The 57,671-nt window shown below is 44.6% G+C and carries 60 protein-coding genes (2 of these 60 cut by a window edge); 57 read left to right on the top strand and 3 right to left on the bottom strand.

What is annotated here, in order from left to right:
- The 9 genes from ACHAL6_RS03955 to ACHAL6_RS03915 all read left to right on the top strand — a co-directional run.
- Positions 1-3,710, top strand: the 3' portion of a protein-coding gene (locus ACHAL6_RS03955) for a Cna B-type domain-containing protein (protein ID WP_395268934.1). Its footprint begins 1,342 nt before the window's first position; only the last 3,710 of its 5,052 coding nucleotides appear in the window; the start codon falls outside the window, past its left edge; its stop codon occupies positions 3,708-3,710.
- 232 nt (positions 3,711-3,942) lie between these two features.
- Positions 3,943-4,218, top strand: coding sequence for a hypothetical protein (locus tag ACHAL6_RS03950; protein ID WP_395268933.1), 276 nt, complete (start codon positions 3,943-3,945; stop codon positions 4,216-4,218).
- A gap of 9 nt (positions 4,219-4,227) precedes the next feature.
- Positions 4,228-5,376 carry a dGTP triphosphohydrolase gene (dgt, locus tag ACHAL6_RS03945; protein WP_395268932.1) on the top strand — a complete coding sequence of 383 codons (1,149 nt, stop codon included), beginning with the start codon at positions 4,228-4,230 and terminating at the stop codon, positions 5,374-5,376.
- Between the two features lie 17 nt (positions 5,377-5,393).
- Positions 5,394-6,080 carry a hypothetical protein gene (locus ACHAL6_RS03940; RefSeq protein ID WP_395268931.1) on the top strand — a complete coding sequence of 229 codons (687 nt, stop codon included), beginning with the start codon at positions 5,394-5,396 and terminating at the stop codon, positions 6,078-6,080.
- A gap of 346 nt (positions 6,081-6,426) precedes the next feature.
- Complete coding sequence (locus ACHAL6_RS03935) at positions 6,427-7,011, top strand: DUF5317 family protein (protein WP_395268930.1); 585 nt, start codon at positions 6,427-6,429, stop codon at positions 7,009-7,011.
- Positions 6,983-7,480 carry a hypothetical protein gene (locus tag ACHAL6_RS03930; protein WP_395268929.1) on the top strand — a complete coding sequence of 166 codons (498 nt, stop codon included), beginning with the start codon at positions 6,983-6,985 and terminating at the stop codon, positions 7,478-7,480. The genes ACHAL6_RS03935 and ACHAL6_RS03930 overlap by 29 nt, the downstream gene beginning before the upstream one ends.
- Entirely contained in the window at positions 7,440-8,087 is a 648-nt protein-coding gene (locus ACHAL6_RS03925) for an accessory gene regulator ArgB-like protein (protein ID WP_395268928.1), read from the top strand. Before ACHAL6_RS03930 ends, ACHAL6_RS03925 begins: the two co-directional genes overlap by 41 nt.
- Before the next feature lie 72 nt (positions 8,088-8,159).
- Positions 8,160-8,291 carry a cyclic lactone autoinducer peptide gene (locus ACHAL6_RS03920; protein ID WP_395268927.1) on the top strand — a complete coding sequence of 44 codons (132 nt, stop codon included), beginning with the start codon at positions 8,160-8,162 and terminating at the stop codon, positions 8,289-8,291.
- Positions 8,292-8,726: 435 nt separating this feature from the next.
- Positions 8,727-10,022 (top strand): diguanylate cyclase, encoded by a 1,296-nt coding sequence (locus tag ACHAL6_RS03915; protein WP_395268926.1) that lies wholly within the window; start codon positions 8,727-8,729, stop codon positions 10,020-10,022.
- Between the two features lie 113 nt (positions 10,023-10,135).
- On the opposite strand, the gene ACHAL6_RS03910 is transcribed toward ACHAL6_RS03915, so the two are convergent.
- Entirely contained in the window at positions 10,136-11,425 is a 1,290-nt protein-coding gene (locus ACHAL6_RS03910) for an FRG domain-containing protein (RefSeq protein ID WP_395268977.1), read from the bottom strand.
- Between the two features lie 354 nt (positions 11,426-11,779).
- On the opposite strand from ACHAL6_RS03910, the gene ACHAL6_RS03905 reads away from it, so the two are divergent.
- The 40 genes from ACHAL6_RS03905 to eutJ all read left to right on the top strand — a co-directional run bounded on the left by ACHAL6_RS03905 (position 11,780) and on the right by eutJ (position 48,624).
- Entirely contained in the window at positions 11,780-12,466 is a 687-nt protein-coding gene (locus ACHAL6_RS03905) for a DUF969 domain-containing protein (RefSeq protein ID WP_395268925.1), read from the top strand.
- A 3-nt stretch (positions 12,467-12,469) separates the two neighbouring features.
- A complete protein-coding gene (locus ACHAL6_RS03900) occupies positions 12,470-13,399 on the top strand; it encodes a DUF979 domain-containing protein (RefSeq protein ID WP_395268924.1) in 930 nt (309 codons plus the stop codon).
- A gap of 42 nt (positions 13,400-13,441) precedes the next feature.
- On the top strand, positions 13,442-14,086 hold the full coding sequence (gene pcp, locus ACHAL6_RS03895) for a pyroglutamyl-peptidase I (protein WP_395268923.1): 645 nt from the start codon (positions 13,442-13,444) through the stop codon (positions 14,084-14,086).
- Between the two features lie 285 nt (positions 14,087-14,371).
- On the top strand, positions 14,372-15,388 hold the full coding sequence (locus tag ACHAL6_RS03890; RefSeq protein WP_395268922.1) for an NAD-dependent epimerase/dehydratase family protein: 1,017 nt from the start codon (positions 14,372-14,374) through the stop codon (positions 15,386-15,388).
- 228 nt (positions 15,389-15,616) lie between these two features.
- Positions 15,617-17,305, top strand: a complete 1,689-nt coding sequence (locus ACHAL6_RS03885; protein ID WP_395268921.1) for an ABC transporter substrate-binding protein — start codon at positions 15,617-15,619, stop codon at positions 17,303-17,305.
- A gap of 70 nt (positions 17,306-17,375) precedes the next feature.
- Positions 17,376-18,329 carry an ABC transporter permease gene (locus ACHAL6_RS03880; protein WP_395268920.1) on the top strand — a complete coding sequence of 318 codons (954 nt, stop codon included), beginning with the start codon at positions 17,376-17,378 and terminating at the stop codon, positions 18,327-18,329.
- Positions 18,330-18,337: 8 nt separating this feature from the next.
- A complete protein-coding gene (locus ACHAL6_RS03875; protein WP_395268919.1) occupies positions 18,338-19,252 on the top strand; it encodes an ABC transporter permease in 915 nt (304 codons plus the stop codon).
- A gap of 13 nt (positions 19,253-19,265) precedes the next feature.
- Positions 19,266-20,279: an ABC transporter ATP-binding protein gene (locus tag ACHAL6_RS03870; protein WP_395268918.1), complete on the top strand. Its 1,014-nt coding sequence runs from the start codon at positions 19,266-19,268 to the stop codon at positions 20,277-20,279.
- On the top strand, positions 20,276-21,310 hold the full coding sequence (locus ACHAL6_RS03865) for an ABC transporter ATP-binding protein (RefSeq protein WP_395268917.1): 1,035 nt from the start codon (positions 20,276-20,278) through the stop codon (positions 21,308-21,310). Before ACHAL6_RS03870 ends, ACHAL6_RS03865 begins: the two co-directional genes overlap by 4 nt.
- On the top strand, positions 21,297-22,235 hold the full coding sequence (locus ACHAL6_RS03860) for a dihydrodipicolinate synthase family protein (RefSeq protein ID WP_395268916.1): 939 nt from the start codon (positions 21,297-21,299) through the stop codon (positions 22,233-22,235). The genes ACHAL6_RS03865 and ACHAL6_RS03860 overlap by 14 nt, the downstream gene beginning before the upstream one ends.
- Complete coding sequence (locus ACHAL6_RS03855; protein ID WP_395268915.1) at positions 22,232-23,962, top strand: FAD-dependent oxidoreductase; 1,731 nt, start codon at positions 22,232-22,234, stop codon at positions 23,960-23,962. The genes ACHAL6_RS03860 and ACHAL6_RS03855 overlap by 4 nt, the downstream gene beginning before the upstream one ends.
- Positions 23,956-25,068, top strand: a complete 1,113-nt coding sequence (locus ACHAL6_RS03850) for a Gfo/Idh/MocA family protein (RefSeq protein ID WP_395268914.1) — start codon at positions 23,956-23,958, stop codon at positions 25,066-25,068. Before ACHAL6_RS03855 ends, ACHAL6_RS03850 begins: the two co-directional genes overlap by 7 nt.
- Before the next feature lie 169 nt (positions 25,069-25,237).
- Positions 25,238-25,927 (top strand): N-acetylmannosamine-6-phosphate 2-epimerase, encoded by a 690-nt coding sequence (locus tag ACHAL6_RS03845; protein WP_395268913.1) that lies wholly within the window; start codon positions 25,238-25,240, stop codon positions 25,925-25,927.
- Between the two features lie 40 nt (positions 25,928-25,967).
- Complete coding sequence (locus tag ACHAL6_RS03840; protein WP_395268912.1) at positions 25,968-26,852, top strand: ROK family protein; 885 nt, start codon at positions 25,968-25,970, stop codon at positions 26,850-26,852.
- Positions 26,853-26,864: 12 nt separating this feature from the next.
- Positions 26,865-27,725: a MurR/RpiR family transcriptional regulator gene (locus ACHAL6_RS03835; protein WP_395268911.1), complete on the top strand. Its 861-nt coding sequence runs from the start codon at positions 26,865-26,867 to the stop codon at positions 27,723-27,725.
- 78 nt (positions 27,726-27,803) lie between these two features.
- Positions 27,804-28,265: a YhcH/YjgK/YiaL family protein gene (locus ACHAL6_RS03830; RefSeq protein ID WP_395268910.1), complete on the top strand. Its 462-nt coding sequence runs from the start codon at positions 27,804-27,806 to the stop codon at positions 28,263-28,265.
- Positions 28,266-28,533: 268 nt separating this feature from the next.
- Entirely contained in the window at positions 28,534-29,301 is a 768-nt protein-coding gene (locus ACHAL6_RS03825) for a type IV toxin-antitoxin system AbiEi family antitoxin (RefSeq protein WP_395268909.1), read from the top strand.
- On the top strand, positions 29,285-30,244 hold the full coding sequence (locus ACHAL6_RS03820) for a nucleotidyl transferase AbiEii/AbiGii toxin family protein (protein ID WP_395268976.1): 960 nt from the start codon (positions 29,285-29,287) through the stop codon (positions 30,242-30,244). The genes ACHAL6_RS03825 and ACHAL6_RS03820 overlap by 17 nt, the downstream gene beginning before the upstream one ends.
- Positions 30,245-30,332: 88 nt before the next feature.
- Positions 30,333-30,854, top strand: a complete 522-nt coding sequence (locus ACHAL6_RS03815) for a class II fructose-bisphosphate aldolase (RefSeq protein WP_395268975.1) — start codon at positions 30,333-30,335, stop codon at positions 30,852-30,854.
- 395 nt (positions 30,855-31,249) lie between these two features.
- Positions 31,250-31,594 carry a BMC domain-containing protein gene (locus ACHAL6_RS03810; protein WP_395268908.1) on the top strand — a complete coding sequence of 115 codons (345 nt, stop codon included), beginning with the start codon at positions 31,250-31,252 and terminating at the stop codon, positions 31,592-31,594.
- Between the two features lie 20 nt (positions 31,595-31,614).
- Positions 31,615-32,043: a EutP/PduV family microcompartment system protein gene (locus ACHAL6_RS03805; RefSeq protein WP_395268974.1), complete on the top strand. Its 429-nt coding sequence runs from the start codon at positions 31,615-31,617 to the stop codon at positions 32,041-32,043.
- Positions 32,040-32,612 (top strand): ANTAR domain-containing response regulator, encoded by a 573-nt coding sequence (locus ACHAL6_RS03800; protein WP_395268907.1) that lies wholly within the window; start codon positions 32,040-32,042, stop codon positions 32,610-32,612. The genes ACHAL6_RS03805 and ACHAL6_RS03800 overlap by 4 nt, the downstream gene beginning before the upstream one ends.
- Positions 32,613-32,623: 11 nt before the next feature.
- Positions 32,624-34,030, top strand: a complete 1,407-nt coding sequence (locus tag ACHAL6_RS03795) for a sensor histidine kinase (RefSeq protein ID WP_395268906.1) — start codon at positions 32,624-32,626, stop codon at positions 34,028-34,030.
- A 149-nt stretch (positions 34,031-34,179) separates the two neighbouring features.
- Positions 34,180-35,610 (top strand): ethanolamine ammonia-lyase reactivating factor EutA, encoded by a 1,431-nt coding sequence (gene eutA / locus ACHAL6_RS03790; protein WP_395268905.1) that lies wholly within the window; start codon positions 34,180-34,182, stop codon positions 35,608-35,610.
- Positions 35,611-35,627: 17 nt separating this feature from the next.
- Positions 35,628-36,992: an ethanolamine ammonia-lyase subunit EutB gene (locus ACHAL6_RS03785; protein ID WP_395268904.1), complete on the top strand. Its 1,365-nt coding sequence runs from the start codon at positions 35,628-35,630 to the stop codon at positions 36,990-36,992.
- Between the two features lie 18 nt (positions 36,993-37,010).
- Entirely contained in the window at positions 37,011-37,868 is an 858-nt protein-coding gene (eutC, locus tag ACHAL6_RS03780) for an ethanolamine ammonia-lyase subunit EutC (protein ID WP_395268973.1), read from the top strand.
- Between the two features lie 22 nt (positions 37,869-37,890).
- Positions 37,891-38,544, top strand: coding sequence for an ethanolamine utilization microcompartment protein EutL (eutL, locus tag ACHAL6_RS03775; RefSeq protein ID WP_395268903.1), 654 nt, complete (start codon positions 37,891-37,893; stop codon positions 38,542-38,544).
- A 21-nt stretch (positions 38,545-38,565) separates the two neighbouring features.
- The gene (locus tag ACHAL6_RS03770) at positions 38,566-39,183 is read left to right on the top strand and encodes a BMC domain-containing protein (protein WP_395268902.1); all 618 of its coding nucleotides are present in this window, start codon (positions 38,566-38,568) and stop codon (positions 39,181-39,183) included.
- The gene (locus tag ACHAL6_RS03765) at positions 39,180-40,655 is read left to right on the top strand and encodes an acetaldehyde dehydrogenase (acetylating) (protein WP_395268901.1); all 1,476 of its coding nucleotides are present in this window, start codon (positions 39,180-39,182) and stop codon (positions 40,653-40,655) included. Before ACHAL6_RS03770 ends, ACHAL6_RS03765 begins: the two co-directional genes overlap by 4 nt.
- Positions 40,656-40,706: 51 nt before the next feature.
- The gene (locus tag ACHAL6_RS03760; RefSeq protein WP_207599689.1) at positions 40,707-40,994 is read left to right on the top strand and encodes a BMC domain-containing protein; all 288 of its coding nucleotides are present in this window, start codon (positions 40,707-40,709) and stop codon (positions 40,992-40,994) included.
- A gap of 63 nt (positions 40,995-41,057) precedes the next feature.
- Positions 41,058-41,843, top strand: coding sequence for a hypothetical protein (locus tag ACHAL6_RS03755; protein ID WP_395268900.1), 786 nt, complete (start codon positions 41,058-41,060; stop codon positions 41,841-41,843).
- Between the two features lie 30 nt (positions 41,844-41,873).
- The gene (locus ACHAL6_RS03750; RefSeq protein WP_395268899.1) at positions 41,874-42,494 is read left to right on the top strand and encodes a hypothetical protein; all 621 of its coding nucleotides are present in this window, start codon (positions 41,874-41,876) and stop codon (positions 42,492-42,494) included.
- 2 nt (positions 42,495-42,496) lie between these two features.
- Entirely contained in the window at positions 42,497-42,778 is a 282-nt protein-coding gene (locus tag ACHAL6_RS03745; RefSeq protein WP_395268898.1) for a EutN/CcmL family microcompartment protein, read from the top strand.
- Entirely contained in the window at positions 42,775-44,112 is a 1,338-nt protein-coding gene (locus ACHAL6_RS03740; protein ID WP_395268897.1) for a 4Fe-4S dicluster domain-containing protein, read from the top strand. The genes ACHAL6_RS03745 and ACHAL6_RS03740 overlap by 4 nt, the downstream gene beginning before the upstream one ends.
- Complete coding sequence (locus ACHAL6_RS03735) at positions 44,109-44,654, top strand: BMC domain-containing protein (protein ID WP_395268896.1); 546 nt, start codon at positions 44,109-44,111, stop codon at positions 44,652-44,654. The genes ACHAL6_RS03740 and ACHAL6_RS03735 overlap by 4 nt, the downstream gene beginning before the upstream one ends.
- Before the next feature lie 20 nt (positions 44,655-44,674).
- The gene (locus ACHAL6_RS03730; protein ID WP_395268895.1) at positions 44,675-44,971 is read left to right on the top strand and encodes a hypothetical protein; all 297 of its coding nucleotides are present in this window, start codon (positions 44,675-44,677) and stop codon (positions 44,969-44,971) included.
- A 12-nt stretch (positions 44,972-44,983) separates the two neighbouring features.
- Positions 44,984-46,102 carry an ethanolamine utilization protein EutH gene (eutH, locus tag ACHAL6_RS03725; protein ID WP_395268894.1) on the top strand — a complete coding sequence of 373 codons (1,119 nt, stop codon included), beginning with the start codon at positions 44,984-44,986 and terminating at the stop codon, positions 46,100-46,102.
- 14 nt (positions 46,103-46,116) lie between these two features.
- On the top strand, positions 46,117-46,569 hold the full coding sequence (locus ACHAL6_RS03720) for a cupin domain-containing protein (protein WP_395268893.1): 453 nt from the start codon (positions 46,117-46,119) through the stop codon (positions 46,567-46,569).
- A gap of 4 nt (positions 46,570-46,573) precedes the next feature.
- The gene (locus tag ACHAL6_RS03715; protein WP_395268892.1) at positions 46,574-47,749 is read left to right on the top strand and encodes a 1-propanol dehydrogenase PduQ; all 1,176 of its coding nucleotides are present in this window, start codon (positions 46,574-46,576) and stop codon (positions 47,747-47,749) included.
- Positions 47,750-47,793: 44 nt separating this feature from the next.
- A complete protein-coding gene (gene eutJ / locus ACHAL6_RS03710; protein WP_395268891.1) occupies positions 47,794-48,624 on the top strand; it encodes an ethanolamine utilization protein EutJ in 831 nt (276 codons plus the stop codon).
- 182 nt (positions 48,625-48,806) lie between these two features.
- Here the strand turns inward: eutJ and ACHAL6_RS03705 are convergent, their stop codons facing one another.
- A complete protein-coding gene (locus ACHAL6_RS03705) occupies positions 48,807-49,319 on the bottom strand; it encodes an SOUL family heme-binding protein (RefSeq protein ID WP_395268890.1) in 513 nt (170 codons plus the stop codon).
- Positions 49,320-49,552: 233 nt separating this feature from the next.
- On the opposite strand from ACHAL6_RS03705, the gene ACHAL6_RS03700 reads away from it, so the two are divergent.
- The 7 genes from ACHAL6_RS03700 to ACHAL6_RS03670 all read left to right on the top strand — a co-directional run bounded on the left by ACHAL6_RS03700 (position 49,553) and on the right by ACHAL6_RS03670 (position 56,101).
- Positions 49,553-50,419, top strand: a complete 867-nt coding sequence (locus ACHAL6_RS03700) for a SatD family protein (protein WP_395268889.1) — start codon at positions 49,553-49,555, stop codon at positions 50,417-50,419.
- Positions 50,419-51,228 (top strand): DUF3307 domain-containing protein, encoded by an 810-nt coding sequence (locus ACHAL6_RS03695; protein WP_395268888.1) that lies wholly within the window; start codon positions 50,419-50,421, stop codon positions 51,226-51,228. The genes ACHAL6_RS03700 and ACHAL6_RS03695 overlap by 1 nt, the downstream gene beginning before the upstream one ends.
- A gap of 219 nt (positions 51,229-51,447) precedes the next feature.
- A complete protein-coding gene (gene manA, locus ACHAL6_RS03690; RefSeq protein WP_395268887.1) occupies positions 51,448-52,392 on the top strand; it encodes a mannose-6-phosphate isomerase, class I in 945 nt (314 codons plus the stop codon).
- 259 nt (positions 52,393-52,651) lie between these two features.
- Positions 52,652-53,977 carry an ATP/GTP-binding protein gene (locus ACHAL6_RS03685; RefSeq protein WP_395268886.1) on the top strand — a complete coding sequence of 442 codons (1,326 nt, stop codon included), beginning with the start codon at positions 52,652-52,654 and terminating at the stop codon, positions 53,975-53,977.
- Between the two features lie 8 nt (positions 53,978-53,985).
- The gene (locus tag ACHAL6_RS03680; RefSeq protein ID WP_395268885.1) at positions 53,986-54,588 is read left to right on the top strand and encodes a hypothetical protein; all 603 of its coding nucleotides are present in this window, start codon (positions 53,986-53,988) and stop codon (positions 54,586-54,588) included.
- 239 nt (positions 54,589-54,827) lie between these two features.
- A complete protein-coding gene (locus tag ACHAL6_RS03675) occupies positions 54,828-55,448 on the top strand; it encodes an HAD family hydrolase (protein ID WP_395268884.1) in 621 nt (206 codons plus the stop codon).
- Between the two features lie 206 nt (positions 55,449-55,654).
- Positions 55,655-56,101 carry an Hsp20/alpha crystallin family protein gene (locus ACHAL6_RS03670; protein ID WP_395268883.1) on the top strand — a complete coding sequence of 149 codons (447 nt, stop codon included), beginning with the start codon at positions 55,655-55,657 and terminating at the stop codon, positions 56,099-56,101.
- Positions 56,102-56,206: 105 nt separating this feature from the next.
- Here the strand turns inward: ACHAL6_RS03670 and ACHAL6_RS03665 are convergent, their stop codons facing one another.
- Positions 56,207-57,157: a sugar-binding transcriptional regulator gene (locus tag ACHAL6_RS03665; protein ID WP_395268882.1), complete on the bottom strand. Its 951-nt coding sequence runs from the start codon at positions 57,155-57,157 to the stop codon at positions 56,207-56,209.
- 327 nt (positions 57,158-57,484) lie between these two features.
- Between ACHAL6_RS03665 and ACHAL6_RS03660 the strand changes: the two genes are divergently transcribed.
- Positions 57,485-57,671, top strand: partial view of a glycerol-3-phosphate dehydrogenase gene (locus ACHAL6_RS03660; protein WP_395268881.1) — the 5' portion only. 851 nt of this gene lie beyond the right edge of the window; only the first 187 of its 1,038 coding nucleotides appear in the window; its start codon is at positions 57,485-57,487; its stop codon lies beyond the right edge, outside the window.

Below are 57,671 nucleotides of genomic sequence, written 5' to 3'. Positions count from 1 at the left end.
ACATAACAGGAACCAAGACCTGGATCGACGAACCCGAAACCGAAGCAAGACCAGATTCCATCACTGTAGTGCTTCTTCAGAACGAAGAAGAATACAAGACGCTGGAAGTTGCGCCAGATATGGAAGGAAACTGGACCTATACCTTCAGTGACCTGCCAAAGTTCGATGAGAACGGTGCTTCCTATGCATACACCATCGATGAAGCTGATGTGGAAGGTTATGTCAGTACTGCAGACGGTTATGACCTGGTGAACACCAGAACCGGAACAGTAAGCGTATCCGGAACCAAAACCTGGCTGGACGAACCAGAAACAGCAGCAAGACCTGATTCCATCAGTGTAGTACTTCTTCAGAATGGAGAAGAATACAAGACGCTGAAAGTCCTGCCGGATACAGAAGGAAACTGGACCTATACATTCAGCACTCTGCCGGAATTCGATGAGAATGGAGTTCCATTCGAATACAGCATCGACGAACTGGAAGTGGAAGGTTATGCCACCACAGTAGAGGGGTATGATCTTACGAATACAAGAACTGGAACTGTAAGTGTATCCGGAGACAAGACCTGGCTCGATGAACCCGAAACAGAAGCAAGGCCAGATTCCATTCGTGTAGTGCTTCTTCAGAACGAAGTAGAGTACAAGACACTGGAAGTCCTGCCGGACACCGAAGGAAACTGGACCTACATATTCAGTAATCTGCCAGAATTCGACGAGAATGGATTTCCATTCGAGTACAGCATTGATGAACTGGAAGTCGAAGGTTATGAGACAGCAGTAGACGGATATGACCTGATCAATACAAGAGTAGGAACCGTGGATATATCTGGAACCAAGACCTGGCTGGACGAACCTGAAACAGCCATGAGACCGGATACCATCACCGTAGTGCTTCTTCAGAATGGAGAAGAATATGACACATCACTGGTTTCACCCAATACGGAAGGAAACTGGATGTACGCATTCAGTGTACTGCCACAATTTGATAAGCAGGGTGTACCTTATGTGTACACCATCGATGAACTGGAAGTGGCAGGATATGAGACTGCAGTAGACGGATACGATCTCATCAACACCAGAGTAGGAACCATAAACGTAGCTGGAACCAAAACCTGGCTGGATGAGCCAGAAACAGAAATGAGACCAGATTCCATTACTGTAGTATTGCTGCGAAATGGAGAAGAGTATAAGTCCATGACCGTAGAACCGGACCTGGAAGAAAACTGGATCTATGCATTCAATGAGCTGCCTGAATTTGACGAGGAAGGTGTACCATACGCATACAGCATAGAAGAACTGGAAGTTGCAGGATACACCTCTAATGCAGATGGATATGACCTGATCAATACAAGAGTCGGAACGACTTCCGTATCAGGAAACAAGACATGGGTAGATGAACCTGAAACAGAGATGAGACCTGCTTCCATTACGGTGGTACTTCTTCAGAATGAAGCAGCGTATAAGACACTGGAAGTTATGCCAGATACGGAAGACAACTGGACCTATGCATTTGGCAACCTGCCAGAGTTTGATGATAATGGCATGCCTTATGTTTACAGCATAGAAGAACTGGAAGTGGATGGTTATACCTCCGCAGTAGACGGATATGATCTCATAAACACCAGAACTGGAACCAGAACCATATCTGGAACCAAGACCTGGATGGACGAACCAGAGACAGCTGCAAGACCTGATTCCATCACTGTGGTACTGCTTCAGAATGATGCAGAATACAAGACCCTGGAAGTGATGGCAGATGCAGAAGGTAACTGGACCTACACATTCAGTGAACTGCCAGAATTCGATGAATATGGCGTGCCATACGCATACAGCATCGACGAACTGGAAGTGGAAGGTTATACCTCCACCATAGATGGGTACGACCTGATCAATACAAGAGTGGGAACTACAAATGTAGCAGGAACCAAGAGCTGGCTGGATGAACCAGAGACGGAGATGAGACCTGATTCTATCACTGTAGTACTGCTTCAGAATGGAGTAGAGTACGATACAGTGGAAGTCATGGCTGACGAACTAGGGGAATGGGTATATACGTTCACTGAACTGCCAGAGTTTGATGAAAACGGCGTACCATATGACTACACCATAGAAGAACTGGAAGTGGAAGGCTATGTCTCCACAATTGACGGATACAATCTGATCAATACCAGAGTAGGAACTGTAGATGTAACAGGAACCAAGACCTGGATGGATGAACCAGAGACAGAGATGAGGCCTGATTCCATCACTGTAATACTGCTTCAGAATGATGCAGAATACAAGACACTGGAAGTCATGGCTGACACAGAAGGAAACTGGACCTACACATTCAATGAGCTGCCAGAGTTTGATGAATATGGCGTGGCTTATGCATACAGCATCGACGAACTGGAAGTGGAAGGTTATACCTCCACCGTAGACGGGTACGACCTGATCAATACAAGAGTCGGAACCACAAGTGTAATAGGAACCAAGAGCTGGCTGGATGAACCAGAGACGGAGATGAGACCTGATTCTATCACTGTAGTACTGCTTCAAAATGATGCAGAATACAAGACACTGGAAGTCATGGCTGACGAACTAGGAAACTGGATCTATACGTTCAGTGAACTGCCAGAGTTTGATGGAAACGGCGTACCATATGCATACAGCATCGAAGAACTGGAAGTGGAAGGCTATGTCTCCACAATTGACGGATACAGTCTGATCAATACCAGAGTAGGAACTGTAGATGTAACAGGAACCAAGACCTGGATGGATGAACCGGAGACAGAGATGAGACCTGAATCCATAACAGTAGTGCTTCTTCAGAATGGAGAAGAATTCAAGACCATGGATGTCCTGCCTGATACAGAAGGAAACTGGACATACACGTTCAGTAACCTGCCTGAGTTTGATGAAAATGGCGTGCCTTACGCATACAGCATCGAAGAACTGGAAGTGGAAGGTTATATCTCCACAGTGGACGGATATAATCTCACGAACACCAGAGTGGGAACTATAACGATCTCTGGAGAAAAAACATGGGACGATCTTTCTGGAAGACCAGAAGAAATAACCGTGCTGCTCCTTCAGAACGGGAAAGAAGTGGAGAGAGTGCTTGTAACGCCGGATGAAAGCGGAGCATGGAACTACAGCTTCGAAAACCAGCCTGAATTCGATGAAACTGGCGCAGCATACACCTATGGTGTAGAGGAACTGCCAGTGGAAGGATATGAGACTACGGTGGATAGTTATGATCTTCATAACAGACAACTTAGAGGAACCCTTACCATTCTGAAGACGGATAACTTTGATGAACCACTGGATGGGGCAGAGTTTGAAATCTACGATGAAGAAGGAGAACTTGTATTTACAGGCATCTCAGATGAGAATGGAATGATAGAAGTGATGCTTCCACTAGGAACCTATAAGGTCATGGAAGTAAATGCTCCTGAAGGCTTCATTCTTGATGAAACGCCACAGATGGCGCTTCTTGATGAAGATGGAGCAGTCATAGAACTCACATTCGTCAATGAACCGGAAGCAAATGAGCTTCCAGACACCGGCGGAACAGAGGAACCGGAAGAAGAACCGGAAGAGGAAGAACCAGAGGCTGAAAAACCTGAGCTTCCAAAGACCGGATCCATGAACTACAGCTTCTGGACAGTGCAGGGGCTCATCCTGGTACTGGGTGGACTGCTGCTTCTGAAGAAAAGAAAAACCGCTTAGCAGAACAGAATAACTATAAGGGGCTATAAAAAATAGCTCCTTATTTTATTAGGATTATATAGTTAATGTTAAGTCTTTTTTGCAAGATTAGATTTTTAATAGATACTTCAAGTATTTATGTAATCCAATGCGATTATAAATATATTGTATTCAAAAAATGATTTTTATCAGATGAATATTCTTGATTGAATAGTGGTATAATATATAATAAAAATATTTTTGGGGGTATTGTATGAATAGTAGATTAACTTGGGATAGACTTTTATGTGAGGAAAGAATTAGGAAATCTAATTCAAAAAGTGCAACAGATTATCATAACGAGTTCGATAAGGATTATTCTAGAATAGTCTATTCTTCATCTGTCCGTCGATTACAAGATAAAGCTCAAGTATTTCCAATGCAAGAAAACGACTTTACACGAACTAGATTAACTCATTCTTTAGAAGTAGCATCCTTAGGTAGATCATTGTCATGGGGGATAGGTAAATGGCTGTTAGATAATAATTAATTACGTGATGTGTGGGAAATTAAAAAAATAGCTTCTATGGTTGAAACTGCATGCTTGCTGCATGATTTAGGTAATCCACCGTTTGGTCATTATGGTGAAGAAATTATAAGGAAATGGTTTGAAAATTGGTTTGAATCACAAGAGTATAAAGACATATGCAAAAAGCATATGGAGAAAAATGGTGCAGACCAACTTCCGTTAAATGAGCAACAAATGAATGACTTTTTGTTTTTTGAAGGAAATGCTCAAGGAATAAGAATACTTACAAAATTACAAATTATGAATGATAGGGAAGGAATGAATCTAACACTTGGTACACTGGCAACATTAATAAAATATCCTTGGTATTCTAGTGATGATAAATGCAAAGAAAAAGGTAAATTAGGTTGTTTCTATTCTGAAAGTGAAGTATTTGATCGCATAAAAGAAATGGTTGGAATATCACCACATAGACATCCTGCAACATTAATTCTTGAAGCTGCAGATGATATTGCTTATTTACCCACAGATTTAGAAGATGCCATGAAAAAAGGAGCAATTAAGTGGGAGACTATATATTATGAGATAAAGGATTCTTTGAGTAAGTATAATCCTAAAAAAATAGAAGCATTAAATAGAAACATTAGAGAGGCAGAAAAAAATGAAGTGCCTGATATTGATTTGATTAAATTACAGAACTTAAAAATCGTTCTACAAGGTATTTTTATTGAAGAAGTTAAAAGTGAATTTATTTCGAAATATGACTCAATTATAAATGGAAATTATAAGGGGTCTTTGTTGGAAAATTCTAAAGCTAAGGATATCGTAAAATCTTGCAAAAAAATCGCCAAAGAATATATTTTTTGCAATCATGAAATACTTAGTCTAGAATTAATAGGTGATAGGGTGATTAGTGATTTATTAGATTTATTTATTAATGCAACTATATCAATAGAAGACTGTTCCAAATATAAGAGTAAAGAGCAAAAAATATTTCATCTAATTTCTGAGAATTTTAGATACGTACAAGCGTTTGACAAAACATCACAGTCTAAAGTACAATTTAGTCAATTAAATTTATATGACAAATTGCAATTAGTCACAGATTATGTTTCTGGAATGACAGATACTTACGCTGTTAATCTCCATCAAAAGTTACTAGGTACAAGAATGCCATAAAAATCCGAGGTGATATTATGAGAATTGAAACAATCATAAGTAATAATCTTAGTTCAATTCTAAAAAAAGATAACAGTGTATTTATGTTTATTGAAAAATTATCAAATATGGGAGAGTTGATTTTTTTTGGTGGATCAATTAGAGATCTATATCTTGACTTACAAAATCATACTTCCCCTAGAGATTATGATATTGTAATAAATTCAAGCACAAAAATAAAGGAATTAGAGAAAATTATAGAGTCTTATGACCATAAAAAAAACCGTTTTGGTGGATATAAAGTGAAAATTGGTAGTACTGAGTTTGACATATGGAGAATTGAAAAAACTTGGGCATTCAGCAATAATTTGTTAGAAAGCAAGGAGAATAACTTAATTAATTCAGTATATCTTAGTGTTGACGGTATTGCCTATAATTATAACAAAAAAAAATTATATGATAATATTTTAAAGCATACTAATGAAAAGAAAGAAATAAGTGTTGTTCTCAAAAATAATCCACAAAAAGAATTAAACTTATTGAGAGGGCTGGTATATAAACAGAAATACAAGTATAGCTTTTCACATACTTTAAAATCTGAATATCGTTTGCAAAAAGAGCGCAATAAAAATTTATCTAAATTACTTTATGATCTACAATTTGACCATTATAAAGAAGAAAAATTAACTTTAAAGCAAATTGAGAGAGAGTTGAACGGGATTTAGATATTACATATGATTTATAATTCACATAATCTAGAGCGTGAATTTTACCAATTCTTAGAATACTAAAAGATCCTTCTATACATTAATGGAAGGATCTCTTTTATTATTAATACTAGACATCATAATCAGTGAAGCAACTGCAAAATTGAATGATTTTTTAGTCAGTTGATTATCAAAATATGGTCCTGACATAAATTCAATATTATTCATTTCTTTTGTTAAGAATATGACGGAATGATTGATAACTATATATAAGTTGTGGTATGATAAAAAAGGCATTTCATATTGGTGCATAACATTCCATAATACAGACAAGCATATATATGTTTACAATCGAGGTTGAAGGATGTTTATTTATATACTCCTGGCAGCTCTGGCTGCCAGAATAAAAGGATACAGCATAAAACCTGTCTTAAAAGACTATTCCTTATACCCCTTGTTTCTAGCAGAAGCGGTATACATTTTTCTTCAGATTTCCGTATTCTCAGGAAACTACAAGTTCATTCCATACGCAGGTGTTTTCAAGACCTTTTATCTCTATACCCTGATCATTCCCATTGTAGTCCATAAACTATATAAGACTGGGATCTACGGATCCATCATCCTCACCCTAGGCTCTCTCATGAATAAGTTTGTCATGAGCCAGAATGGAGGAAAAATGCCGGTATATGCGACATTATCAAAGCATACAGGTTATTTCGATGAAATGGTTCTTGGTACTGCAGATCAGATTCATGTACTCGGGAACGAGGCCACAAAATACAAAATCCTGACGGATTACATTGATGTGGGGTACAGTATTCTGAGCATCGGAGATGTGCTCATTCATTCATTCATCTTCATTACCATATATTCAGTGATCAAATCAGCTAATATAAATAGACAACAGGGGGAATCCATCCGTGGAAAACATACAGATAGCTTTAATTAAATACATCTTTGGTTTCGGCCTTCAGAGTTTCATGTTAGTTTTAGGAGTATACACCTTTAACAAGCAAAAAGTGGTATTAAGAGATTATATACTGACAAGTATGACTGTTGCGATATTCTCGTATCTCATGAAACTATTACCGATAACTGTAGGAGTTCAAACGATTCTCAATATGATTACGATGTATCTCTTATGTGTGATATTTCTTAAAATGCCACCCTATAGAACCATTCGATCAACATCTTTATGTGTAGTGTTAATTCTTCTAAGTGAGATGATAGTAACATCAATTGCTGTACAGATTGTTGGTCAGGAGCAATTCCAGACCATTATCAGTGATGCATCGCAGAGATACTATATCGGTTTATTTGCTAATATCATATTTGCTGTAATTATTGTATTATTACATCTTGCATTGAGAAAGAAGGGTGAAAAAAATAGAAGCATTAGCGCACAAGATATCGTATAAGATCACACAGCAGCTCGATCTTGACGATGAGAAGAAAGCGGTGATAGCATATGGGCTAACAGGACTTCTTCAACTTATTGCTCTCGTTTTGATAGTAGCTATTATCGGCATAATTTTTGGTTTTTTCTTTGAGGGGATGATAATACTCTTTAGTGTGGGTTTTATGAGGAAATCTACTGGAGGGGCACATTCAAAAACCATGAGTGGATGTAATGTTGTCAGTGTATTATCCATTTCCTTTTTAGCGGCAATATCAAGATATATTTTAAGTACACCTATTAGTTCAGCATCAGAATATATCATCACTTTTTTAGTTTTCGGAATCTGCATCATAGTTTTTTATCAACGAGTACCAGTGGATAACATTAAAAAACCTATTGTTAATGCAGATAAAATCAAGAGACTTCGAAAGCAGAGTTTTTATAAATTACTATTCTTTTTTCTAATGACTGTTCTTCTGATCAGACTAACGAATGTTCATGAAAGGTTTTACAGCATAGCTTCCAGTATTAAGATGGCTATGATCTGGCAGGCAATAACCCTTACAAAAAGGGGTGAGCATATTTTAAGTTGGATTGATCTTAATGTGAACAGAATACTGGAATAATAAAAATATAATGTTAGCACCTTATTCTGTATGTAAATATTTTTACATAATTAATGATGAAAGGGGGGATTAATGATGAAGAAGACAAATTTACTTACACTTGTAGCGGCTTTAGCCACTGCATTTGCAGCAACTATGGCAACATCAGCTTGCACTTATTTCTTTTACCAGCCTGAAGAACCAGAATGTCTGAGAGATAAGTAATTAAGCTAAAGAGACTTGTTGATTGACAAGTCTTTTTAACATTTATAGAGAAAGCAGGGGATGAATTTGTGGAAAGGACTTCCATCACTTAATAGCAAGAAAAGAGAACAGATCAGAATCATGTTTTTCACCGTAAAAATTCTTGCTCTTTTTTTTAGTGCTATCCCGATTTTAGAATATTTTTATGAGAAGTATAATATCAATGATGTTTATAGCACCTATGCGATAGGGGTAACACTGGTTGTATTCAGTCTGATTATGTTTTTTCTGATGTTTATTTTCAATAGAAACCAGAATAATAGAATATATCAAATCATTGAAATGATGATATTTATTTTTGTTTTTCTTACATCAATCTATGTCAGTGGTGCCAATGAAAGCAAGAACAAATATATTTTCCTTTTCATTATTATCTCTTACACCATTGAGTATGGGATGAAGACAGGACTTTTGATAGCTGGTATAGCTACAACGGTGATTGCCACCATGGATCTTACGCTTGGAAATAATGAGGTAATCAATATTCAGTTTGAAAACGACCTGGCTCTTTTCGCTATGTTTTTCTTAGTAGCATGGACAATTGGTTATTATGCGAAGTTGGAGCAGTCACATATAGATGAATTGACGAACTATGCAAATATTGACGGTCTTACGGGTGTATACAATCACCGGTATTTTTATGAACTTCTAGAACAGCTCTTTGAAGAAAACAAGGAGAATGGTACACAGCTTTCTCTGGTGATACTGGACCTTGATTACTTCAAGAAATACAATGATGTCTATGGCCATGCGCAAGGAGATATCTTCCTGAAAGAGATCACAGGAGTCATAAGTGATACCCTCAGAGAAAAGGATATCCTCTGCAGATACGGCGGAGATGAGTTCTGTGTGATCCTGCCGGAAACAGACAAGGAGAATGCCTGCAGGATCGCCGATCAGTTAAGAGAAGCGGTCTGCAGCTATGACTATCTTGGTAAGGAAAACATGAACAACAGGATGATGACGGCTTCCATAGGCGTATCAACCTACAGTTCTCAGATGGAAAGATACATCGATCTCATTGAAAATGCCGACATGGCGCTTTACAGGGCAAAGTTCCTGAGAAGAAACAAGGTAGAGGTCTATTCCTCCATCTTTGACCACATCATCGAAAAAGAGCCCAATGAGAATCTGCTGGAAGAAATTAAACCTCTGAAGACACTGATGACCGTCATCAACTCCAGAGATACCTATACCTTCAATCATGTGGAAAGAGTATTCCATTACTGCAGAATCACAGCAGATTATCTGAAGCTCTCCGCGGAAGAGAAAAGGTCCCTGCTCTTTGGTGCATATCTTCATGACCTGGGAAAAATCAATATTTCCAAAGAGACCCTGATCACCAATTCCAGGTTGAGCAATGAACAGTGGGAGGAACTGAAGAAGCATCCGCAGGACAGTGCGGATATCATCAGTCAGATCAATGGCTTTGAGAAGATTGTGCCCATCGTCCTTCAGCACCATGAGAAATATGATGGGTCCGGTTATCCTCAGGGACTGAAAGGAAATGAAATCAACTACCTGGCAAGAATCCTTACTGTGGTGGACTCCTTCGATGCCATGACCAATCAAAGGCCTTATCAGAAGACAAAATCCTTTGAAGAAGCCTTTGAAGAAATACGAAGATGTAAGGGAACACACTTTGATCCCGTCATTGCGGACAGATTCATGGAAGCTCTGAAAGAAATATAGAGTAAGTAATAGATCAGCAGATTCTGCTGATCTATTATTATAAATAAGATTTTCAAAGAAATACCAGAGAATAGACTACCAAGTTATGTATTTGAATTATCGTTAAAAAACATTCAAATATTTTTGAGATATCGGGTCTTGATATGTTCTGCTACTGCGTCAATTTCAGGAAACAATGTTGCTCTATTTATGGAGAAAGAGTTTAGTTCCTTCAAGATAGACTCTTTGTTCGTTATTATAAATATTTGCATTTTATTCTGTTTTCTTGATTTATATCTTAACTCATTAAGATTCAGATTTTGATCACCTTTTGAAAGTCCACATATTATAAAAGCTCCATCTTGTTTGATGATTCTTCTATTTTTCTTAAGAGGCAATACGATTAGAGGACATAATAAATCTTCTTTTTTTATTTCATCTCTAAAAGCAGGTTTTTCAGATTTCACTTCATGAAGGAGCCTCTTGCATTTAGTGTTAAATTCTATATTATCAATACTTGAATCAGTGGCATATTCATATAGTTTAACTTGTTCATCATATGTAAATAAAGGTAAACTTGCTAGTATTGTCACTGTATCACTTTGAGAGTATTTTATTTTGGACTCATCCTCTGAAAATACTATGACTTCACCATACATTTTAGAGTCACCATTGCAGGAGAAGTAAAGAGCAACAAGAGGATTGTTTGTTATGTCTAGCAAACGAGTGGGTAGTCCATAGTGCTGCATTTCTACTAAAACTTCAAGGTGGGACTTATTTATTTCAAAGTACTCTGGGGAACTGATAAGAAGTTCGTTATACATTTTTCGCTCGTTTTTAATATATCCATTACTTCTCATAATCGAAGGCTGAAGAATATGGTTAACATTTGTCTGCCCACGAAAAAAACTGGTTTCGTTGATCATTTCGTGATTCTTAATTAGTTTTGAGAAAGTACAGATCGAATCAACAAAATTCAAAGCAATATGATTTTTGAAATATACTATTCCGTTTTCATTTTCTATAGGTTCATTGATTTCATGTGCCTTCAAGGATAATCCTATAAATTTTAAGAGAATGGCCGTTTGAGAATCACTTTCCTGATAAGTGCTAAGAGAAAGCAACATCCTAATAAGGGTATATATTTCTTCTTCTTTCATTTGGATTGGATTTATTTTGTTGGTGTTGGATGAGTACTCAATATAATTTAGACTATTAATTAATTCATCAGCGTTTTTAGGATTAGGATTTTTTACAACTTGTATATATGGCGAATCAATATTTGAAAGTGCTATTTTTTGCTCTTCTTTGCTCCTTTTAGATTTAATGTATCTATTTATATCACAATAAGAGTCTTTTATGAGCTTTTTTACAATACCATAGTATATTGCATGTTTAATAATTTCATTATCATATAATTTCATGTAGTTCAAAAATATTACCCCCTTGAAGTATACGTATCATTTATATTATAAATTAAAATCCTACTAACAGTTAGCATATATGGATTATTTTTCAATTTTTCAATAACTTGCAATATTATATCATTATTGTGAGTTATAATCATATTGAATTATTAGACAGGGAAAATACATTGGACCGAAAGATTGATAAAATATGAGAGTGGAATCATAATCGTGGATTCCTTATCAATAATGCGAAAAATATGATAAAAAGAAGATAAAATGTTATTGTAAATGTTTTCTGAATATTGTCTCAAATATAACGTGGTGATATAATGAGGTATGCTCAATAGAGCGGAAAGGAGAGTGTTGTTAATGGAAGCCTTAAAACTCATCGGTGTTCTTGTGGTGGTCCTCGGATTCGCCTTCAAGAAAGACACCATCGCCACTGTTGTCGTAGCAGGTGTCGTCACAGGTCTTGTGGCAGGCATGACGCCTATGGAAATTCTGGAGGTGCTTGGAAACTCCTTCATCACCCAGAGAACCGCCACACTGTTCGTTTTGACCTTACCTGTCATCGGAATCAGTGAAAGATACGGTCTCAAAGACAAGGCAGTCGATTTCATCGGTAGCATCAAAGGTGCCACCACCGGTAAAGTCCTGTCCATCTATCAGGCCATCCGTGCTGCTGCTGCCGCTTTCTCCGTAAGACTGGGTGGTCATCCACAGTTCATCAGACCGCTTGTCAATCCAATGGCTCAGGCTGCCGCCATCGCAAAATACGGCAAGTTTGATACCAAGACGGAAGATCAGATCAAAGGTGCTGCCGCAGCATCGGAGAACTATGGTAACTTCTTTGCGCAGAACGCATTCATGGGGGCATCAGGAACACTTCTGATCGTGAGCACCATGGCAGAGCAGGGATATACCGAAGTCACAGCACTGAATATTGCCCTATGGTCCATTCCGGTTGCTGTAATCTCAGTCATTCTCGGTGTCATCAAGAATTATCTTCTGGACAAGAAGCTCTCGGGCAGACTATCCAGCAAGAAGGAGGTATAGCAGATGGATCTTAATACAGGTATAGGCGAATTTTTCTACATCATCATCGGAATCATATTCATCATCTGCGGTGTGTACGCACTACGAGACAAAGCGCTGAAAACCAGAATACCTACTGCAATCTTCTGGTTTCTGCTGGCGTTCACCTTCATCATCGGGCCTCATATCCCACGCTGGATTACAGGAGTATGTATCCTCATCATCGCAGGACTCACGTCCATGAACCAGGTGAAGCAGCCCAAGACGGATGTGCCCACCGAAGAATTCACACGTAAGAGTGCGGATAGAATCGGGAACAAGATCTTCATCCCAGCGGTTTCGCTGGCAGTCGTGGCTGTAGGTGTCGCTTATGTTCTCGTTGAACTGGGACTCAGCACAAACCATGCCATCGGTATTTCCGCAGCCATCGCTCTGGTCATCGCTTTCGTCATTACAAAGGCACCAGTGAAATATGCACCGGTGGACGGGTCAAGGCTCATGATGAACGTGGGACCTGTGGGTATTCTTCCACAGCTTCTGGCTGCACTGGGTGCACTGTTCACCGCAGCAGGTGTCGGAACCGTCATCGCCAATGGAGTGGCAACGGTCATTCCTGATGGAAGCAGATTCATCGGTGTTGTAGCCTACTGTGTAGGTATGGCACTGTTCACCATCATCATGGGGAACGGATTTGCCGCTTTCTCCGTCATTACCGTGGGCATCGGTATTCCATTTGTCATTCTGCAGGGGGCTAACCCCATCGTTGTAGGTGCCCTTGGCCTTACAGCAGGATACTGTGGAACCCTTCTTACACCTATGGCGGCGAACTTCAACATCATGCCGGCAGCGCTCCTTGAGACCCAGGACAAGTATGCCATCATCAAGTCCCAGGCACCTATGGCGGCCACACTACTGGTCGTTCATATCTTCCTGATGTACTTCCTGGCGTTTTAAGATTCTATTCCGTTTAACTGACCAAAGGAGGTCGATGAACAAATGAAAATACTCGTAACTGCTTTTGATCCGTTTGGCGGTGAATCCATCAATCCGGCTCTGGAAGCCGTGAAGCTCATGAAAGACACCATAGAAGGAGCAGAAATCGTGAAACTGGAGATTCCTACAGTGTTTCGAAAATCCATAGAGAAGACCAAGGAAGCCATCCTGAAAGAGAACCCTGATGTGGTGCTCTGCGTTGGACAGGCAGGCGGACGTTTTGAAGTCACACCGGAGCGTGTGGCCATCAATGTGGACGATGCCAGAATTCCGGACAATGAGAACAATCAGCCCATCGATGTGCCCATCTATGAAGACGGAGAACCGGCTTACTTTGCCACACTGCCTGTAAAGGCCATGGTGGAAGCCATCCGTAACGAGGGACTGCCATCGTCTCTTTCAAACTCTGCAGGAACCTTCGTCTGCAACCACATCATGTATGGTGTGCTTTATACCATCGACAAGATGAAGAAAGACATCCGTGCAGGATTCGTCCATGTGCCATTCATTCCACAGCAGGTGGCAAGAAGACCATCTCCAGCACCTTCCATGTCCATGGAAGACATTGCAAGAGCACTGGAAGCTGCCGTATCTGCCATTGTGAAGAATGACGAAGATATTGTGGCAGTGGGTGGAAAGATCGACTGATGTTGCAGTAGTAAGATTATAAGGATCACAGTTTTTCTTCAGGAATAACTGTGATCCTTCTTCTAGGTGTGCGGAGAAAGGATTCTTTGAAGGAGTTCTCTCGGAAGAATTTTCGGATCGGGAAGTACTTGAAATCAGAGCTCATTACGGACGGGAAAAATTACTGAATTTTCTTGTGAATTCGTGTACAATCAAGATAACAGCAGCGGAGAGTCCCTACATCCAATTAGATCCGAAGTCCTGGCAGGTTATGACCTGATTCCAAGTATAAAGAGGGGATGAATCATGAAAGAGTTATACATTGTCACTGGTGCATCCGGACACCTGGGGAATGTACTGGTGAGAAGACTGGTGGAACAGAACCATCTGGTATGGGTTTTTCTTCTTGATGGGGAGAAAAATGTGGTGGAAGGTGTGGAACGAGTCTATCATGGGGACGTCAGAAACAAGGAGAGCATGAAGCCTGTTTTTGAAGATGCGAAGGAACATGAAGTGAATTTCATCCACTGCGCAGGCATCGTATCCATCAAATCGGAATATTCCAAGCTTCTTCATGATGTCAATGTAGGAGGAACGAAAAACGTGGCGGATCTGTGCCTGGAATATAAAATCCATAAGCTGGTGTATATCAGCTCAGTACATGCCATCCCCGATAATACCCATGGAGAGGTGATAAGAGAAATCAGAACCTTCGATCCCCAGGCTGTAACAGGTCATTATGGAAAAACAAAGGCTGAGGCAACGCAGTATGTTCTGGATGCAGGAGAAAGAGGGCTTTCTGTCAATGTGATCCATCCTTCGGGCATCATAGGACCCTATGACTTCGGCAGAGGACATACCACTACGCTCATCACAGATTACTGCAGAGGAAAACTGGTGGCAGCCATGGCAGGTGGATTTGACTTTGTGGATGTCCGTGATGTGGCAGAGGGAATCATATCCTGTGCACAGAAGGGTGAACCTGGAGCATGCTATCTTCTCTCAAACAGATATTATACCGTCAAAGAGCTGCTGGATATGCTCAGTGAGATCACAGGTAGAAAGAAGATCACATCCTATCTGCCCCTCTGGTTTGTGAGACTTACAGCTCCCCTGGCGGAGCTGTATTACAGGATTCTCAAGCAGCCTCCGCTCTACACCAGGTTCTCCATCTTCACTCTTTCAACAAACAATCTCTATTCCTCCGAAAAGGCTATGAATGAACTGGGTTATAAGACCCGTGAGATGAATGAGACCTTGAAGGATACCTATGACTGGCTGGTTCAGGGTGGACGTATCAAGTGTGGTGAAGAGGGAGGATGACTCCGTGTCATTTCCCGGTTTCCGTAAAACCATAATGTATACCATTACGAAACTATGAAATAAAAGAGCGATTAAAACGCTTTTAGAAAAAATTTCCAAAAAATATTATTTTTTGGAAATTTTTTCGTTTTTCTATTGAAGTTCATGATTTCGTGTGTTAAATTGATTGTAATAGTTTACAGGATATTCACAAGAATAGGTAAACAATAACGATCAAGGGGGAAAACAATGAAAAAAGTAGTAAGTCTATTACTGGCATCCATGATGATGCTTGGTGTACTGGCAGGATGCTCAAACAATGAAGATCCGGCAGAAACACCAGAAACACCTGGCACAGAGACACCGGGGGAAACGCCAAGCGAACCTGCTGAAGGTGGCGTAATCTATTCCAATGGGGGGCCAATAGAATTTTTCGAACACCCATGGCTGAATCCTGGTTCCTTCCTTTACAACAAGACACTGTTTGATCATCTCATCGTAGCAGACGAGAACCTGAACCCTGCAGAGGGACAGCTCGCAGCTGACTACAACATCACAGAAGACGGTATGAATCTTGAATTCAACCTGAAGGAAGATCTCTTCTGGCATGACGGCGAAGCCATCACAGCAGAAGACGTCAAGGGTTCCATCGAATATGCGCTGAAGATCTCAGGTCTGAATGCGGTATTCGCTTCCACATTCTCCGCCATCAAGGGCGCTGAGGAATATGTGGCTGGCACAGCAGATGGAATCGAAGGAATCGTCCTTGATGGAAACAACATCAAGATCGAATTCGCAAAGCTTGCTCCAGATGCACTACTGACCTTCACACAGTTTGCACCACTGCCAATGAAGCATTTTGAAGGAGAAGATCCTCTAAACTTCCAGCAGTCCGCATTCTGGCAGAGCCCAGTAGGAAGCGGCCCATTCATGGTGGATGAAGTGAAACTGAACGAATACACCACCCTGAAGCCATTCGACAAGTATCATGCAGGTGCGCCAAGCTTCAGCATCTACCTGACACCAAGCCCTGGGGACTCCGATCCGAATCTTGTAACCAATGCACAGGCAGGTATGGTGGACTACGCATTCACAAAGAATGTGGAATTCGCAAACAGCCTGAAGGATGTAGAAGGACTTAACGTGACACAGGTTGACATCCGTTACACAAGACTCTTCTATCCTAACAAATTCCCTAAGGCAGATGGAACACCATCACCTCTAGCAGATGCAAAAGTAAGACAGGCCATCGCTTATGCCATCGACATGGCAGCCATCGCAGAAAACCTCTTCAAGGGTGCTGCAGTACCAGCGAACTCCCTCTCACCAAACGAAGCTACCAAGGCAACAGGCCTGAACGACTATGACTACAATCCTGAAAAGGCGAAGGAACTTCTTGCAGAAGCAAACTGGGATGAAAACTACGAACTGGATGTAGTGTATTACTACACAGACCAGCAGACCGTAGACTTCATGGCAGCCATCCAGTCCTATCTGAAGGATGTAGGCATCAAGATGAACTTCAGACTGCTTGAAGGAGATCTTGGCACACTACTCTGGACTCCACCAGCTGATCCGGTAAACGGACCAAGCGCAGTGGAATGGGATATGGCTTATGCGGCAAATGCTGCGCTTTCCCTTCATGAATACTATGACAGATACCAGACAGGTTCTTCATCCAACTCCCACACGCCAAGTGATCCAAAGCTGGATGAACTGATCGAAGCAACCAACTCCACATTCGATACCGATGAAATCGTTGCTGCATTCCAGGAACTTCAGAAGTATGAGAATGAGACCCTGTTCACTCTTCCACTATACTATCAGCCAACATTCGTCATCGAATCTGATAAAATCGTAAAGGGTGCTCCTAAATACGGAAATCCGCAGTTCAACTACAACTGGGATATTCAGAACTGGGAAGTTGCTGTAGACTAAAGAAAAGTAGAGAATCTTATAGGATATAGCTGTGGTTCTCCACAGCTATATTTATTGAAAGGAGAATACCATGTTTTCATATGTTATAAGAAGGATCCTGTCTCTGATCCCCATGATACTCATCATAACATTCCTGATCTATCTTGGTCTGGAACTGACACCAGGGGACGCAGTCTCCCACCTCATTCCACCGGATGCCCTGGCCAATGTGAGTCCGGAGCAGCTGGAAGCAGTAAGAGAATCCTTCGGCCTCAATGATCCGTTTCTTGTTCGTTACTTCAGATGGCTTGGAGAAATGCTCCAGGGGAACTTCGGTTTCAGTATTTCCTCCGGTGTGAGCATTTCGGAAATCGTCATGAGAAACCTTTCCTCCACCATCGAGCTGTCCGTAGCGGCACTTCTCATCTCCACGGTCCTTGGCAGCGTACTGGGTCTTCTCAGTGCCCTGAAAAAAGGAACCCTGGCAGACAATGTGCTCACCGTAGCCGGTATGATCGGTGTATCCATTCCGCAGTTCTTCTTCGGACTGGTGTGTATCCTGCTCTTCGTGCTGAAATGGAAGATTTTCCCCATCAGGCTCCTTCCCCATCAGACCTCCTTCGTGGATGAGATGAAAGTGCTCTTTCTTCCCGCCATGGTGCTTGGCATCTCCCTCACCGCAGGTGTCATGAGATATACAAGAAGCAGTATGCTGGACGCCCTGAACAAGGACTACATCAAGACGGCAAGAAGCAAGGGACTTTCCGAATGGAGAGTGAACCTGGTGCACGGATTCAGAGTGGCCCTAACACCTGTTGTGGTCCTCATCGGATTCAGACTGCCCATGCTCATCGGAGGATCCGTGGTCATTGAAAGCATCTTCCAGAGACAGGGCATCGGAAGCACCTTTGTCACGGCAGTGCGTGGTCAGAACTACCCCCTGGTCATGATGATTGCACTCTTCAGCGTCATCGCAGTGCTTATATCAAGCTTTGTGGTGGATATCCTGACAGCGGCGCTGGACCCTCGAGTAAAGTTAGAGTAGGTGATGAGATGATAAGCAGAAAATTAGATAGAAAATTCGACCGCATCCTTGAAAGAGAAGAGAAGGGGCTAAACAGCGGCAAAACCATGAACCGCTCCCTTCGAAAATTCCTGAAGAACAGACTGGCCATCGTCGGCGTGGTGCTCTTTGCACTGATCCTTCTGGCTTCTGTCTTCGCACCGCTTCTCACAAGCTACGACCCGCTGGGGGTCGACATGTCCACGGTGCTTCAGGCACCTTCCAGAGAACATATACTAGGTACAGATAAGATCGGAAGAGACATCTTTTCAAGAATCCTCTATGGTGGAAGAATCTCCATCCTGGTAGGACTTGGAAGCGCCCTGGGCGCAGCCTTCATCGGTGTGCTTCTTGGCGCCTATGCAGGCTACAAGGGGGGCAAGATCGACAAGCTGATTCTTAGAATCTCCGAGATCTTCATGTCCTTTCCGCAGATCGTACTGGTACTGCTGCTTGTGACCATTCTGGGACAGAGTCTCACGAACCTTCTCATCATCTTCATACTGACAGGATGGGGAAGTGTCTATCGTATGACCAGAGCCAGAATGCTCTCCATCAGAGAAGAAGAATATGTGCAGGCATTAAGAGCCTTCGGACTCAATGATTTCCTTGTGGCCTACAAGCATATGCTGCCTAATGCCATTGGACCTATTCTTGTAAACATCACCCTGTCCACCGCCATGTTCATACTGGAAGAGGCAGCCCTAAGCTTCCTGGGACTGGGTGTACCACTGGAAATCGCCACCTGGGGGAATATCTTAAATGCCGCCCAGGACCAGTCCGTGCTTCTGAACAACTGGTGGATCTGGCTTCCTGTGGGTGTCGTCATTTCCCTGTTCGTCATGGCCGTGAACTTCATGGGCGATGGCCTGAGAGATTCCACAGACCCTACACAGCAAGGGTAGAAGGAGGTAAATTATGGAAAAAGAAATAAGAGAAAATGAAGTCATCTTAAGAGTAAAAGACCTGAAGACCTTCTTTTACACCAACAATCGATGCAACCGCGCCATCAACGGCGTTTCCTTCGATATCAGAAAAGGAAAGACTTTAAGTATTGTAGGAGAATCGGGATGCGGCAAAAGCGTGACTGCTTCCTCCATCATGCAGCTGCTTCCCGAATTATCCAGAATCGAAGAAGGAGAAATCACCTACTTCTCCAGTGACGGAGAAGTGAATATAGAAAAGCTTCCGAAAAACGGGAAGAAGATGAGAAGCCTTCGTGGTTCCGACATCGCCATGATTTTCCAGGATCCCATGACGGCGCTGAATCCTGTGTACACCATCGGTTTCCAGATCGTCGAGAACCTGAGAGCGCACATGAACATGAGTAGGAAAGACGCGAAGAAAAGAGCCGTGGAACTGCTGGCGCAGATGGGCATTCCCAATCCGGAGCAGAGAGTCAACGAGTATCCCCATCAGTTCTCCGGTGGTATGCGGCAGCGTGCCATGATCGCCATGGCCATGAGCTGCAACCCCAAAGTGCTCATCGCCGATGAGCCTACCACAGCGCTGGATGTGACCATCCAGGCACAGATCTTCGAGCTCATGATGAAGCTGAAGGAAGAATTCGATACGGCCATTCTACTCATCACCCATGACATGGGCGTTGTGAATGAAGTATCCGATGATATGGCGGTCATGTATATGGGAAACATCGTGGAAAGCGGAGAGACCAGAGATGTCATAAAGCATCCCGCCCATCCCTATACCAAGGCGCTGCTCCAGTCCATTCCGATTCTCGGAAAAGGACGCAATCAGGATCTGGAACCCATAAGAGGTTCAACACCGGATCCCTACAACAGACCCGTAGGCTGTCAGTTCAGAGACCGCTGCGACTACATGACCGAGAAATGCGGTGAAATGCCGCCGGAGGAAATGGTCACAGAAGACCACATGGTAAGGTGCTGGCATTGGAAAGAGGTGCTGAAATGATTAAGAAAGAAAGAGAAGTATTACTGAGCCTGAATAATGTGAAGACCTACTTCCCCGTGAAGAAAGGAGTCATGAAGAAGACCGTGGGCTACGTCAAAGCCGTGGACGACATCACCATCGATGTGTACAAGGGGGAAACCCTTGGCCTGGTGGGAGAATCCGGATGTGGAAAGACCACCCTCGGAAAGTCCATTCTGCAGCTGATTCCATCCACCGGCGGAGAAATGAACTACAGCTTCGACGGAGATGTGAAGGACCTGAGAACCCTTGACAAGAAGAGCCTGGACAATGCAAGAAAGAGAATGCAGATCGTATTCCAGGATCCTCATTCCTCCCTGAACCCGGCCTTCACCATCTATCAGTCTCTCTCAGACCCCTTGAAGAAATTCGGTGTGGACAAGAAGGAAGACAGAAGAAAGATCATCGGAGATTTACTGGAAGCCGTCAACATGAGAGCAGAGTACATGGACCGGTATCCTCATGAGTTCTCCGGCGGACAGAGACAGAGAATCGGCATCGCCAGAGCCTTAAGCGTGAATCCGGAACTCATCGTCTGCGATGAAGCCGTAAGCGCCTTGGATGTATCCATCCAGGCCCAGGTGCTGAACCTTCTGAAGAAACTGAAGGAAGAAAGAGACCTGACCTACATCTTCATCACCCATGACCTTTCCGTCGTGGAATACATCAGCGACAGAATCGCTGTCATGTATCTGGGAAGAATCGTGGAACTGGCGGAGGCGGACGAGCTCTACAAGAACAAGCTGCATCCCTATACCCAGGCACTCCTCTCCGCCATCTTCGTGGCAGAGCCGGACCGAAAGACCAAGAGGATCATCCTGGAAGGCGATGTGCCAAGCCCTATGAACCCACCTTCAGGGTGCTCCTTCCATCCACGATGCAGCTACTGCATGGATGTGTGCAAAGTGGAAAGACCAGCCCTTAAGAAATACGAAATAGACGGGACCGATCACTATGTGGCCTGCCACATGGTAGAACAGAAGAAAGAAGGAAAATATAATGGCGAAATTTAATTTCAAAGAAATCACAGGGGTCATCCCCGCTCTCCTGACCCCATTTGACAAGGACGAGAATCTGGACGAGAAGGGCCTTAGAGCACTCATCGCCAAGCTTCTTGATGAAGGCGTTCACGGACTGTATCTTACAGGTTCCACAGGGGAAGGCTTCCTCATGAACCAGGAAGAGAGAATGAAGGCCGTGGAAATCGCCATGGATGAAGTGGCAGGAAGAGTGCCGGTCATCGTTCATGTAGGTGCAATCTCCACAAGACTCTCTCTGGAGCTGACCCATCACGCTAGTGAGGCAGGCGCGGATGCCATTTCCTCCGTACCGCCTTTCTACTACAAGTTCAGTGAAAAGGAGATCATCGAGTACTACAGAGAACTGGCGGCAGCCACAGCGCTTCCCATGATCGTCTACAACATTCCGCTGGCAGGACTCATGGGCTATGACACCATCTTGAAGCTTGCGAAGCTTCCAGGCGTGGAAGGCATCAAGTACACCGCCACAAGCCACTTTGAAATCACAAGACTCAAGAGCGACGTGGGACCTGATTTCATGATCTACTCCGGAGCAGATGAAATGGCGCTTTCAGGACTTCTGGCTGGTGCGGACGGCATCATCGGTTCCACCTACAATGCCATTTCCGATACCTTCCTGGACCTTTACAGCGCCTATACAGAAGGAAGACTGGAAGAAGCCAGGGACATCATGAAGGAAGCCGTGGCTGTCATCATGCAGCTGCTTTCCTATGGAAGCCTCATGGCGGTCTTGAAGGCCATCAACAGATGGAACGGTGTGGATGCAGGCTATGTGAGAAAGCCTTTCACAAACTTCAGTGAAGAAGAAGAAGAGAACATGAAGAAGGACTTCGTGGCGCTCCATGAAAAGATGAATTTCAAGCATGTGAAGTTCATCACTGAGCTGATGAAGAAATGATTGTAGAGAAACAGCCGGATACGGATGTCCTGGTCATCGGCTCGGGCATCGCCGGTCTATCTGCTGCCATCTATGCGGCGAAAAACGGAGCCAGCGTGGTCTTAAGCTCTTCCGTGAATCTCTTTTCCGGATCCACATTCTTCCCGGGAACCTGGGGATTTGGCCTGGTGGGACCGGAAGACGAGAAAGACGAAAAGGATCTTATCGAAACCATACTGAAGCTCGGACAAGGCGCCGCAGTGAAGCACCTGGTGGAAACCTTTGTGAAGAATCTCAATGAAAGCGTGGACCTTCTGGAGAATCTGGGCATCACCCTTCTGAAACCTTCAGAAGAAGCCAGAGGGCAGAAGGAATACATTCCCTGCTTTGATCACAAACATAGAAGGTGGAGAGGACTCACCAAAAAGAATCTTCTGGAAGCCATGCCCAGGGTCCTGAAAGAACTAGGTATAACCCTTTTACCGGACTTCGAAGTCATGGAGCTTCTGAAAGAAGGGGAAAAGGTTACAGGGGCCCTGGGGATAAGAGAAGGCAGAAAGCTCATGAGCATCCACGCCAAAGCCGTGGTGCTTGCCACGGGAGGCCTTGGTGGTCTCTACAGCTACAAACTTACAACAGATGATGTCAACGGCACCGGAGTGGGCCTTGCTTTACGGGCAGGGGCAAAAGCGGTCAACCTGGAGTTCATGCAGATCATGCTGGGCTTTGTGAGACCGGGCTTCAAGACCGTTCACAACGAGAAGACCTTCTTTGCCTCTCAGTTTCATACCGGAGAGGGAAAAAGTCTTCTGAAGGAAAGACTGCCGGAAGAGCACACAGAAGAAGAAGTATTGAAGGCAAGGTCTCTTCACGGACCTTTCTCCAGCGAAACCGTCAGCAGATATCTGGACCTTGCGGTCCATGAGGAGATCACGGAGAAGCATCTTTCCGGGGTCACCATGACCTACGATCTGGAAAAGCTCAAGGAACCGGCGGAGTTTGTGAAGACCTACTTCCGCTGGCTGAAGGAAGAGAAGAACGTAAGCTTTGAGGATGAGATCCTCGTTGCACCTTTCATGCATGCGTCCAACGGAGGCATCTTCATCAGCGAAGAAGGAAAGACCCATGCGCCCGGACTGTTTGCAGCAGGAGAATGCACCGGCGGCATGCATGGCGCAGACCGCATCGGCGGACTGTCCACAGCCAATGGCATCGTCTTCGGAAAAATCGCTGGAGAAAACGCTGCAGCCTACAGCAGAGAAACAGAAGAAGAAGAAACTGAACCCGGAATGGATGATCCGGGCATGTCCATACAGTCCACGGAGGCGCCAGAGGAAAAGCTGAGAGAGATGAGAAAAATCATGTATCAGCATGCGTTTCTGAAACTGGAAGAAGAAAGCCTGCTCCATGCGAAGAACGCCTGGGAAAGCATCCATTTCAGTGAAAGCGCCTTTGATATGGGGAAAGAGCCCACGGACAAGACAGAGGCTGAAAAGATGAAGACTATTCGGGACAGCTACAGGCTCCTGAACGGAAAAGCAGCGGCTTCAGCCCTTCTGACGGTGCAGCTCATGAGAAGAGAAAGCAGAGGCTCCTTCTACAGATCCGATTATCCGGTGAAGGACGAGAAGCATTTCAGAAGTCCTCTGGTGGTGCGTCTCCTGAACCGGAACAAGGAATACACGAAAGAAAAGAACACTGAAGTGCTGGCTGAAAAACTGGAAAGGGATGAAAAGATTGTATGGTGAGAATCGGAATCGCAGGCATCGGACAGATCGCGGAAGACTACATTTCACTTTTCGCTGATGGAAAAATCAGCGAAGGCAGAATCACAGCCCTTTCTTCCAGAAACCAGGAAAGAGTGAAAGGCATCATCGATACCTATGCACTGGGTGACATCAGAACCTTCAGCTGCCTTGAGGAAATGCTGAAGAAAGATGTAGTGGATGCGGTGATCATCACAACGCCCCATACCCTGCATCCCGCCATGGCAGAGCTGGTCCTAGAAAGCGGGAAAAACGTGCTGGTGGACAAGCCTCTGGGCATCAAGGCATCGGAGCTCACAGACCTTGTGAAGCTTGCAGAAGAAAAACCGCATCTTGTATCGGCAGTGATGCTGAACAGACGCAGCAGTGACCTCTACCAGAAAGTGAAGGACATTGCGGGAAGCGGTGAACTGGGGGAGCTGAGACGTGCCCTATGGCAGATCACCAATCTCTACCGGACCTATGCCTACTATGGCACCAGCACCTGGAGAGGAACCTATCTCACTGAAGGGGGAGGCGTACTGATGAACCAGGCGGTTCATCAGCTGGATCTTCTTCTATGGATCATCGGTATGCCCGAGAAAGCCCATGCCTTCATGAAGGAAGGCTTTCATCGCCCTATGACCACAGAGAACGATGTGATTCTGAACCTGTTCTACGAAAGCGGAGCACGTGCAACCTTCCTTGCCTCCACCCATGAAAGTCCCGGAACCAACAGACTGGAACTGTCCTTCGACAAGGGCCAGATTGTGGTGGAAGAAGACAGAAGCCTGAAAATCACAAGACTCACAGAATGTGAAGAAGACTTTGCGAAAAAAGAGCGCACCTATTTCACCCACGTACCCTGTGAAGTGGAGCGGTTTGAGATGCCCTCCTCATCCAATAAGGTGGAACAGGCAAGAACCATAAACAACTTCATCGGCAGCATACTCGGAAAGGAAAAGGTCATGGCATCCTTTTCCGAAGGACTGAAAAGCGTACAGGTGATTAATAGTGCCTACCTGTCCTCCTGGTCCGGAAAGACCGTGGACTTGAATTATGATCCGGAAGAGTATGATCTCTACTGGAATAGAAAGCTGGAAGAGTAGATAAAACTGCAGGAACAAGAGAAATACAATACAGAAACTGAAGAAGAGAGGAAGCACACGAGAACCTATGCTCCTACTCGTAGTCCATAGGTCCTGTGTTTCCATAGAGTAAAGGAAAACGACGAAATCTAGAAAGAGGAGGATGACTCTTTAAGAGTCATAGACGTATATGAAAAGTAAAGAAGAAATATTCGAATCCATAAAGGGAGGTCTGGTGGTATCCTGTCAGGCGCTGCCGGAAGAACCCCTCCACAGCTCCTACATCATGGGCAGAATGGCCTATGCGGCCTTCCAGGGCGGAGCCATCGGCATCCGTGCCAACACCGTGGTGGATATCCGGGAAATCAGAAAGACTGTGGATCTTCCCATCATAGGAATCATCAAGAAAGTCTATGGGGACTGCCCCGTATTCATTACACCTACCATGGCGGAAATCGATGAACTGGCGGAAGAAGGAGTGGAAATCATCGCGCTGGATGCTACAGAAAGGGTAAGACCCGACGGGAAGGTCATTGAAGAGGTGTTTCCTGAAATCAGAAACAAATATCCTGATCAGATCTTCATGGCGGACTGCGCCACCTATGAAGACGCGAAGAAAGCGGTGAAGCTGGGCTTTGACTGCATCGGAAGCACCCTGGCAGGCTATACGGAAGAGTCCAAGGAAGCAAGCCTGCCGGACTTTACGCTCATCGAGCGCATGGCCCGTGATTTTGACGTACCGGTCATCGCAGAAGGAGGCATCTCCACGCCGGAAGAGCTGAAGAAGGTCATGGAACTGGGTGTCCATGCCGCAGTGGTGGGCTCAGCCATCACAAGACCCCTGGAAATCACAAAGAAATTCGCCAGTGTAGTGAAATAGATTACATATTCCCTTATAATAAAAAGCAGGTGGTGATCCTATGAAAATCCTTTGCGCCGATATCGGTGGTACATCCATCAAGGCAGCGGTGATTGAAGATACAGGAAAGACAATTGAATTTAAAGAAGCGCCCACAGAAAGCGTCCTTGGCGGAAGCCATGTGATGAAGAACCTGGTGAAGCTTCTGAGAACCTATGAAGAAGACTACGATGCCATCGGCATCTCCACTGCAGGACAGGTGGACAGCGTGAAGGGGGAGATCATCTATGCCAATGAGAACATTCCCGGCTATACGGGCATGAAGGTGAAAGCCATGCTGGAGAAGGAATTCTCTCTGCCTGTGAAGGTGGAGAACGATGTGAACTGCGCAGCCCTTGGGGAAGCCTGGTTCGGTGCAGGTGCTTTATCGGAAGACCTCATCTGCCTGACCTACGGGACAGGCGTGGGGGGCTCCATCATCCTGAACCGGAAGGTCTATGGCGGGGAAAGCGGCATCGCCGGAGAATTCGGCCATATGGTCATTCATCCAGGCGGAAGAGACTGCAACTGCGGAAAGAAAGGCTGCTATGAATCCTATGCTTCTGCAAGGGTTCTGGTACAGGAGGCCATGAAGATGGATCCGGACTGCGACAATGGAAGAAAGCTCTTCCAGAGAATCCAGGCAGGAGATGTCCTCATGACGGAGCTCTTGGATGCCTGGGCCAAGGAAGTGTCCTATGGCCTGGTGAACATCATCCATATCTTCAATCCGGCGCTGATCGTTCTGGGGGGAGGAGTCCTGGAACAGGACCTGGCCTTCGAAGCCATTAAGGAGCATACCTTCAGCCAGATCATGGACAGCTTTAAAAATGTGAAACTCGTGAAGGCATCCCTTGGCAACAAGGCAGGACTTCTGGGTGCAGCATCTCTCTATCTCAACAGTTAATGGGGGAATAACATGAATAATGTAGACGTATTTGACCGTATCAGTACCTTGTACAATTCATTCACCAAATCAGAAAAAAGACTGGCGGACTATATCCTGAAACAGCGGGACCAGATCATGTTCATGTCCATCACGGAACTGGCTGAAAAGTCCAAGGTGGGCGAGTCGGGCATCTTCCGGTTCTGCAAGAATCTGGGACTGAAGGGATATCAGGAGTTTAAGATCTCAGTGGCTCAGAGCCTTAATTCAGAGGAGAATGACACCACAAGAAACATCGATACGGAGATTCTTTTAAATGACAGTCTGGATGTGCTGGCCGGCAAGGTGAAGCAGACCAATATCAGTGCGCTGGACCAGACCTATAATCTGCTGGATTATGAGGATCTGGACAAGGCAGTGGAAAAGATCATCGAGGCGGAGAGAATCCGTTTCTTCGGCATCGGTTCCTCCCTCATCACCGCCATGGAAGGGCAGAACAAGTTTCTGCGTATCACCAACAAGGCGGAAGTGATCATCGACAGTCACTTCCAGGTCATGACAGCAGCCCAGATGAACGAGAGAGAAGTGGCCATCATCATTTCCTACTCCGGTCAGACCAAAGATTCCATCGAAGTGGCAAGAATCGCCAAGGAATCCGGAGCCTTCGTCATAGCCATCACCAGGTTCTCCAAATCGCCCATGATCGCTTACGCGGATGTCACGCTCCTGTGCGGAGCCAATGAAGGGCCGCTTCAGGGGGGTTCTCTGTCTGCCAAGATCTCCCAGCTGTATCTTCTGGATGTGCTCTACTTCGAATATTTCAAGAAGACCTTCGAGGTGTCCAAGGAGAACAAGGAGAAGACCGCCAGAGCCGTTGCAGACAAGCTGGTGTAAGAGAAGACGGCAGACGTAATCTTATCTGAAGCCGGATAGATCAATGATAGAGAAACAAAGGAAAGTGAGGAAAAATAGATGATAACAGATCGTCTGGAGAACCTAGAAAGATACCGTTTTGAAGACCCCAATATGGAAGAAGCCAGAAAGTTTCTTCTGACCTTCGATGTGATGTCCCTTGAGAGAAGAAGACACGAAATCAAAGGGGAAGAGATCTTCATGAACCACAGAGATGCGATGCAGATTCCACTTTCTGAGGCCCGCTACGAAGCCCATGAGCGCTATGTGGATATCCACATCACATTAAAAGGAACGGACTTCATCCGAACCACGGAAAAGAGAAACCTTGTGCATGCTACGCAGTATGACAGGGAGAATGATTTTCTCCTGGGAGACTATGATGGCATGCATTATACAGACAGCTACATCGGGGAAGGCTCCTTCGGTATCTATTTTCCGGAAGATGCGCACCTGGTGAATGCATCACCTGGTGAACTTCAGAATGTAGAGAAGTTCATCCTGAAGGTTAAAATCAGATAGTTAAGAACAAAGATCGTCTTTATGATCCTGTAATCAGGATGATAAAGACGATCTTTGTTTCACAGTGAGAAATATGGAGTTTCAAAAAATGTATAGTCCGATTTTTTTAATTATATCACGGTATTCTTTATTATTTAAGAATAACGTGATATAATTAAAAAAGTAATTATTATCCTATTACTGAGTTGACATCATATTTTAAAAATAGCATGATAATAATTAAAATTAAAGATTATCATGCCAAAATTAAAAAGAAGAGGTGAATTAAATGAATATGTTGACTAAGCTGGCAAAATATCCGGTTTTTACAATCGATGATGTTAAGAAGATTGTAGGCAATGAGAAGACATCCTACAGCAGGATCCATAGTTTGATGAAAAGAGATCTTGTCAGGAAGGTCAGAAAGAATATATACTCTGTTGTAAATCCGGCGACAGCACAGCTTGTAGCGACACGTTATCAAATCGCTTGTGCGATAACCGATACAGCATATATTTCACACCACAGTGCTTTTGAATATTACGGCCTGGCGAATCAAGTATTCAATGAGATATATGTTTCATCTGAGACAAAGTTCAATCATTTTGAATATAATCATATCACGTATAAATATATTGCATCAAGGATGAGTGAGGGAGTTTCTGATGCAAAGAACACCACCGGTGTTAGAATAACTGATATGGAACGGACAGTTATTGACAGCATAAGGGATTTCAATAAAATCGGAGGGTTTGAAGAATTACTTAACTGCCTGCAAGGCATCCATTACCTGAACGAAAAGAGACTGAAACGATATCTTGACATATATAATACCCAAGGTTTATATCAACGTGCTGGATATCTCCTTGATCGTTATAAAAATGAGATGCAGTTATCAAATGAGTTCATAGAATATTGCAAAGGTAAAATTGGGAAAAGCAGACGATACCTTGTAAGTGATACAAAGGATGATAGTTTCTATAATAGTGAATGGGAACTGATGATACCGGAAAAATTATTTGAAATAAGGGATCATGGAGGTGACATTCTTGTCTAATTACGACATTATATATTTAGGGAAAAAGGCTGAAGAACTAGGATTTGTTAGAGATACCCTAGAAAAGGTTACAAGGCTCGCAGATATTTTGGAGTATTTAAATACAAATCCGATTCTGAGAGATAGTCTTGCATTAAAAGGTGGAACAGCCATTAATCTTACAATCTTCAACTTACCACGTCTATCTGTAGATATTGATTTGGATTATTTAATCAGTTGCAGTAGAGAAGAAATGCTTAAAAGTAGGGAGGTCATTAACAGTACGATTGATCGTTACATGGTATTCCAGGGTTATTCTATAAATCCCAAAACAAAGAATCCGCATAGCTTGGACTCATGGGTCTATGACTATCTGGGAGCCAGCGGGAATAAGGATAATTTCAAGATTGAAGTCAATTATTCTTTACGTTGCCACGTTCTTGAAACAGAAGAAAGGCTTATTGCAACCGAACATTTCTCCAATGTGTATAAAGTGAAGTCTCTAGCTCCAATTGAAATCTATGCAAGTAAGATAAATGCACTACTTAGCAGAGCTGCAGCCAGAGATTTGTATGATGTAAGAAATATGATTCACTATGGTCTCTTTGATAAATCGGGCGAAGTTATGCTAAGGAAGTGTATTGTATTCTATGCAGCCATATCAGCGAGAGATAAAAATAGTATAAACAAGACCTTTGATACAGAAGGTATCGACTCAATAAGCAAAAGGAAAATCAAGACAGATCTGAAACCTGTAATTAAAATCAAAGATGATTTTGAATTAGAGACAGCCAAAATACTAGTTAAAGAGTACATATCTAAGTTAATGATTTTGACGAAGGAAGAGATGGAGTTCTTGAATAGGTTTGAGGTTGGAGAATACATTCCAGAGCTTCTATTTGAGGATAATGAGATTCTGAAGCGAATTAAGGGTCACCCGATGGCATTATGGAAAACTAGATAAGTAAAAGAGAAACCCAAAGATTTCTTACGATGAAGGTTCATTCTCATCAGTAAGAGAATGAACCTTCATCCAAGTGTTTTGACAGGAACTGTACGATGGCTCCAAACTTCCTCTGGAGGAAAATATACGAAAGACCAGAGAAGTGGTGGCCTATGCAAGAGAAAGAGGCGTCTCGGTAGAAGGAGAACTTGGATATCTCAACAAGGAAGATGGAAGCGACGAAGTGGAGATTGTCTGCACAACCGTTGCAGATGCAGACCACTACATCAAGGAAACGGAAGTGGATGCTCTTGCCATTGCCGTAGGGAATGCGCATGGTCTGTATAAAAGAAAACCGGATATCAATCTGAAGCGAATCCAGGAAATTCATCATGAAACGCAGACCCCTCTGGTACTTCATGGAAGCTCTGGAATCACGAAGGAGATATTAGGTGGTGCTTTCAGCCTTGGCATCAGGAAAATCAATGTGAATACGGAGCTGGCCATAGCTGGCAGCCAGGCGGCTTATGGATACATCAAGGATCGCCTAGACAGTGCGAGATTTGAAATCGTTATGACCGCAGCAAAGGATGAAATGAAGAAAACCGTTAAGTCCTTTCTCCTGATTTAAAGAACATCCCTGAACCGGAATACAACTGGTTCAGGGATGTTTTCTGCTGTCTCTTCAATGATTCCTTTCCAGTAGCTTCACCACTCTGCATGATGAAGCACAGGATGCAGCAGTTATTTCCGAAATCCTGGATGAATAAAAGAGAAATGCTTCCGGTGCTCTTTTGGCGGATTCGTTCATAACTATTATCAGATTTAAAAATTATCGTTGATAATATCACAAAAATTTTTATAATTATTGAACTGAGAGCATAATAGTGATATCATTGTAAACAAGGAAACGGTTACATGAATCCACAATGGAGTGGTGTTATTGAATAAGAGAGCAATGGGGCTTCAAGAGATAAACTTTGTTTTATTTTTTGAGCCATTTTTTATAATGAAGGAGATGACGGGGTGGAGTCTAAAACAAGGATCATTCAGGAATTTGTTCCTGGTAAGCAGATTACAATTGCTCATATCATAGCCAATCCCAGACAGGAGATCTACCGTAAAATGGGCCTTGTGGAAGAAAGTTCGGGTGCCATCGGCATTCTGACCATCACGCCTTCGGAAGCATCCATCATCGCAGCGGATGTGGCATCCAAGGCAGCGGGCATCGAAGTGGGATTCATCGACAGGTTCAGTGGAGCACTCCTTATCACAGGAGATGTGTCCAGCGTGGAAGCATCCATCATACAGATTGTGGATGTGCTGACCAATGTCATGGGATTCACACCTTCTCCCATTACGAGGACATAGGAGGCAGCTTAGTGAAGAAAATGATGCTAATTGGAAGAACAGACAGCGGGAAGACAACCCTGGCAGATGTTCTTCAGAAAGGGTACTCCGATGCAAGGAAGACCCAGTCCATTGAGAGAATCGGGACGGTGGTGGATACACCGGGGGAATTTGTGGAAAACAGAAGGCTTTACAGAGCACTGCTCATCACTTCCTATGATACGGATGTGGTGGCCATGGTCATGGATGCCACAGAAAATCATACACTCTTTCCACCGAACTTCGCCATCGCATTCAATAGAGAAGTCATCGGTATTGTCACCAAAGTCGACAAAGACGTGAGCACGGATTATGCGGTGTCAAGTCTGAAGAAAGCAGGCGCGGAAAAAGTCTTTATCGTCAGTGCCGTATCGGGAGAAGGACTGAAGGAACTGAAATCATATTTAGCATGTGAGGGGGAATCCTGTTGAGACCTAGAATTGTTATCGCAGAAGATGAATCCATCACCAGAATGGATCTGGCGGAAATACTGACGGAAGCGGGCTACCAGGTAGTGGGACAGGCCGCAGACGGCTTTGATGCCATAGAAATATGTAAAAGACAGAAACCGGATCTTGTGATCATGGATGTGAAGATGCCGGTCATGGACGGACTGCAGGCCACGGAAAACATCATGGAAGAGAACCTTGCAGGTTGCGTACTGATGCTCACAGCCTATAATGACGGAGAGTTCGTCAATAGAGCCAACGATCTGGGTGTCATGGGATACCTGGTGAAGCCCATAGAGGAAAAGACACTGCTTCCTGCAGTGAAGATCGCATTAAGAAGAAATCAGGAAATGCACCAGTATAAGAGCAAGGTCATAGAAGTGGAAAAGAAACTGGAAGAGCGTAAATGCATTGAACGGGCGAAGGGAATTCTGATGAAGAAGGACGGTTTCTCTGAAGAAGAAGCCTATGCCTACCTTCGAAACATCAGCATGAAAAAGCGTTGTAACATGGGTAAGATTGCAGATATGATCATACGCTCCACCATATAGAGGAGAACATCATGCTGAGAAGTCTCTGTAAGACCCATACACAATTGAATGACGCTGAGATCACCTATCTGGAAACACTGGAAGGATTTCTTCCGCTGATTGCGGAAATGGTGGATGCGGATATTTTCATCGACTGCATCACAAGAAATCCCGATGCGGCCATCGTCGTTGCCGAAGCCAACGCAAAGCATTCCATGTATCAGGATACCGTAGTGGGGCAGCTGGCCTACAGGAAAAATGAACCGGCTGCGCTGAGAACCCTTGATATCGGAATCCCCACCTTCGAACTGAAGGCCATCACCCAGGAAGACATCACAGTGAAGCAGAATGTGGTAGCCATTCGCTGGGAAGGAAAAGTCATAGGAGTGCTCATCATGGAAAGAGACGTCACAAGAGACTATGCGGACAAAAGAAACATGCAGATTCTGGCGGAAACAGCCGAGCAGCTCGCTCAGGCGCTTATGGTCCAGAATGCAACCAGAAATAATGCGAATCATATCACAAATTACGTGGCAGATGCCATACTCATAGCAGACCAGACGGGGCACGTGATCTACAGCAATCCCGGAGCGCAGAAACTCTACGACTCCCTGGGATACAGAGAATCCATCGTAGGCATGCACTTTGACAATGTGGTTCTGGACAACAGCACCTTGAAGGAAATCAGAGACAAGGAATATCTTGAGATTGATGAAGTGCGCATAGGAAGCCTCACGCTGAACATCAAGTACTCCATCATGAAGCAGAACAATCAGGAAGTGGGCCTTGTGGTCCATATCCGAGACATCACAGATGTCAAGAACAAGGAAAAGGAACTGATCCTGAAATCAGTGGCCATTCGGGAAATTCATCATAGAGTGAAAAACAATCTTCAGACCATCGCTTCACTTCTACGGATTCAGTCCCGAAGAATCACAGATGAGAATGCCAAGAAAGCCTTCACCGAAAGTATCAACAGAGTGCTTTCCATCGCAGTGACCCATGAACTTCTGGCACAGAACGGTGTAGATGATGTGGACATCAAAGATATTCTGACGAATATCGTGAAAGGAGCCATGCTCTTCAGTAACTCCATGCATTTCCAGCTCAATGTGGAAGTCAGGGGAGACAGTGTAAACATCAATTCCGAGAAAGCCACTTCCATCGCACTGGTGGTCAATGAGCTGGTGCAGAACTGTGTGGAATATGCTTTTGTGGGACGGTCAGAAGGCAATATCTTCATTGACATCGAAAAAGGAGAATACATCTCCACGGTCACCGTTGCCGATGACGGCATCGGATTCCAGTCCGACAAGGTGAAAATGGGAAGCCTTGGGCTGAGCATTGTGGAGCAGCTCATCAAAGACAAGCTGAAAGGAGATTTCGAGATCTCTTCCGGCAATGAAGGAACCAGCATAATGTTTGATTTTATGCATTAAAAGGATTGAAAACTTTCCGTAACAGGAAGGGTTTCTATATATACTTATATGAAACACAATGGGGTGTTTTACGAGTGGCAATGGAGCCGCGAAAGAGCAAAGTATGCTTTTTTGCGGCTATTTTTTCGCTTAAAAGGGGGGAGCAAAATGTGAGAGAAACACTGGTCAGCGTAGGAATCGATGTGGGCACATCCACAACCCAGATCATCTTTTCCGAGATCCAGGTGGAGAACATGGCATCCGGCGCAAGGGTACCCGAATTCAAGATCGTGGACAAGAAAGTGATCTACAAAGGGGCCATCTACTTTACACCCTTGGCCTCCAGAACCCAGATCGATGCAGTGAAGCTCAAGGAAATCATTCAAGGGGAATATGAGAAAGCGGGCATCCTGCCTGAAACCGTGGACAGCGGTGCTGTCATCATCACGGGAGAAACCGCCCGAAAGGAAAACGCCAACAAGATCATGAACATGCTTGTGGGCTACGCCGGAGAATTTGTTGTAGCCACAGCAGGACCGGATCTGGAAGGCATACTGGCAGGAAAAGGATGCGGAGCGGCAGCTGCTTCCGACAAGGAAGGAAAATTCGTCGTCAATCTTGATATCGGTGGAGGCACCACGAACATCGCCGTCTTCAAAGATGGAGATCCCGTGGATACAGCTTGCCTTGACATCGGAGGACGGCTCATCTACTTCGACAAGGAAGGAAGACTGGATTATGTGTCAGAGAGCATCCTGAAGCTGGCAGAGCATAAAGGCATCGACCTTTATGAAGGAATGGTGAGAGATGAGAAAACCATTTCCGACATCGTGAAAGCCATGGCGGAAGTCCTTTACGAATCCGTCACCGTGAAGGTGAACAAGGCACTGGAGCTTGTGGTCAGTAAAAAAGGAAAACTCCTGAAGAAAGAGACGCCCATCGAGAAGGTGAGCTTCTCCGGAGGCGTTTCTGACTACATCTACTTCAATGAGGAGGAGAAGGATTCCTACAAGTACGGAGACATCGGTGTGCTTCTTGGAAGAGCCATCAGAAAGAGATTCGATGAAAGCGCTCTTTCCGTAATGGTTCCGGAAGAAACCATCATGGCCACCGTGGTGGGGGCTGGTACCCAGACCATGGACATCAGCGGAAGCACTATCACATTCACAGGCAATCTGTTTCCCATTAAGAATATCCCCATCGTGGCGGTGACGCCGGCGGAGGAAAGATCGGAAGATCTGAAAAGCATCTTACGGGAAAAACTCTCCTGGTACACCCTGGAAGACGGAAAACAGTGGATTGCAGTATTTCTGAAAGGTCAGAAGAGCATGTCCTATAAAAAAGTGCAGGACCTGGCAGTGATCCTTACGGAAGTTCTGGAAGAGCACTTCAAGGAAAATGAACCCTTTCTGGTGCTGATAGAAGAAGACCTGGCCAAAGTACTCGGTCAGAGCATGCTGCTGCAGCTGAAGAAAAAGAGAGATGTGATCTGCATCGATGGCATTAAAGTTTCGGGAGGTGACTATATCGATATCGGAAAGCCCATCGGGAATGGATCTGTATTACCCGTCATCATCAAAACTATTGTATTCAATTATTGAAAGAGGTGAATAAACACATGAATTTGAAAACCAAGTTGTTTGGGACCGTCTATCAGTTCAATTCTGTGAAAGAAGTCCTTGCGAAAGCCAACGAGGAGAAATCAGGGGATCAGCTGGCGGGCATCGCCGCTGAAAACACTACAGAACGTGTGGCTGCGAAAGAAGTTCTTTCCCATATGCTTCTCAGTGACCTGAGAAACAATCCTGTGGTTCCTTACGAGGAAGACGAAGTCACAAGAGTGATTCAGGATGCTGTCAACGAGACCATCTACAATGAGATCAAGAACTGGACTGTGGGAGAGCTGAGAGAATGGCTTCTGAGCTATGAAGCCACACCAAGAAAGATCAGACACGTGAGCAAGGGGCTCACCAGTGAAATGGTTGCCGCAGTGTGCAAGCTCATGAGCAATATGGACCTGATCTATGCAGCAAAGAAGATCAGAGTACCTGCAACCTGCAACACCACCATCGGACTGGATGGCACATTAAGCATCAGACTCCAGCCGAACCATACCACAGACAATCTGGATGGAATCGCCATTTCCGTCTATGAAGGACTGAGCTATGGTGCAGGAGATGCCGTCATCGGTCTCAATCCGGTGGATGACACAGTAGACAATGTAAAAAGAGTGCTTGAACTCTTCAAGACCATAAAAGACAAATGGGAAATTCCAACTCAGGCCTGCGTTCTTGCCCATGTGACCACACAGATGGAAGCCATCCGTCAAGGTGCACCAACGGATCTGATTTTCCAGAGTATCGCCGGATCCCAGAAGGGAAATGAAGCCTTCGGTATCGATGTGAAGATGCTGGATGAAGCAAGAGAACTGGTACTGAAATACGGCACAAGCCATGGCGAAAACGTCATGTACTTTGAAACAGGACAAGGCGCAGAGCTGTCATCCGATGCACATCATGGAGCCGACCAGGTGACCATGGAAGCCAGATGCTACGGCCTTGCCAAGAGATACAAACCATTCCTGGTCAATACAGTGGTAGGATTCATCGGACCAGAATATCTCTATGACAGCAAACAGGTTATCCGTGCGGGCCTTGAAGACCACTTCATGGGTAAACTATCAGGAATTCCAATGGGCGTAGATGCCTGCTACACCAACCATATGAAGGCAGACCAGAACGACATCGAAAACCTGGCCATTCTACTGACCTCAGCAGGATGCAACTACTTCATGGGTATTCCAAATGGTGATGACATCATGCTGAACTATCAGTGTACAAGCTATCATGATGCACCAAGCTTAAGAGAACTGATGAACCTGACACCAATCAGGGAATTTGAACAGTGGATGGAAAAAATGGGCATCCTGAAAGACGGCAAGCTGACAGAACGTGCCGGTGACGCATCCATATTCTTGGATTGAAAGGAGGGGGAATAAATGATAACTGATAATGAATTAAAAGTACTGATCGAAAAAGTCATGAAAGAAATGAAGAAGGAAGACGCTCCGAAGGCGGAGTCCAGAGATGACAGCAATGGAGAAATAAGAGACATCACGGCAAAGCCCATTCAGGATGTCTTCTATGTACCGAATCCAAAGAACCGTGACCAGTATCTGAAGCTGAAGAAGAAAACGGCAGCAAGAGTCGGAATATGGAGAACCGGACCAAGAAACACAACCGAAACACTCCTGAGATTCCGTGCAGACCATGCAGTGGCTCAGGATGCGGTATTCAGTTATGTGGATGAGGATTTTCTGAAGGAAATGGATCTCTTCACCGTTCAGACCAAGGTGACAGACAAGGATGAATACATCACACGACCAGACCTCGGCAGACAGTTTGATGAAGAGAACACTAAGATGATCAAGGAAAAATGCAAAGCCAAACCTCGTGTTCAGATCTTTGTGGCAGATGGATTAAGTTCCACAGCCATTGAAGCCAATTTAAAGGATATCCTTCCAGCCATCACATCAGGCCTTAAAGGATACGGCATCGATTATGGTACACCATTCTTCGTGAAATACGGAAGAGTCGGTTCCATGGATGAAGTCTCCCAGGCGCTGGACGCAGAGCTTACCATTCTTCTCATCGGTGAAAGACCTGGTCTTGCCACAGGTGAAAGCATGAGCTGCTATATGACCTATAAAGGCTATCCAGGTATTCCTGAAGCAAAGAGAACCGTAGTATCCAATATCCATAAGGATGGTACTCCGGCAGCAGAAGCAGGTGCGCATATCGCATCCGTGATCAAAGTGATACTTGAAAAGAAAATGACCGGTGTAGGTCTGAATCTATAAGGTTAAAGGAGGGAAAACGAAAGTGAAATATGACGCTTTAAAACCAAGCATACTCAGTATGAAAATCATTCCTAACGTCAATCCGGATATGGTCACTGAATTCAAACTGCCAGAAGGACATATGAGCCTTGGGCTCTTCACATCAGACTGTGATGACGTTTCCTACACAGCACTGGATGAAGCTACAAAAAAAGCGGACGTGAAGGTGGTTTATGCCAGATCGTTCTACGGTGGTGCAGCCAATGCCAATACCAAGCTGGCCGGTGAAGTCATCGGAATCATTTCCGGACCGAACCCAGCGGAAGTAAGAAGCGGACTCAATGCCATTGTGGACTTCATCGACAATGAAGCCAGTTTCTACAGCGCAAACGAAGACGACACCATCGCCTACTATGCACACACCATTTCAAGGTCCGGATCCTATCTGTCCGAAGTGGCAGGGATTCCGGAAGGAGAGGCCATCGCGTATCTCATCGCACCACCTCTTGAAGCCATGTATGCGCTGGATGCAGCCATGAAAGCTGCAGATGTCAGAATGGCAGCCTTCTACGGACCTCCATCGGAAACGAACTTCGGTGGCGGACTCCTTACAGGAAGTCAGTCAGCATGTAAGGCAGCCTGTGATGCATTTGCTGAGGCCGTCTGCTTCGTGGCAGACCAGCCTACGAAATATTAGTCGCCATAGGATGGTGATGATATGAAAAACAGCGCATTGGGGCTCATAGAGACATACGGATATGTAGGCGCTGTGGAAGCGGCTGATGCAGCCTTAAAAGCAGCTGATGTATCCCTGGTGGATCTTGTGAAAGTACGTGGAGGAATCATGACGCTGACCCTTATCGGGGAAGTGGCGGCAGTGAAGGCATCGGTGGATGCCGGAGCGGCTTCAGCCGAAAGGCTGGGTGTGCTGCTCACCTCACATGTCATAGCGAGACTGGATGAAGAAGTCTGGTCCATTGTGGAGCCTGACGGGAAAGACCCTGAAGACGATCCGGACCCTTCCGATGAGGAAGAGAAGGAAGAAGAGCATACGGAAGAACCCGATCCGCTGAAGGGGAAAGAAGCGGAAGAGGAAACACCGGATGAACCTTCACCACAGCCAGGGAAGGAAGAGCCTACAGCCAAAGAGAAGAGTCTTCCGAAAGAGGAAAGCTTTTCGAAGGAAACCATGAAAAGCCTGAAGGTGGTTGAGCTTCGAAGGATTGCTCGAAAACTTGACGGCATCAAAATACCGAAGAATCAGATCAAATTCGCAAATAAAGCCGAACTGATGAAAGAAATCAGTGAAGCGCAGGAAAGGAGGAGTAAAGCATGACAACACTAGACCGAGATCTGGCCTCCTTGCAGGAAATGAGAGACCTGGTAAGAAAAGCCAAAGCCGCTCAGAAGGAATACAAGCAGTGTTCACAGGAAAAAATCGACCAGGTCGTAAAAGCGCTGGCCATCAGAATGGAGAAAGAGTCTGAAAATCTGGCGAAGCTTGCGGTGGAAGAAACCGGATACGGAAACGTACCGGACAAGACCGTGAAAAATCTTGTGGCTTCGAAACTTCTTTATGAAAGCATCAAGGACATGAAGACCGTGGGATTCATAAACGAAGACGAGGAGAAGAAAATCTATGAGATCGGCGTACCTGTCGGTGTCATCGCCGGACTTGTTCCTTCCACCAATCCCACATCCACAGCCATCTATAAAGCCATCATCGCTTTGAAAGCAGGAAATGCCATTGTACTTTCACCTCACCCGGCAGCCAAGGGCTGCATACTGGAATCGGTGAAGGGCATGAGGGCGGTTCTTGTGGAAGAAGGAGTACCAGAAGATCTCATCTCCTGCATCTCCATACCCACCATGGAAGCCACAGATGGTCTCATGAAGCATGATGACGTGAATCTCATACTGGCCACAGGTGGATCCGCCATGGTGAAAGCAGCTTACAGCTCAGGAACACCAGCCCTAGGCGTGGGACCCGGAAACGTACCTGTCTTTGTGGAAAGAACTGCGGATCTGCCGTTGGCAGCAAAGCGTATCGTGCAGGGAAAATCGTTCGACAACGGAACCATCTGCGCATCGGAACAGGCACTTGTAGTGGAAGGCGCTGTCTTTGAGCCCATGCTGAAGGAACTGAAGAAACAGGGATGTTACTTCCTGAATGCGGAGGAAAAGGCGCTTATGGACAAACTGGTCCAGAAGCCCCATGGAACACTGAATACGAGAATCGTAGGTAAATCAGCCATCGAAATCGCAGCCATGGCAGGCATCAAGGTGCCTGATGACACCAAGGTGATTCTGGCAGAGGAAAAAGGTGTGGGAAGAGAGTATCCCTTCTCTAGAGAAAAACTTTCACCGCTTCTTGCCCTCTATGTGGAACCGGACTGGCAGAGAGCCTGCGAAAAATGCATCGAGATTCTGGAGTACGGCGGAGAAGGACATTCACTGGGGATCCATTCCAACAACGAAAAGATCATCCGTGAATTCGCATTAAGAAAACCTGCTTCAAGAATTCTTGTGAACACATCCACCACCCACGGTGCCGTCGGTGCCACCACAAACCTTATGCCGGCTCTGACTCTGGGCTGCGGAGCAATCGGAGGAAGTGCAACCTCAGACAACATCAATCCCATGCATCTCATCGACATCAGGCGTATGGCCTATGGCGTGAGAGAAGTGGAAGATGTGGTGGACATGAGCAAAACGCTCGTCGGAAAGAACGGATCAGAGGGAAGCAAGGACTATGACCTGGAACAGGTTGTAAGAAAGATCCTTTCCGAAATGATCAACGCAAAATAATATATTGTAAGCAAACAACAATAATAAACAAAATTTTAGGAGGAATAAAAAATGGCAAACACAAACGCATTAGGTATGATCGAAACTAAGGGACTCGTAGGAGCAATCGAAGCAGCAGACGCAATGGTCAAGGCAGCAAATGTGACACTTATCGGTAAAGAACATGTCGGTGGCGGACTTGTAACAGTTCTTGTACGTGGAGATGTAGGCGCAGTCAAAGCAGCTACAGATGCAGGTGCAGCAGCAGCAGAAAGAGTCGGAGAACTGATTTCCGTTCACGTGATTCCAAGACCACATCAGGAAGTGGAACTGATTCTGCCAAAGAAAGCTGAACTGTAAGACGGGAAAAGGCGCGGACCGCTTCGGCGGTCCGGTAAGTCCACGAAGTAAGGATGTGAAAAGATGGCAGTACTAACAGAATCTCTGCTTAGATCAAAGTGGAAAAATGAAAAATTTACTGAATATGTGGCCAGAAAAAACGAAGTCATCACTCCATCTGCCCGAGAATTTCTGAAAGAAAAGGGTGTGCAGCTGAAGATCGGCGAAAGCGGACCTTCAGATGAGGACAGAAAACACGTCCACAGAGTACCCCATCCTGTTCGTGAGAGAGAAGCCACTTCCAATGTGTCCGATGATCCGAAACGCTACAAGAACTACTATACAGAGGAGTACTACAGCAGAAAGCCCGAGTTCATGACGCAGATCAGAGCCGACCTTCTTGTCTTCAAGGATGATCCCAGGATCATCTTCAGAGGCAGAATCGATTCTCTGGAAGCGGAAATGCTTCGAGGCATGCTTCTGATGAGGCATGAAAAGAATGCGGATCTCTTCAAGGGACTGAAGGACATCTATCTTCACCTGAGAAAGATCATGCGTGCGGAAGTGCTGGGAGAACCCATAAAGAGTTTCAGCGTACTAGGAAAGGATTATGAAGAGATCAGAAAAATCACACACAGTCCCAGTGACCATTTCCCGGGAGGGCATCTGGTCATGACAGGAGAGGAAAAGCCCGCAGTGATCCATCTCAATGTGCTCAGAGCAGCAGTCAGAGAAGTGGAGATCGTTGGCGTAACAGCATTCAGGAACGGGACCGAAGTGGAAAGAAATGATATCATCGAAAGTCTCAACAGGCTTTCCAGTGCACTTTATTATCTGATGATGATCGCCCACTATGGAAAGGGTCAGTAAAGAAGAAATCTCATGGAAAGGAGGGAGAAGATGCAGATCGAAGAAATCGTGAAGAAAGTGCTGGAAGAAATCAGAAAACTGGAGCTTGTGCGAAGTGACCTGAAGAAAATGCTGGTCATCGGGGAAGCACAGTCCTGTGAGAAGGAACTCAGAAGCAGATACGAAGGCAAGTACGAAATGGAATTTGCAGCATGCTTTGACGAAAATGCAGAGTTTGATGTGCTGCTTCTTGCTGAAATCTCTCCGAATACCCTGCAGAAGCTGGCCATGGGGATGAATCCAAGAGTAGGACCGGTGATGGAAGCCCTCATGGGCGGAAAGGAAGTGCTCTATTCTGAAGAAGGACTTCTCCACCGAAAAATGGAAAAAACCTGCCCGAAACCTCTATACAGACTCTATGAGGACTCGGTGAAAAAGATCGGCTCCTTCGGCATCTGTCGGGAAGATGGCTGGGCCAGAAAAAGATCTGGTACGGTGAAGGAACAGGGAAGAAAGAAAAAAGGACTCATCGGAGAGAAAGAGATTCTCCAGATGGTGCAGAATGGGGAGAAGATTCTCTATACAGAGGGTGCCCCTCTGATCACACCACTGGCCAGAGATCTTATGAGAAATCATGGCATCACAGCAGAGAAACGAGAAAGGAGGGAATAACCATGCAGACAGCAAGAGTTGTCGGAAACGTGTGGGCAACAAGAAAGGAACCTTCGCTGAATGGTTTGAAGCTCCTCATTGTTGAACCATACGATCCCAATACCGGAGAGAAATCCAAAGCCATTGTGGCTGCGGATGCAGTCGGTGCAGGCATAGGAGAGCTGGTCATTGTGGTCAGCGGAAGCACTGCAAGAAAGGCACTGAAGCGAGACGACATCGCCGTGGATGCGACCATTGTAGGCATCATCGATGAAGTGGAAGTGGAAGAAGGTGAGGGACGTTGAATTTTCTTGAGAACATCTATGAAGCAGGCGTCATCGGAGAAGGTGGAGCAGGGTTTCCGACCCATATCAAATATGCGGCCAGTCCCAGGTATCTCCTGATCAACGGGGCGGAATGTGAACCGCTGCTTCATACAGACAAGTATCAGATGGAACTGTTCTATAAGGAAATGCTGGAAGCCATTCAGGAAGCGAAGAACTTTCTGAAGGCAGAGCGTGCGGTTCTGGCGACGAAGAAGAAATATCAGGATCTCATCGTACTATTTGAAAAAGAGATCAGAGAGAAGAACTATGACATTGAACTTTTCTCCATGGACAACTTTTACCCCGCAGGAGATGAGCAGATCACGATTTATGAGGCTTTTGAGAGAGCGGTTCCGGCAGGAGGGATTCCCCTTCAGGTGGACATCGTGGTATCCAACATCGCCACCATGAAAAGTATCTACGATGCGCAGAAAGGGATTTCCGTGACGGAGAAGTACATCACCGTCACAGGAGAAGTGAAGGAGCCGAAAGTCATCAAGGTGCCTATCGGCATCACCATCGGAGAATGCATAAAAGCGGTAGGTGGCAGTACGCTAGATGAATACATGGTGCTCACAGGAGGACCCATGATGGGAAGATTCCTTACCCAGGAAGAGGCGGAAATCGCCGTGGTTCGAAAGACCTCGGGGGGAATCATACTGATACCCAGGAATCACACACTGGTGGAAAGAGGGACCAAGTCTCTTCAGGCCATCAAGAATGAAACGAGAGCCGCCTGCATCCAGTGCAATTTCTGCACCCAGTACTGTCCCAGATATCTCATCGGACATCCGCTCCATCCTCATAAGATCATGAGGGCTTTTGGTGTGAACGATGTCTATGATGAACGCTTCGCTGAAGCGGCCTTGTGCTGCGAATGCGGTATATGCGAGCTTTTCGCCTGTCCCATGAACATCTCACCAAGAATCGTCAACAGTTTCCTGAAAAAGGAACTGAGAAAAAACGGCATCAAGGTGGAGTTTGAGACGGGACCGGCACTCCCTGAAAGAGAGAACAGATACGTGCCCATCGACAGGCTTTTATCCAGACTCGATATCAGGAAATACTATGACAGGGGAAAACCTTCCTTTATGGAAGTGACCACAGATAAGGTGACCATCCCTCTCGGGCAGCACATCGGGAAACCCGCCACTGCCTGCGTGAAGGTGGGAGACCTCGTTTCAAAGGGGCAGGTCATAGGAGAAATCGAAATGAAAGACATGGGGGCACGTGTCCATGCGTCCATCACAGGTAGAGTAACCCATGTGGACGATGCGGTGACCATAGAATCCGAAAGGAGGGAAGAAGCTTGAAAACCATTGGAATGCTGGAATTCACCAGTATATGCAGAGGCATCGAGGCAGCGGATACCATGATCAAGGCTGGAGATGTGGAACTTGTTACGGCAAAGACCGCCTGTCCAGGGAAATACATGATCATCGTCACTGGAGATGTCGGCGCTGTGAAAGCGTCCGTCGCGGCAGGGGAAGAAGTGGGCAAACACTATATCGTGGACCGACTGGTTCTTGCCAATGCGCATCCTCAGACCATACGAAGCGTACAGGGTGTAAATGATGTGAAATTCTTTGATGCCCTTGGCGTCATGGAATTCTATTCACTGACCAGTGCGGTATGTGCAGCGGATGCTGCCGTGAAGTCCGGTCTTATAGAGCTTATCGAAATCAGGCTCGGCATGGCCATCGGTGGCAAAGCCTTTGTTACCCTCACCGGAGATGTGGGATCCGTCAAGGCAGCTATAGATGCTGGAAGAAGAGCTTCCGTAAAGGAAGGACTGCTTCTTGAATCCGTGGTGATTCCATCCCCAAGCAAAGAACTTTATTATAAATTACTGTAGGAGACAAGGAGGTCTTTGAAATGAGCAGGACCCTCATTACCAGACAGAACTACAGGGAATTTTTGAACCCGGATGAGAAATCAGTGAGCATCTGTAGCGGGATGATCCTTACACCGGGGGCAAAAGACTTTCTGAGAGAACAGCAGATTAGAATCATTTATGAGGATCAGAAGAAGGAAGAACCAGGAAGAAAGTGTTCAGAGGAAGTGAAAGAATGTCCACTGACGGAAAGGGTCTACCTGATGATGAAAGAGGAGTTTGGCACTGACGACCGTAACCTGGCACAGAAAATTGCAAGCTTGATTACAAGTGAATAGGGGGGAATAACAATGCAAATCAGCGACATTATCATCTATATCATGGTCATATTCATGGCTTTGGGTGCACTGGATAAAATCATCGGAAACAAATTCGGACTCGGCGAAAAGTTTGATGAAGGTATCATGGCAATGGGTACACTGGCCGTGGCTATGGTCGGTGTTATATCCATCGCACCGGTCCTTGCAAAACTGCTCGGACCAGTCATTGAACCGGTCTACACATTCCTGGGGGCTGACCCTGCGATGTTTGCGACCACACTTCTTGCCAATGACATGGGCGGATATCCGCTGGCCATGGAACTTGCGAAAACCCAGGAAGCTGGACTTTTTGCAGGACTCATCGTCGGCGCCATGATGGGACCAACCATCGTGTTCACCATTCCGGTAGCCCTTGGTATCATCAGGAAGGAAGACCATCCATACCTGGCCAAAGGTGTACTTGCCGGTATCATCACCATTCCAATCGGATCTTTTGTCGGTGGACTGGTTGCTGGTTTCAGCATCGGTATGGTTGTAGCGAATCTCGTACCCATCATCATCGTGGCAGCACTCATCGCATTCGGACTATGGAAGATTCCGGATAAGATGATCAGAGGATTCAACCGTTTCGGACAAGGTGTCGTCATCGTCATCACCATCGCCACCGCAGCAATCATCATAGAAACTCTTACAGGCATTGTGGTCATTCCTGGAATGGCTCCAGTCTGGGACGGTATCGAAATCGTAGGTGCCATCGCCATCACACTGGCTGGTGCATTCCCTATGGTCTATGTGATCACAAAAGTTTTCAAGAAGCCGCTTATGGCAGCTGGTAAACTTCTTGGCATGGGCGATGTAGCCGCAGCAGGTATGGTAGCTACCCTTGCAAACAACATTCCGATGTTCGGTATGATGAAGGACATGGACAATCGTGGTAAGGTCATCAACACAGCTTTCGCAGTCAGTGCGGCTTTTGTTTTCGGAGACCACCTTGGCTTCACAGCCGGTGTAAACCGTGAAATGATTTTCCCTGTGGTTGTAGGTAAACTAGTTGGTGGTATCACCGCTGTGGCTCTGGCCATGCTGATCACACCGAAGAATACTGCTGCAGATATACCTGTACCAGAAGAAGAAGTAGTGCAAAATTAGAAAGAAGGGATAATATGCAGATCAATCAGGAGAAACTGGAAGCGATTATCCGAAAAGTGCTTATGGAAGAAATGGGTGGCGCAAAGCCACCCATAGATAAGCATGTGGATGAGAAAAGCGGCGTTCTGGTGGTCAAGGGGAGAAGTGTGAAACCGGAGCCCTTTGATACTGGAAAACCAGGTACAAAGGTTTTTCTGTCAGACATCATGACGCTGGAGGAAAGCCCACGACTTATGGCAGGAATCATGGAGATGGATGAATCCAGTTTTCCATGGACCCTGGAATACGACGAAGTGGACTACATCATTGACGGCGTACTTGAAATCAAGATCAACGATTCCGTGGTGAGAGGAGTGGCAGGAGACATCATCTTCATTCCGAAGGGATCCTCCATTTCCTTTGTATCACCTGGAAAATCAAGATTTCTTTATGTAACATATCCTGCCGACTGGGCAGAACAGGAGTAGAATCATGAGCAGGTATGAATTTCAGATCAAACCGAATATATGGTACGGGAAATACAGCCTGCGTAAGCTTTATAACGTTCCTTTCAGAAAGGTTTGTATTGTCACGGACAAGTCCATGGTGGAGCTTGGCATGCTGAAACCTGTCTTAAGCATTCTGAACGATCTTAATGTATCCTACAGAATCTTTGATGAGGTGGAACCGGATCCTTCCCTGGAGACGATTCTAAGCGGCCTTTCGCACATACTGGTGACGAAGCCTGACCTCCTAATAGCCGTTGGTGGTGGATCTGTCATAGATGCGGCCAAAGCAATCATCTTCTTCTGCCTCAGGGTGAAAGAAGAAGTCATTAAACCGGAGAAGATTGTAAAACCGTTCTTTGTGGCAGTTCCGACTACCAGTGGAACTGGGTCGGAAGTGACATCCTATTCCGTGATCACGGATAGGAAGAACAACCTGAAGATACCGCTGAAGGACAAGAGAATGCTGCCGGATGTGGCCGTGCTGGATCCGGTTTTCACCTCTACACTGCCGAAGAAAGTCATCGCCAATGCAGGCATCGATGTGATGACCCACGCGGTGGAAGCTTATGTATCCCGTGAACATCATGAAATGTCTGACTTCTATGCACTGGAGGCGGCGCGGAAAGTTTCCGTGAGTCTCCGGAAGATGTATGATGACATATCTGACGATGAAGCACGTATGGAGATGCACATGGCATCCTGCTATGCAGGCGTCGCTTTCGAGAACAGCGGACTGGGACTCAATCATGGCATGGCCCATGCGCTGGGCGCGAAATTCAAGCTTCCCCATGGACTGGCCAATGCACTGCTCATGCCCCATATCATACGATACAACATGAATGAACCCATCTATGGGATTGAAGCGGAAAAAAGATACGGAAAGATGGCGGAATCCATGAGAACATCCGAGGGCATGGCCAAAGGATGGGAAGACAGTCTCATAAGTGAGCTTAAAAACCTGATGAAGCATCTGGAACTTCCAGATTCCATCAGCGCATGCGGCATAGACGAAAATGAATTCATGGCCGCATTGCCGGACATGGTGAAAAAGGCTTTGAATGATTTCACCACGGGCAGCAATCCCAGAAAGGCAACGCCTGAAGATGTCGTGAAGATATACATCAGTGCGTATTACGGTTCAGACGACATACCTTTATAAATCAAAAAATGTGAGTATAACAGCAACGATGCAGGAGGAAGGACATGAGTAAGAAACTGAGCGCAGCCAATGAACGAATCAGGGAACTGGAAAAGGTTCTGAAGGAAACGAATCTCCCGGAGAAAAACGAAAAAGTCAGACTGGGTGTGGATTTGGGAACAGCCTATATCGTTCTGGTTGCTCTTGGAGAAGACGATCGGCCGCTGGCGCTGGAGCTTGAGTATGCAGAAGTTGTTCGAGACGGGCTTGTGGTGGATTTCATGGGTGCAAGGACCATTGTATCCAGACTGAAGAAAAAACTGGAGGAGAGACTGAATATCGAGCTTACAGAGGCATCCATTGCCGTTCCGCCCGGAACCCAGCCTGGAGATCAGAAAACCCATAAATATGTGGTGGAGGGTGCCGGTCTAGAAGTGACTGAAATCCTCGATGAACCTACAGCTGCCAACGGGGTACTGGGCATCACAGATGGAGCCATTGTGGATATCGGTGGTGGAACCACCGGAATCTCCATACTGCAGAATGGGAAGGTGGTCTATGTGGCAGACGAAGCCACAGGAGGAACCCATCTCAGCCTGGTTCTGGCAGGACATTTCAGGATTCCTTTCGGTGAAGCGGAGAATATGAAGAAAGACCCGAAGAAGCAGAATGAAATCATCGGTCTTGTGAGACCCGTGGTGGAAAAGATGGCAAGTATCGTAAAGAAGCATATCGAAGGATATGATGTCCACGATATCTATCTGGTTGGGGGAACCTGCTGCTTATACGGAATCGAAAAAGTGTTTGAGGATGCTCTGGGTATTCCCGTGAGTAAACCGAAAAATCCGTTTCTAGTGACACCCTTGGGCATTGCAAAGGGTTCGGAAAAACCATGATCGTCTGATTAAAATACATCAAATGTTGAAGGGGCTGATGAAGATCAGTCTCTTTTAGTTGATACGGTATTTCGTGTCACTATAGTATGAATATGAATGGGAATCGGCAGTTCAGAAATGAAAGAGCAATGATCCTGAACCAGAAAACTGATTCAGGATCATTGCTCTTTCCAAGTAGAATCTCACCTCTGTGTCTGGACATCGATGAGAATCTCGTTTCTTCTGAATATGGGAGGAATGAATGGCGGATTGTAGCGGGCAAGTCTGAAGTTTCCGGAAGGGTTCAGTCCTTTTTTTCGGATCCAGACAAGGAGCTCCTTTTCATGGTCTTTAATTTTCTTCTCCGTTGCAGAACCTGAAAAAGTGACGGATGCAGTAAGTCTGGGCTCGTTTCTTCTGATCTTCACCCTGGGACTGGAAGGATTCGGTGGAGCATCGTCTGAATATTTCGATGGCATGACAAATTCCGTGGTGATATGCTCTTCTTTCATCTCATTGAATACAGGGGTGGTCATGGAGATTTTTGTCTGGTCTTCATTGCTGCCGCTGATGTAGTCGAAAATCTGACGGAAACCATAGGAACCCTCCAGCGTATCCTCTTCCACCGCGGCAGTGTAGAAAGCATCGTACTGACGGATTTCGAAAGAACCTTCTTTCTCGACTACCTTATAGGGAGCAGTCTCGTATTTTGACATGGAATCACCTCCGATGTTCCTGTGATGGGGATCTTTTGAGTTCATTATATCTCTATTTTCCGAATCGGTATACAGATAGCAGCAGGGAGAATGATCGCTGTGAATTCCTTTCTGAACGGGAATGTTCTTATAAAGGGTTAAAACTAGGAAAAAGCATAAAACGGGTTATAAATAGGAAAAATATTGATTTATTGCATTTATCTGCTATGATGAAGAAAAGGGAGGTCAGACAGATGGGCAATGGCAATACAGAAAGCAGACTGCATATTAAAGAACTGAAAGAGCAGTTCAGAAATCAGAAAATGATCAGTGTGGATGATTTTCAGGCATTTTATACGGAGCTCTTTGGCAGCATCAAGAAAAACACCGTAAGCTCGTATATCTATCAGCTGAAAAAGCGGGGCGTCATCAGAAATGTTTCCAGAGGACAGTATGCGATCAGAGGTGCAAAGAGAGAAGAAGGGAATGAATACATGGTCATCACCATGGACATCAGCAAATCCACCAGGACAGACTATAAAGAGTTCAACCGGCTGCTTCAGGAGAAGATCGAGAAGATCAATGAAGCCATTGTCCGGATTTACGGACAGCACAGAGCGTATCATATTTCTCAGGGAGATGAAATACAGATCCTGTTTCCATTTCAGGATGGACTTGGGAGCCTCATGATGCTGACCCTGAGTCATCTGAGTCCATACGAAGTCAGATATGGAATCAGCATCGGGGAAGTGGACGGAGAGCTGAAAAAGAACTCCTGGGAGATGAACGGGCCTATCTTCTGGAATGCGAGAGATCAGCTGGAAGCGGTGAAGAAGAAAAGCGGCTACAGTGGAAGAATCATCAGCGGATACAGTGAAACGGATCAGATGTGCAATCATCTTCTGCCGCTGATAAACAGCACCATCGACAGAATCACCGAAAAGCAGTGGGAAGCCATCAGGTATGAACTGCTGGGCGTGGAGCTGGAGAAGACGCTTGAAAGCATCGGCATCAGCAAAACAAGTTATTATGAAAGACTGCGTGCATCGAGCCTGGAAGAAATTCTGCTTTCTTTCAGAGCTATATTCGACCTGATGAAGGCAAGGAGGGAGATCAACTGATGTTTACCCTGAGTATGCTCATTTCTCACACGCTTACAGACTTTGTGATTCAGACAGACAACATGGTGAAGGCGAAATCGGAAAGGAGACTCAAGGGATACCTTCTTCATGGAGCAGCACTTCTGCTTACTTCTCTTCCTTTTCTGATGCTCCTTGATGGGAGCGGCATGAGAAAAGCTATTTCGAAAGTGCTGATCATCATCGCCTCCCATCTGGTCATAGATTATCTGAAGGAAGGGGTTCATAAGCATCTGGAGAGAAAAGCTGCGGCTAAAATTTCAAGGCTTCTGCTATTCCTGTCGGATCAGGCTCTCCACATAGCTGTCATTCTAGTGGTCACTTCGGGAAGCTCCATGGAATATAATGGACTTAGCCTGTGGCTCACGGATACCTTTCTGAGAAATAATGAAGTCACCTATGAAAGTGTGAAACGGATCTTTCTGGTACTCTACATTTCCTTTTCCGGTGCCTACTTCATCCCACTGATGCTGGACAAGGTCTATGAGAAAGTGGTGGGCTATACAGACATCCTTAATGAGATACTGAAAGTGGGAGAGGATGAGATTGCTCATGGCTTCATCGATGAAGTGAAGGCAGGAAAGTGGATCGGAATTCTGGAAAGAGTCCTCATGGTGATCTTTCTCTATTCCAATCAGTTCTCATCCATTGGATTCATCATTGCCGTGAAGTCATTGGCCAGATTCAAGATGATGGAGAACAAGATTTTTGCGGAATACTATCTTATGGGTACGTTGTTCAGTGTAGTCTACACCTTTCTCGTCTATGGCGCACTGGAGAGCGTTCTTTAGAGCAGCTGCAAGAAGCTGAGAAGTGAGAAAAAATCGAAATGAGACATAGCATTCCATCACCATCAGGTGGCCTTAGGGTCACCTTTTCCACACCTGACAAATAGTAGAATATATGCTCCGGACGGGAAAGCTGCTTCATGAAGAAGCTTTCAATCATAGCATCCTGGGTTATAATGGGATTAGGAAATAACGACAACAGAAGAACAAGTGAGGGATAACATGCAGGAAATACTGAAACTGAAACCCATTTTCCAGGAAAGAATCTGGGGTGGGGACAAACTGAAAAAGCACTTTGATTATGACATTCCAAGTGATCATACCGGGGAATGCTGGGCCATCTCCGCCCATAGGAATGGAGACTGCATCATTGAAAATGGTGCGCTGAAAGGAATGCATCTTTCAGAAGTCTACGATAAATACAGAGAGCTTTTCGGAAGCGCCGAATCACCGGTGTTTCCGCTTCTGACGAAGATTCTTGATGCCAGTGACGACCTGAGTGTTCAGGTGCATCCGGATGACGAATACGCCATGCAGAACGAGGATGACTTAGGGAAGACGGAATGCTGGTACATCATCGACTGCGAGGAAAACGCGGAAATGATCTATGGACATCAGGCAAAGACCAGGGAAGAACTGGTGGGAATGATTGACGAGGGAAAATGGGATGCGCTGCTTCAGAGAATCAGCATCAAGCCAGGAGACTTCTTCTATGTGCCTTCAGGAACCATCCATGCGCTGTGCAAGGGCACGCTGGTACTGGAGACCCAGCAGTCCTCCGACACCACGTACAGGGTCTATGACTATGATAGAGTGGATGAGAAGGGAGAGAAGAGACAGCTTCATATCGAAGAAGCCAAGAAGGTCCTCAGTGTCCCACATAAGGGCAGCACAGTGGAGCCTGTAACGATAGAAGAAGAGAATCTTACTGTAACCAAATACACCTCCACAAGATTTTTCACGGTAGAAAAATGGACGGTAAACGGGAAAGCGGACAAGAAGCTTAAGGAGTTCACTTTAGTCAGTGTGCTCAGCGGACAAGGCCTGGTCAATGGCCTTGAAGTGAAGAAGGGAGACCACTTCATTCTTACTTCTGCATGCAAGGAGGCGCATTTTGAAGGAAATCTGGAGATGATCGTTTCCTGGATTGACAGGATTCCCTGCTGATCGGACTTAGCTTATAAATAAAGAATCAGAGAAGGATAGTGTGAAGTGATGGATGCTATCCTTTTTTCTATGGGAATATGAATAGGTTCAATGAAGTGATTTCTAATTCTCTCTGCAGCAAAAGGTATGTTCTAATTTTCTTCAATAATTGTAGAACAGTCAGGATTTAGTAAGGATTTAGTAATATTGCACTAAGTGTGGTAATATTTTCGAGTTTATGTTATAATTTATAACAATAAAAGTAAAAGGAGAGGGTTTTATGTTCACTAGAATTTTTGTAAAAAACTATAAGTCCCTTATTGACCTAGATGTGGATCTATCCTCTAAGAAGAATGAATCGAAATCTCTGATCGTTATCTATGGTGAGAATGGTATTGGGAAATCCAATTTCGCCTCGATTTTTTATACACTAAGAGAGTCAATTGAAACAATGTCAATCAAATCTATGTTGCAGAAATTATTAAATAGTAATGTAGAGGACGAGAATCATGTTCCTGATAAATTATTCAGAGAATTGCTTCAGCGACAAGCGAAAGATACAGAGTCAATCATCAGAAATTATAAAACTATCAACTCTGAGGAAAATATGGAGTTACTGTTTGAATTTACCATTGGAGATAAAAGAGGACAGTACCTGATTTCATACGATGATCAGAAAATCGTAGAAGAGAAACTGGATTTTGCATTGGTCAAGAACAAAGTGAATCTTTATCAGATGAAAAACCAGAAATACAAATTGAATGATAATCTCTTTACTGATGCGGATTATTTAAGAGATTTCAAAGAAATGATTGAGCAATATATCGGCAAGCATAGTTTACTGTCTTTGCTTTCCTTTGAGGTTGAAGAAAAAGCGGAAAGTTATGTGGAGAACAAGATCCATCCGGAGTTGCTTCATATTTTAAATTCCTTAAAGAAGGTTTCAGTCAAGGTGCAGCCACAGTCACTTTCAAAGAGAAGTACAAGAGGTGGTGCGCTTAATCTGCTTCATAATCTGAGGTCAGGTCTACTTGATGCAAATGATTCAGAGAAACTGAATAGAACTGAAAAAATGCTCAATGAATTCTTCACGACAGCCTACAGCGACATTAAACAGGTATACTATCTGAAAAAAAATGAAAAATCCAACATCAGGTACGAACTTTGGATTAAGAAAAAAATCTATGGAAGAATTATTGACATTAGCTTTTCTCAAGAATCTTCTGGTACAATACAATTGCTAGAGATTATTCCATATCTATTGATGAGTATCGAAGGCGACACTGTAGTCATCGATGAAATTGATACGGGTATCCACGATATTTTAATTCATCGACTGTTAAGTAATATGTCGGAACTGATCAAGGGCCAATTAATTTTAACCACCCACAACACAATGCTCTTGGATTCAGATATTGATCCACAATCCATCTATGTGTTTTTTGTTGATAGCGAAGCTAATAAATTACTGGTACCGATCACGAATTTTGAAAATAGAGCACATCCTAACCTGAATTATAGAAACAGATACTTGAAAGGTATGTATGGTGGTGTTCCTATTCCGCAGGATATTGATTTTGAAGAACTTATTGAAATACTGGAATAGGGGTATTTATGAGGAAATTTGATAAATCTTTTTTAAAAGCAGTTGTGATTGTACATGGCAAATCTGAGAAACAGATGTGTGACTATATTAAATCCAATTTGAGATTGAAACTGGAGATTTATGGTGATAAGAATGGGGAGAAGTCAATCCAGATTACCAGTATTATGAGAACGCTGAATAATACAAAGTTTGAAACATTGAGTAAATTTCGCGCTCATTTCTCAGACGCTTTCTCGGAAACTGGAAGGAAAAAATCTGGAATTCATGAGAAAAAGTTCAAGATATTTATAATTATGGATACAGATGACTGCAATGATGTAGAACTAGAGAATTTCAAAAATAAGGATATGTTCATAAAACATTGGGCTTATAGATACATAGTACCGATATGGAATACTCCGGATTTGGAAGAAGTTCTAGTAAAAGCGAAAATACCATTTAGAAAAAAAGGAAACAGAAGAAAAGAAGAATACGTAGATATTTTTCCGGTGTCTGATAAATATGCAACATCCGACAGAGTTCAATTAGCAGATTTGATGGAATTGCTTTCAGATAATCCTGATACAAATCTGGAAGAATTCATAAAGTTCTGTTTAGAAATTGCACATTGATTCATAAATTGACATTCTTAATAATTGGACTAAGGTGATAGCAGCGGTAATAATATACTATTTAATTAAGCTTCTGGATGAGTAAGTGTTTATTTACACTTATTGAAGGTAATAGAAACTATTGATTTCAAAAGGATAGTATATGTTGAACTATGCTATCTTTTTATTATTAGGCAGAATTATTAGTATAAGTATGGGCGCACTTTCAAAAGATCAATTAGAGAAATGGAGTGAATAGTATGAAAAAAATCAGGAATATCATATTTGATATCGGAAATGTGCTGGTGAGATTTGACCCTCTGGACTATCTCATCAGGACCTATGGAGAAGATTTTGAAACCATAAAGCTTCTTCATCTGAATATCTTTTCCGGTGAGGAGTGGAAACTCCTGGACCAGGGACTGCTTACAACAGAGGAAGCCATAGCTCGGATCGAAGAACGAATACCAGAGCACAAAGATGCGGTGGAGAAGATCATGCGCACCTGGGAGACTTTTCTCATTGATGAGATCAGCTCCTCGGTTTATTTTCTGAAGAAGTTCAAGAAGATGGGATATAAAATCTATGCGCTATCCAATTATCCGGAAAGAGGGTTTTTCTATACTGAAAGCACTTTCCCTGTATTCGAACTCTTTGATGGAAAAGTGATTTCCTATGATGTCCGAGAAGTGAAGCCAGGAAAGAGAATCTATGAGATTCTTCTGAAGAAGTACCAGCTGAAGGCAGAGGAGTGCATCTTCATCGATGATACGCTGGTAAACATTAAGACTGCAGAAGAATTAGGAATCAATGGTGTACACTATATACATAGTAATCAGCTCATGGAGCTTTATCTTAAACTGGCGGAAGAGGCCAGATAAAGTCGAAAAATATCTGGATTTGGTGAATTTCAGTGAATAAATCGGATTGTTTTCATTTTACACAACTTGACTGAAGCTTTTTCTGATTTTCTCGATTTTTCAGTTTTGAAAAACAGAAAGTCATATGTTATAACATAATTGTAAGTTAGCACTCGGTGGGCGAGAGTGCTAACGATAGTAAAATATCAGTAAAGGAGTTGTTGGAAATGGCAGGTTTAGTACCATTCAACAGAAAGAAAAATGATCTGATGAACATTGGGTTTGATGACTTCCACAGCATGCTAGATGACTTTTTTGCGGATGCATGGCCTACAAGAAGAAGCCTTCAGTCAGATACCTTCAAGGTGGATGTTCAGGAAGAGGACAAAGAGTATATCGTTCAGGCTGAACTGCCAGGCGTAAAGAAGGAAGAAATCAGTCTGTCTCTGGAAGACGGAAGATTACGCATTGGCGTTCAGAGAGACGAAAAGAAAGAAGAGAAAGAGAAAAACTACATCCACAAGGAAAGAAGATACTGCTCCATGGAAAGAAACATCTTCCTGCAGGAAGCAGACAGTGAAGGCATCAGTGCAAAACTGGAAGACGGTGTTCTGAAGATCCATATTCCCAAGACAGAACATGTCGATACCTCAAAGAAGATTGAAATCGAATAGAGAACATAAGTTAAACCTCACCGGCATCCATAGCCCAGGATGCCGGTGAGGTTTTTTATGAAGCCTATGCTTTAAGCACGATCTCTATTTCATTCTTCCTGTGGGTTACATGGGGGTAAGTCTTATAATCTCTTCTGCTGTAGGCGCATCGATGTAAAGACTGTCTACTAGGTTTCCCTTCAGCACCGCTTTGATGATCATGGCCTTTTCCTTCCCCACAGCCACCAGGAGCTTGTTTGGGATTTTCCGGATCACTGAAAGGGGCGCTGCAATGACTCTCTTGTCCATTTCCGGATCCAGAAGCTCACCTTCATCATTCAGGAAGTGGGAACAGCAGTCTCCGATGCCGCCTTTCTCTTTGATTACGCTGTAGCTCTCTTCATTGATGACGCCCATCTCGTAGAGTACGGAAGGTCTTTCCAGATTACCCACGGAAAAGACGGCGGTGTCACATTTCTTGGCCATGGCAAGAATCTGATCGATCTGATGATCCTGCTTGATGGCGTCAGCGATGAAGGCCTGATCCACCATGGCAGGAGCGGGAATCTGATAGCCGCTTCCATTGACGCTGTCCACGAAGCTCTTGAGAATATCAAGGGCTCCGGACTCATAGACGGCTCTTGAAAAACCGCCGCTGAGCTGAATCACGGAAACGCCCTGTCTTTTGATGGCTGGTAGCTGCTTGGCAAGCACCGCCAGGGTGTTTCCCCAGTGGACGCCAAGGATGCTGTCGTTTTTAATGAATCGTGGAAGATCCTCAGCCAAGGCGCCGCAGACATCCTGCAGCAGTACCTGTCTGTTTCCCACAAGATCGGGAACAATGACGGCGCGCCTAAGGGGGAACCGTTCCAGCAGTTCCTTCTCCAGATCGCTGTAGGACAGCACCGATTCCTTGACGCGCACCTCGATGAGCCCCATATCCATGGCACTCTTCAGGAGTCTGCTCACATTGGATTTACTGATTCCTTCCTTTTCACCAATCTGGACCTGACTCATATTCAGTTCATAATACATTTTCGATATTCTCAGAATCTGACTGAGTTTCTTTGCATCCATTACGTATCTCCCATTCTCATGAATCAGCAGAAATCTGCCAGTCCTTCATGAATTCTATACTTTCTTTATATTAAAGATACTGGGTAAGAAGGATGCTTGTCAAGAAAGGTGATATCCGTAAGATGCTCCAGAAGAAGAGGAAAAGAGAAGAACAGGAGGATTCTTATGAGAAATCCGAAATGTTGCAACTTTTCCCAACCACCCTGAAAACAATTTCATAAAAATGATACCGTTTAATTTTAAATATGGGAAATTTCCCAAAGTAGTATTTACTTTTCCCAAAGCCAGTCGTAAGATGGTACCATAAACGGAAACGGAGGTAGAGAAATGAGTATTGTTACTTTGATCGGTTCAGGGCAGATGGCTTCTGCACTCACCTTTCCACTATATGAGAACGGACATGAAGTGAGACTTGTGGGCAGTCCCCTGGATGATGCCATCATAGACAGACTTCGAAAAGATGATTATCACGAGAATCTGAGAAGAACACTTCACAGCGGAATAAAATACTACA

The organism is Proteiniclasticum sp. C24MP (genome assembly GCF_043951855.1).
In the GTDB taxonomy this organism is placed as follows: domain Bacteria; phylum Bacillota; class Clostridia; order Clostridiales; family Clostridiaceae; genus Proteiniclasticum.
The sequence above is the reverse complement of the archived record's forward strand: the minus strand, read 5'-3'. Positions and strand labels throughout refer to the sequence as shown.

Bases quoted from the DNA above. Each gene is read 5' to 3' on its own strand.
- ACHAL6_RS03950 (WP_395268933.1), top strand. From the start codon at position 3,943: ATGAATAGTAGATTAACTTGGGATAGACTTTTATGTGAGGAAAGAATT.
- ACHAL6_RS03940 (WP_395268931.1), top strand. From the start codon at position 5,394: ATGAGAATTGAAACAATCATAAGTAATAATCTTAGTTCAATTCTAAAA.
- ACHAL6_RS03935 (WP_395268930.1), top strand. From the start codon at position 6,427: ATGTTTATTTATATACTCCTGGCAGCTCTGGCTGCCAGAATAAAAGGA.
- ACHAL6_RS03920 (WP_395268927.1), top strand. From the start codon at position 8,160: ATGATGAAGAAGACAAATTTACTTACACTTGTAGCGGCTTTAGCCACT.
- ACHAL6_RS03915 (WP_395268926.1), top strand. From the start codon at position 8,727: ATGAAGACAGGACTTTTGATAGCTGGTATAGCTACAACGGTGATTGCC.
- ACHAL6_RS03910 (WP_395268977.1), bottom strand. From the start codon at position 11,425: ATGAAATTATATGATAATGAAATTATTAAACATGCAATATACTATGGT.
- ACHAL6_RS03905 (WP_395268925.1), top strand. From the start codon at position 11,780: ATGGAAGCCTTAAAACTCATCGGTGTTCTTGTGGTGGTCCTCGGATTC.
- ACHAL6_RS03900 (WP_395268924.1), top strand. From the start codon at position 12,470: ATGGATCTTAATACAGGTATAGGCGAATTTTTCTACATCATCATCGGA.
- pcp (WP_395268923.1), top strand. From the start codon at position 13,442: ATGAAAATACTCGTAACTGCTTTTGATCCGTTTGGCGGTGAATCCATC.
- ACHAL6_RS03890 (WP_395268922.1), top strand. From the start codon at position 14,372: ATGAAAGAGTTATACATTGTCACTGGTGCATCCGGACACCTGGGGAAT.
- ACHAL6_RS03885 (WP_395268921.1), top strand. From the start codon at position 15,617: ATGAAAAAAGTAGTAAGTCTATTACTGGCATCCATGATGATGCTTGGT.
- ACHAL6_RS03880 (WP_395268920.1), top strand. From the start codon at position 17,376: ATGTTTTCATATGTTATAAGAAGGATCCTGTCTCTGATCCCCATGATA.
- ACHAL6_RS03875 (WP_395268919.1), top strand. From the start codon at position 18,338: ATGATAAGCAGAAAATTAGATAGAAAATTCGACCGCATCCTTGAAAGA.
- ACHAL6_RS03870 (WP_395268918.1), top strand. From the start codon at position 19,266: ATGGAAAAAGAAATAAGAGAAAATGAAGTCATCTTAAGAGTAAAAGAC.
- ACHAL6_RS03865 (WP_395268917.1), top strand. From the start codon at position 20,276: ATGATTAAGAAAGAAAGAGAAGTATTACTGAGCCTGAATAATGTGAAG.
- ACHAL6_RS03860 (WP_395268916.1), top strand. From the start codon at position 21,297: ATGGCGAAATTTAATTTCAAAGAAATCACAGGGGTCATCCCCGCTCTC.
- ACHAL6_RS03855 (WP_395268915.1), top strand. From the start codon at position 22,232: ATGATTGTAGAGAAACAGCCGGATACGGATGTCCTGGTCATCGGCTCG.
- ACHAL6_RS03850 (WP_395268914.1), top strand. From the start codon at position 23,956: ATGGTGAGAATCGGAATCGCAGGCATCGGACAGATCGCGGAAGACTAC.
- ACHAL6_RS03845 (WP_395268913.1), top strand. From the start codon at position 25,238: ATGAAAAGTAAAGAAGAAATATTCGAATCCATAAAGGGAGGTCTGGTG.
- ACHAL6_RS03840 (WP_395268912.1), top strand. From the start codon at position 25,968: ATGAAAATCCTTTGCGCCGATATCGGTGGTACATCCATCAAGGCAGCG.
- ACHAL6_RS03835 (WP_395268911.1), top strand. From the start codon at position 26,865: ATGAATAATGTAGACGTATTTGACCGTATCAGTACCTTGTACAATTCA.
- ACHAL6_RS03830 (WP_395268910.1), top strand. From the start codon at position 27,804: ATGATAACAGATCGTCTGGAGAACCTAGAAAGATACCGTTTTGAAGAC.
- ACHAL6_RS03825 (WP_395268909.1), top strand. From the start codon at position 28,534: ATGAATATGTTGACTAAGCTGGCAAAATATCCGGTTTTTACAATCGAT.
- ACHAL6_RS03805 (WP_395268974.1), top strand. From the start codon at position 31,615: ATGATGCTAATTGGAAGAACAGACAGCGGGAAGACAACCCTGGCAGAT.
- ACHAL6_RS03795 (WP_395268906.1), top strand. From the start codon at position 32,624: ATGCTGAGAAGTCTCTGTAAGACCCATACACAATTGAATGACGCTGAG.
- ACHAL6_RS03785 (WP_395268904.1), top strand. From the start codon at position 35,628: ATGAATTTGAAAACCAAGTTGTTTGGGACCGTCTATCAGTTCAATTCT.
- ACHAL6_RS03770 (WP_395268902.1), top strand. From the start codon at position 38,566: ATGAAAAACAGCGCATTGGGGCTCATAGAGACATACGGATATGTAGGC.
- ACHAL6_RS03765 (WP_395268901.1), top strand. From the start codon at position 39,180: ATGACAACACTAGACCGAGATCTGGCCTCCTTGCAGGAAATGAGAGAC.
- ACHAL6_RS03760 (WP_207599689.1), top strand. From the start codon at position 40,707: ATGGCAAACACAAACGCATTAGGTATGATCGAAACTAAGGGACTCGTA.
- ACHAL6_RS03755 (WP_395268900.1), top strand. From the start codon at position 41,058: ATGGCAGTACTAACAGAATCTCTGCTTAGATCAAAGTGGAAAAATGAA.
- ACHAL6_RS03750 (WP_395268899.1), top strand. From the start codon at position 41,874: ATGCAGATCGAAGAAATCGTGAAGAAAGTGCTGGAAGAAATCAGAAAA.
- ACHAL6_RS03745 (WP_395268898.1), top strand. From the start codon at position 42,497: ATGCAGACAGCAAGAGTTGTCGGAAACGTGTGGGCAACAAGAAAGGAA.
- ACHAL6_RS03730 (WP_395268895.1), top strand. From the start codon at position 44,675: ATGAGCAGGACCCTCATTACCAGACAGAACTACAGGGAATTTTTGAAC.
- eutH (WP_395268894.1), top strand. From the start codon at position 44,984: ATGCAAATCAGCGACATTATCATCTATATCATGGTCATATTCATGGCT.
- ACHAL6_RS03720 (WP_395268893.1), top strand. From the start codon at position 46,117: ATGCAGATCAATCAGGAGAAACTGGAAGCGATTATCCGAAAAGTGCTT.
- ACHAL6_RS03715 (WP_395268892.1), top strand. From the start codon at position 46,574: ATGAGCAGGTATGAATTTCAGATCAAACCGAATATATGGTACGGGAAA.
- eutJ (WP_395268891.1), top strand. From the start codon at position 47,794: ATGAGTAAGAAACTGAGCGCAGCCAATGAACGAATCAGGGAACTGGAA.
- ACHAL6_RS03705 (WP_395268890.1), bottom strand. From the start codon at position 49,319: ATGTCAAAATACGAGACTGCTCCCTATAAGGTAGTCGAGAAAGAAGGT.
- ACHAL6_RS03700 (WP_395268889.1), top strand. From the start codon at position 49,553: ATGGGCAATGGCAATACAGAAAGCAGACTGCATATTAAAGAACTGAAA.
- ACHAL6_RS03695 (WP_395268888.1), top strand. From the start codon at position 50,419: ATGTTTACCCTGAGTATGCTCATTTCTCACACGCTTACAGACTTTGTG.
- manA (WP_395268887.1), top strand. From the start codon at position 51,448: ATGCAGGAAATACTGAAACTGAAACCCATTTTCCAGGAAAGAATCTGG.
- ACHAL6_RS03685 (WP_395268886.1), top strand. From the start codon at position 52,652: ATGTTCACTAGAATTTTTGTAAAAAACTATAAGTCCCTTATTGACCTA.
- ACHAL6_RS03680 (WP_395268885.1), top strand. From the start codon at position 53,986: ATGAGGAAATTTGATAAATCTTTTTTAAAAGCAGTTGTGATTGTACAT.
- ACHAL6_RS03675 (WP_395268884.1), top strand. From the start codon at position 54,828: ATGAAAAAAATCAGGAATATCATATTTGATATCGGAAATGTGCTGGTG.
- ACHAL6_RS03670 (WP_395268883.1), top strand. From the start codon at position 55,655: ATGGCAGGTTTAGTACCATTCAACAGAAAGAAAAATGATCTGATGAAC.
- ACHAL6_RS03665 (WP_395268882.1), bottom strand. From the start codon at position 57,157: ATGGATGCAAAGAAACTCAGTCAGATTCTGAGAATATCGAAAATGTAT.